Below are 57671 nucleotides of genomic sequence, written 5' to 3' on the forward strand. Positions count from 1 at the left end.
GAGGGCGAGGCGCGCAGCGCCGGAGAGAAGGGGGTCTGGGGGCGGAGCCCCCAGGAGGATCAGCTCGCGTCGCGGTCGTGGTACGTGCGGCGCGTGTGCTCCGTGTGCGCCCGCATCACGGCCGTCGCCCGGGCCTCGTCACGCGCGGCGATCGCCGCGATGAGCTCCCGGTGCTCGATCCACGACTGGATCCCCCGCTGCCGGGCCACCGGCGTGTAGTACCAGCGGACCCGCCGGTCCACCTGCCCGGCGAGCTCCGCGAGGACCACGTTGCCCGCGAGCTCCATCACCTTGGCGTGGAACGCCGCATTCGTGGCGACGACGAGGTCCACGTCGCCGTCACCGACGGCGGCCTCCCCCTTGGCGCACAGCTCTTCGAGGGCGGCGATGCCCGCCGTACCGGCGTTGGCGGCGGCGAGCCGCGCGGCCTCGGCCTCCAGGAGGGTGCGGACGGTGAGGAGCTGGTCGGCCTCCTCCTCCGTCGGCTCGTGCACGAACGCGCCCTGGGCGGGGCGCAGGTCCACCCAGCCCTCGGTGTTGAGCCGCTGCAGCGCCTCGCGCACGGGCTGGCGCGACACTCCGAGGTGCCCGGCGAGCTCGCTCTCGACGAGGTGCTGGCCGGGGCGCAGGGCGCGCGTCGTGATGAGTTCGAGCAGCGCCTCGTAGACCCGTTCGCGCAGCGGGCCCGGCCGTTCCAGCTTGGGCACCGTCCCCTGCGGCAGTCCTGCGGACAACATCCCGCCCCCCTCACATTGGCTTTTGTCTACAGTTTACCGAGCAGGGCGGTGAGTACCAGGGGGAGTTGAGGGAGTCTCGAGCCCCAGGCCACCGGGTCACGGGCAGCGCACCACCTGCCCCGCGTACGACAGGTTCCCGCCGAAGCCGAAGAGCAGCACCGGGTCGCCCTTGCTGATCTCGCCCCGCTCCACCAGCTTGGACAGGGCGAGCGGCACCGACGCGGCCGAGGTGTTGCCGGAGTCCACGACGTCCCGGGCGACAACGGCGTTGACGGCGCCGATGCGGTCCGCGAGCGGCTCGACGATGCGCAGGTTGGCCTGGTGCAGGACGACCGCGGCGAGGTCGGCGGGCGCGAGCCCGGCGCGCTCGCAGGCGGCGCGGGCGAGCGGCGGCAGCTGCGTGGTCGCCCAGCGGTACACGCTCTGGCCCTCCTGGGCGAACCGCGAAGGCACCCCCTCGATGCGCACGGCGTGCCCCATCTCGGGCACCGATCCCCACAGCACCGGGCCGATCCCCGGCTCCTCGTCGTCGCCGCACGCCTCGACGACGGCCGCACCCGCCCCGTCGCCGACCAGAACGCACGTGGTCCGGTCCGTCCAGTCGGTGACGTCGGACATCTTGTCGGCGCCGATGACGAGCGCCCGGCTCGCGGCCCCGGCCCGCACGGCGTGGTCGGCGGTGGCGAGGGCGTGCGTGAAGCCCGCGCAGACGACGTTGACGTCCATCGCGGCGGGCGAGGGCAGGCCGAGCCGGGCGGCGACCCGGGCGGCCATGTTCGGCGAGCGGTCGACGGCCGTGGACGTGGCGACGATCACCAGGTCGACGGAGGCGGGCGCCCGGCCGGCCGCGGCGAGCGCCTTGGCGGCGGCGTGCGCGGCGAGCTCGTCGACGGGCTCCTCGGGGCCCGCGATGTGCCGGGTGCGGATGCCGACCCGCGAGCTGATCCACGCGTCGCTGGTGTCGACCATGCCCGCGAGCTCGTCGTTCGTGAGCACCTTGGCGGGCTGGTAGTGGCCGACGGCGGCGATGCGTGAGCCGGGCATGGGCGGATCCCCTCGTGCTGGAAGTACGGGACCGTCCAGTCTGGTCAGCGACTCACGGGTAGCAGGTGAGGTGAAGTGACAGGATTGGGGCGCCTGGTTTGGATGCTTCTCATCATCGCGTCACCCGGTGAAGAGCTGTTTGGCCTTGTGTACGAGTTCGTACAGGCCGTAGGCGAGGGGCAGCCCCACCCACAGCCAGGCCCCCGCGATCAGACCTCTGCGGCGGGGGGACGCGGCCCCCTCACCGGCCTGCGGGCTCCCGCCGGGGCGTGGGCTCTCACTGGGGCGCGGGCTCGGCGGCCTCGTCATCGGCTGCCTCCTTCGGGTCGTCCGGGGCGGGCACGTGGTGGCGGGGGTGTACGGGGCGTACGAGCTCGTTGGCGACGAATCCGATCACGAGCAGGCCGATCATGATCGAGAGGGACGCGCCGTAGAGCCCCGGCCCCTCCTTCCCCGCCTCCTCCTGGTGGTCGGCCACCCAGTTCACGATCAGCGGCCCGAGGACCCCGGCCAGGGACCAGGCGGTCAGGAGGCGGCCGTGGATGGCGCCGACCTGGTAGGTGCCGAAGAGGTCCTTCAGATACGCGGGGATCGTCGCGAAGCCGCCGCCGTAGAAGGAGAGGATCACCAGGGCGCAGATCACGAAGAGCGGCTTGGAGTCGTCGCCGACGCGGGCGATGAGCAGATACATGAGCGCCCCGGCGCCGAGGTAGAGGCGGTAGACGTTCTTGCGGCCGATGCGGTCGGACGCGGACGACCAGCCGATGCGGCCCGCCATGTTCGCGGCGGACAGCAGGGCGACGAAGCCGGCCGCGGCGGACGCGGAGACCGGTGTCGTGGTGCCCGCGAAGAAGTCGGTGATCATCGGGGCGGCCTTCTCCAGGATGCCGATGCCCGCGGTGACGTTCATGCACAGGACGACCCACAGGCACCAGAACTGCGGCGTGCGGATCGCCTGCCGCGCGGACACCTGCGGGCCGTCGAGCGCTCCCGGGCCGCCCGCCCTCCGCGCCCCTTCCGTGCGCGGCACCCGCACCAGGAGCACCCCGAGCGCCATGAAGACCGCGTACGAAAGACCGTGCACGAGGAAGGCGAGGGCGATGCCGGAGGAGTCCGAGCCGAACGACTCCAGCATCCGCGCCGACCACGGTGAGGCGATGAGCGCGCCGCCGCCGAAGCCCATGATCGCGATGCCGGTGGCCATGCCGGGACGGTCGGGGAACCACTTGATCAGCGTGGACACGGGCGAGATGTAGCCGATGCCGAGCCCGATGCCGCCGACGAAGCCGTAGCCGAGGACGATCAGCCAGTACTGTCGGGTCGCGGCGCCGAGCGCGGCGAGCAGGAAGCCGGACGAGAAGCAGACGAGGGCGACGGACATCGCCCAGCGCGGGCCGTTGCGCTCCACGAGCGTGCCGCCGAACGCGGCGGACAGGCCGAGCATGACGATGCCGAGCTGGAACGGCAGCGCGCTCTGCGTGCCGCTCAGGTCGAGCGCGGACTCCAGGGGTGGCTTGAAGACGCTCCAGGCGTAGGCCTGGCCGATGGAGAGGTGCACCGACAGGGCGGCGGGCGGGACCAGCCAGGGGGTACCTCCCGCCCGAGCGGAGCCGAGGGTGGGGGAGGCTCCAGCGGGTGGCGCTACGGGGGGCCTCATGATCCCGAACGTTAGGAACCCGGCGGGGACTTGGGAAGAGGGCCCGCGTCAACTCGCCGACCGTATGCCGCCATGCGTCGACCGTATGCAATGTCGTGCGCGACCCCTTGCTGGCCCAACTTCCATACTGTAGACAGTATTCCATCTGGAGAGACCATGAGCCACTGAGCCCGCTCCGCCTCTCCGCACAGCCCGTCGGAATCCTCGACCGAACGGAGCGCCCCATCGTGAGAGTCGCAGTCCTGGGCGCCGGCGCGATCGGCGCCTATGTCGGCGCCGCCCTCCACCGCGGCGGCGCCGACGTCCACCTCGTCGCCCGCGGACCGCACTTGGCGGCCATGCGGCGGCACGGGGTCCGGGTCCTGAGCCCGCGCGGCGACTTCACCGCGCACGCCCACGCCACCGCGGACCCGGCCGACGTCGGCCCCGTCGACTTCGTCTTCCTCGGCCTGAAGGCCACCTCGTACGCGGCGTGCGGGCCGCTCGTCGCACCGCTCCTCAAGGACGGCACGGCGGTGGTCGCGGCCCAGAACGGCATCCCCTGGTGGTACTTCCACCGGCACGGCGGCCCGCACGACGGCCACCGCCTCCAGAGCGTGGACCCCGGCGGCGCGGTCAGCGCGGTGCTCGCGCCCCGGCGTGCGGTCGGCTGCGTGGTGTACGCGGCGACGGAGCTCGCGGAGCCGGGCGTCGTACGACACCTGGAAGGCACCCGCTTCTCCATCGGCGAGCCGGACCGCGGCAGCTCCGCACGGTGTCGCGCCTTCAGCGAGGCGATGCGCGCGGGCGGCCTGAAGTGCCCCGTGGAGCCGGACGTCCGCGCCGACATCTGGATCAAGCTGCTCGGCAACATCTCCTTCAACCCGATCAGTGCGCTCGCCCGCGCCACGATGCGCGAGATGTGCCTGCACGGCGGCACCCGGCGCGTCATCGAGATCATGATGGCCGAGACGCTCGCGGTGGCCGCGGCCCTCGGCTGCGAGCCGGACATCTCCATCGAGCGGCGGCTCGCGGGCGCCGAGCGCGTCGGCGACCACCGCACCTCGACCCTCCAGGACCTGGAGCGCGGCAAGCCGCTCGAACTCGACGTGCTGCTCGCCGCCGTGGTGGAGCTCGCGGAGATCACCGGCGTGCGCGTGCCGACGCTGCGCACCGTGCACGCGCTCGCGGACCTGCTCGCCCACGGCACGAGGAGCGCGGCATGAACGACCGCAGGAGCACCCGGGCCCGGGGCCGCGCCCCGAAGTCGTACACCCGCCTGACCCGGCCGCTGGTCCGGGACAGCCGCGACGAGCCCCTGCGCGCGGCCGGTTGGGACGAGGCCCTGGACCGGGCGGCCGACGGCTTCCGGCGCGCCCGCGACGCGCACGGCCCGGACGCCTTCGCCCTGCTGTCCTGCGCCCGCGCCACCAACGAGATGAACTTCGTCGCGCAGAAGTTCGCCCGCGTCGTCATGGGCACCCACAACGTCGACTCCTGCAACCGCACCTGCCACGCGCCGAGCGTCGCGGGCCTGACCGCCGCGTTCGGCTCCGGCGGCGGCACGTCCTCGTACGAGGAGGTCGAGCACACCGACCTCATCGTGATGTGGGGCTCCAACGCCCGCTTCGCGCACCCGATCTTCTTCCAGCACGTCCTGAAGGGCATCCGGGGCGGCGCCCGGATGTACGCCGTCGACCCGCGCCGCACCTCGACCGCCGAGTGGGCCGACGGCTGGCTCGGCCTGAACGTCGGCACGGACATCCCGCTCGCGCACGCCGTGGCCCGCGAGATCATCGCGGCCGATCTGCACAACAAGGCGTTCGTGGAGCGGGCGACGACCGGCTTCGAGGAGTTCAAGGCGCTCGTCGAGCCCTGGACCCCCACCCTCGCCGAGAAGGTCACCGGGGTCCCGGCGGCGGCGATCCGCGAGCTCGCGCACGCCTACGCGACCGCCGAGCGCGCCCAGCTGTGCTGGACCCTCGGCATCACCGAGCACCACAACGGCACCGACAACGTCCGGGCACTGATCAATCTGGCGCTGCTCACCGGCCACGTCGGGCGGTACGGCGCCGGGGTGCAGCCGCTGCGCGGCCAGAACAACGTCCAGGGCGGCGGCGACATGGGCGCGATCCCCAACCGCCTGCCCGGCTTCCAGGACATCCTCGACGAGGAGAGCCGGGCCAAGTTCGAGCGCGCCTGGGGCACGGCCCTGCCGCCGCGGTACGGGCTGACGCTCACCGAGATGTTCGAGGCCATGGCGGACGGCGCGCTGCGCGCGGTGTACTGCATCGGCGAGAACCCCGCCCAGTCCGAGGCCGACAGCGAGCAGGCGGTACGCCGCCTCGCCGCCCTCGACCACCTGGTGGTCCAGGACATCTTCCTGACGCGGACCGCCGAGATGGCCGACGTGGTGCTGCCCGCGACGGCCGCGTGGGCGGAGACCGACGGCACGACGACGAACAGCGAGCGCCGGGTGCAGCGGGTGCGCGCGGCCCTGCGGCCGCCCGGCGAGGCGCGCGCGGACATCGCCATCCTCTGCGAGGTCGCCGCCCGCCTCGGCCACGACTGGAAGTACGCCGACGCGCAGGCCGTCTGGAACGAGCTGCGGTCCCTGTCCCCCGACCACTTCGGCATGACGTACGACCGCCTGGAGCGGCACCACGGCCTCCAGTGGCCCTGCCCCGACCTCGCCGCGCTGCCGTCCGGCTTCCTGCACGCCCGCCTCTGGGAGACCGACCCGCGCCTGCGCGGACGCCCCGCCCCCTTCGGCCTCGTCGAGCACGACCCGCCCGTGGACCTCACGGACGAGTCGTTCCCGCTGCGCCTGACGACCGGACGGCGCCTGGACTCGTACAACACCGGGGTGCAGAGCGGGAGTTTCGCCTCTCCGCTGCGGCGCGGCGAGTACGTCGAGCTGTGCCCGGAGGACGCGGAGCGGTACGGCGTCGTGGTGGGCGAACAGGTGCGGGTGGCCTCGCGGCGGGGCGCGGTGGTCGCGCCGGTGTGGGTGGACCCGGGCCTGCGCCCCGGGCTCGCCTTCATGACCATGCACTTTCCGGACGAGGTGGACACCAACCGGCTGACGATCGAGGCCAATTGCCCGATCGCGGGCACCGCCGAGTTCAAGGCGTCGGCGATACGCATCGAGAAGATGGGGGTGGCGTCGGGTGGACCTGCGCTTCGGTGACGGCGAGCCGACCGACGAGGAGCGCGCCGCGGTCGACGCGGTGCTCGGGCCGCCGGCCTCCGCGTGGGAGGGCGCGGGCGAGCGGGCCGACGTGGAGCTGCGGTGGGCGCGGGGTGGGCGGGCGGCCCGTGAGCGGCGGGATCTGCTGCTTCCGGCGCTGCACGCCGTCAACGACCGCGTCGGCTGGCTCAGCGAGGGCGCCCTCGCCTATCTCTGCCGGCGGCTCGTGGTGCCGCCTGCCGAGGCGTACGGGGTGGCGACGTTCTACTCCCTGTTCTCGGTGCGGGAGCGGCCGCGGACGGTGGTGCGGGTGTGTACGGATCTCGTCTGTGCGGGGCGGGGGGCGGAGGCGCTGTGCGACGGGGTGCGGGGCCGGTTCGAGGGTTCGGGGGAGGTGGCCGTCGAGCGGAGTCCCTGCCTGGGGCTGTGCGAGCGGGCACCTGCGGTCCTGACGGTGCGGGCGGGCGGGCCTTCGCGGGGCGCCCCAGTCCCACCCCTTCCCGAAACTAGGGGCTCCGCCCCTAGGACCCCTTCTTTCCGGCGCTGCGCGCCTCGTCCTCAAACGCCGGACGGGCTGGATTCTTCAGCCCCTCCTGGGGGCTACGCGGCAGCGGTCACCGCCCCCGCCACCCCCACCACCGTCACCCACACCGCCCTCTCCCCCGACACCGCCCCCGCCGAGCCCGCCCCCGCCCACGCCGTCCCCCAGACCGGCTCCCCCGACCTGATCCTGCTGCGCCGCGTCGGCACGGTCGACCCGGCCTCCCTGGACGACTACCGGGCCACCGGCGGCTACACGGCCCTGCGCAGGGCCTTCGCCATCGGCCCGGCGGCGGTCATCCGCGAGGTGACGGACTCCGGCCTCCTCGGCCGCGGCGGCGCCGCGTTCCCGACCGGACGCAAATGGCAGGCCACGGCCACCCGGCCCGAGCACCCGCACTACGTGGTGTGCAACGCCGACGAGTCGGAACCCGGCACGTTCAAGGACCGCGTCCTGCTGGAGGGCGACCCGTTCGCGCTGGTGGAGGCGATGACGATCGCGGGGTACGCGGTGGGGGCGCGCCGCGGCTACCTGTATCTGCGCGGCGAGTACCCCCGCGCCCTCAGAACCCTGGAGCACGCCCTCGCCCGGGCCAGGGCGCGTGGACTGCTCGGGGACGACATCCTCGGGCACGGGTTCTCCTTCGACATCGAGATCCGCCGCGGCGCGGGCGCGTACATCTGCGGCGAGGAGACCGCCCTGTTCAACTCCATCGAGGGGTACAGGGGCGAGCCCCGCTCCAAGCCGCCGTTCCCCGTCGAGAAGGGCCTGTTCGGCGCGCCGACGGCGGCCAACAACGTGGAGACGCTGGTCAATGTCCTGCCGATCCTCACCCTGGGCGCCGCCGCGTACGCCGCCATCGGCACTCCTCAGTCGACGGGGCCGAAGCTGTTCTGCGTGTCCGGGAGCGTGGCCAGGCCCGGCGTCTACGAGCTGCCCTTCGGCGCCACGCTCGGCGAACTGCTCGCGCTCGCCGGGAAGCCGGACGACCTGCGGGCCGTCCTGCTCGGCGGCGCGGCGGGCGGCTTCGTGCGCCCGGACGAGCTGGACATCCCGCTGACCTTCGAGGGCACGCGGGAGGCGGGCACCACGCTCGGCTCCGGCGTGGTCCTCGCGCTCGACGGCTCCGTGCCGCTCCCCCGCGTCCTGCTGCGCATCGCCGCGTTCTTCCGGGACGAGTCGTGCGGGCAGTGCGTGCCGTGCCGCGTCGGCACCGTACGGCAGGAGGAAGCCCTGCACCGCATCCGCACGCGGACGGGCGCCGCGGCCGCCGACGACATCGCGCTCCTGCGGGACGTCGGGCAGGCCATGCGGGACGCCTCGATCTGCGGCCTCGGCCAGACCGCGTGGAACGCGGTGGAGTCCGCCATCGACCGACTGGGGGTCTACTCGTGACCGCGATTCCGCTCGGGCCGCCGCGCCGCCTCGTGGAGTTCACGCTCGACGGCGAGCCCGCCCGCGTCCCCGAAGGCGCGACGGTCCTCGACGCGTGCCGGGCCGCGGGCAAGGACGTGCCGACGCTCTGCGAGGGCGACACGCTGCGGCCGAAGAACGCCTGCCGCGTGTGCGTCGTGGAGGTCGAGGGCGGGCGCACCCTCGCCCCGGCCTGCTCGCGCCGCGCCGAACCCGGCATGACCGTCCGCACCGACACCGAACGCACCCGGCACAGCCGCAGGCTCGTCCTGGAACTGCTCGCCTCGTCCGTCGACTTGTCGACCACGCCCCGCGTCGCCGCCTGGCTGGCCCAGTACGGGGCGCGGCCCGGCCGCTTCGGCCCGGACGCGGCCCGCCTCGACGAGTCGCCCAAGGTCGACAACGACCTGTACGTGCGCGACTACGACAAGTGCATCCTCTGCTACAAGTGCGTGGACGCCTGCGGCGAGCAGTGGCAGAACACGTTCGCCATCTCCGTCGCGGGCCGCGGCTTCGACGCCCGCGTCGCGGTCGAGCACGACGCCCCGCTGACCGACTCGGCGTGCGTGTACTGCGGCAACTGCGTGGAGGTGTGCCCGACGGGCGCGCTCAGCTTCACGTCGGAGTTCGACATGCGGGCCGCCGGGACCTGGGACGAGTCCGCGCAGACCGAGACGACGACCGTGTGCGCGTACTGCGGAGTCGGCTGCAACCTCACGCTGCACGTGCAGGACAATGAGATCGTGAAGGTCACCTCGCCGCACGACAGCCCGGTGACCCACGGCAACCTGTGCATCAAGGGCCGCTTCGGCTACCAGCACGTACAGAACCGCGAGAGCAAGCACGAGGGTTGATCATCATGGGACGAGTCACGGAGCGGCGCCGCGTCCTCCGCATCCGCGACGGCGTCGTCAGCGAGCGTCCCGACACGCTCGTCGCCGAGGAGCCGCTGGAGATCCGCCTCAACGGCAAGCCGCTCGCGATCACCATGCGCACCCCGGGCGACGACTTCGCGCTCGCGGCCGGATTCCTGGTCAGCGAGGGCGTCCTCGGCGCCGCGGACGAGCTGCGGAACATCGTGTACTGCGCCGGGGCAACGGCGGACGGCTCCAACACGTACAACGTCGTGGACGTGACCACCGCCCCCGGCGTCGTCATCCCCGACATCACGCTGGAGCGGAACGTCTACACGACGTCGTCGTGCGGCCTGTGCGGCAAGGCCAGCCTGGACGCGGTGCGCACGACGGCCCGCTGGCCCATCACGGACGGGGACGCGCCGGTCCGCCTCACCCCCGGGCTGCTCGCCGCCCTGCCCGACCGGCTGCGCGCCGCCCAGCGGGTCTTCGACCGGACCGGCGGCCTGCACGCGGCCGCGCTGTTCACCGAGGACGGCGAACTCCTCGACATACGCGAGGACGTGGGCCGCCACAACGCCGTCGACAAGCTCGTCGGCCGCGCCCTGCAGTCCGGCCGCCTGCCCCTGGCCCGGACCATCCTGCTCGTGTCGGGCCGCGCCTCCTTCGAGCTCGCCCAGAAGGCCGTGATGGCGGGCATCCCGGTGCTGGCCGCGGTGTCCGCGCCGTCCTCGCTCGCCGTCGACCTGGCCGCCGAGACCGGCCTGACCCTGGTGGGCTTTCTGCGCGGCGCCTCCATGAACGTGTACGCGGGCGAGCACCGCGTTGCCCTGCGGGCTGCGGCCGACGTGGGGTGACCCGTGCCCGCGGGCACGGTGGCCGGGCCCCGGCCGGCGGGGAGCGCCCCCTGCGCCGGGCGGGGCCTAGGCACGGCCCGGCTTGTGCGGGGGCATCGCGCTGCGCGCTCGTCCTCAAACGCCGGACGGGCTTGATTCTGCCGCTGCGGGCTCAGCCCCCGCTCATCACTCGGTTCAGCAGGGCCACGAACTGTTCCCGCTCCTCCTCCGTCAGCGGTGCGAGGAGTTCGGCGTTCGCCTTCTGGGCGGCGCGTGCGCAGCGGCGTAGCGTGCGGTGGCCCTTCTCCGTGATCGTGACCGCGTTCTTGCGGCGGTCCTTGGGGTCCGGCTCTCGGACGACGTAGCCCTCCTCCTGGAGGTCGTTGAGGACGCCGACCATGTCCTTGGGGTCGAGCGAGACGCTGCGGCCGAGCTCGGCCTGGGCCACGGGACCCTGGTCGGCCACGGCGGACAGGACCACGTGGTGCCACATCTTCATGCCCTCCGCGGCCAGGGCGTCGGCGACCAGGGCGCGGCCGCGGGCGGCGGCGCGGCCGAGGAGCCAGCTGGGCAGCGTGCGGATGGTGGAGGGGGCGGACGGCGTCTCGGTCATGGGAAGAGCCTAACCGAGAATCATTGGGGATCCCATCGTTGGACTTCCCCATGAATGTGTGTTTATCGTTGGACGTCCCAACGGTTGCGCCCCAAGGAGGCACTCGTGCGTCGTGTCCGGTACGAACACAGCGGCGGCCCCGAAGTCCTGCGGCTCGAAGAGGCCCCGGTACCGACGCCCGGACCCGGCGAGCTCCTCGTGCGCGTCGCCGCCGTCGGCGTGACCCTGCCCGTCGTCCGCAAGGTGCGCGAGCCCCGCGAGCCGATACCCCTCGGCGGCGAGGTCGCGGGCGAGGTGGCCGGACTCGGCGACGGCGTCACCGGCTTCACGGTCGGCGACCGCGTCACGGGGCTCGTCTTCGGCCACGGTTACGCGGACTACGCGCTCCTGCACACCTCGATGGCCTCGCCCGTGCCGGACGGCGCGAGCGCGGTCGACGCGGTGGCGCTCGTCCGCAGCGGCCTGGTCGCGTACGGGGCGCTCCAGGCGGCCCGGCCCGCGCCCGGCGAGGCCGCGCTGGTCACGGCGGCGGCGAGCGGCGTGGGCCACCTGGCCGTCCAGCTGGCCCGGCTCCAGGGCGCCGGGCGTGTCGTGGGGGCCGTCTCGGACCCCGCCAAGGCGGACTTCGTGCGCTCGCTCGGCGCCGACGACGTCGTCACGTACGACGCGGAGAGCTGGGGCGAGCCGGTCGACTACTGCCTGGACGCCGTGGGCGGCGACCTGCTCGCCCCGGCCGTGCGGGCCCTCGCGCCGCACGGCCGCCTGGTCGCGTACAGCTCGGGCGGCGGCACGGTCGAGGCGTACGACCTGCTCGTCGGCGCCAAGTCGGTGATCGGCTTTCAGATGCGCCTGGTGGCCCAGGGCAGGCCCGACCTGTACGAGGCGTGGCGGCGGGAGCTGTGGCGGCTTTTCGCGGCCGGCGAGCTGCGGCCCGCCGTGCACGCGGAGTTCGCCCTGGAGGACGCGGCGCGGGCCCACGAGGCCGTCGAGTCGCGCGTCAACCTCGGCAAGGTCGTCCTCACCCCGGACATTCTCACCCGTTAGGTGGGTTGATTCCGAAGCCGCTCGCCCGTATGGCTTCAGCTACCCGCACGGTTCTTGTGTGGCCCCAGTGCCCCAAGTAGCGTCGGCCGCGCGCACCTTGGACGTGGGATGTCCGTATGTCCAGTCGACATGAAGGGCCCGCACCATGCCGTCGAGACCTTCCGCACTCCCCAGATCCCCGCGGCCCGGAGCCTCTCGGTTCCGGGCCGTACGACGCTCCGTCGCCGCTCTCACCGCCGGTGTCCTCGCCGCCCTCGCCCTGCCGTCCGCGGTCGGCGGCGCGGCCGAGGCCGCGGACGAGACGGCCACGCACCCCTTCGAGCAGCAGATCCTCTTCAAGGCTTCCCAGGATCCCGGCTACGCGTGCTTCCGTATACCCGCCATCGTGAGGACGACGAAGGGAACGCTGCTCGCCTTCGCCGAGGGCCGGGTCAACGACTGCGGCGACGCGGGCGACATCGACCTGGTCCTCAAGCGCTCCTACGACGGCGGCCGCACCTGGGGCCCGCTCCAGGTGATCAACGAGGGCGCGGGCGACACCCACGGCAACCCGGCGCCGGTCGTCGACCGCGAGACCGGCCGCATCCTGATCGCCGAGACGTACAACACGGGCCGCCTCGACGGCCGCAACTGCGACGTGCCCTGCGACCGCACGCCGCACCTCCAGTACAGCGACGACGACGGGGAGACCTGGTCGCAGCCGCGCGACCTGAGCGCCGAGATCCTGCCCGACACCTGGAACTCCTGGTACGCGACCGGGCCCGTGCACGGCATCCAGCTGAGCCGCGGCCGGCACAAGGGCCGCCTCGTCTTCGCCGTCAACGCCGAGACGTGGAGCGGCGGCCGGGTCACCGAGAACCACGCGTCCCTGATCGTCAGCGACGACGGCGGCGACCACTGGCGGATCGGTGCCACCGAGTCGTACCCGATAGCGGCCGAGGACGGCACGTTCCGGCAGAAGCCCTCGGAGATGACCATCACCGAGCGGCACGACGGCGCGATCTACGTCAGCGGGCGCGAGCAGGACGGCACCGACCTCGGCCACCGCACGCACACCGTCAGCCGTGACGGCGGCGACAGCTTCGACCGCCCCTTCAGCGCGCAGCCCGACCTGTACACGCCGCAGGTGCAGGGCTCGACGCTGCGCTGGGGCAAGCGCCTGCTGCTGGCCTGCCCGGGCGACCCGGACCGGCGCAGGACCATGACGATCCGGTCCTCCTACGACGGCGGCCGCACCTGGGACAGCTTCGACCGCTCGACCGTCGTCACCACGGACTGGTCGGGCTACTCGGACATGGTGGCGGCGGACGAGGACCACGTGGGCCTGATGTACGAGGGCGGCCCGGTGGACGCGCGCGACGAGATCCGCTTCGCGCGGTTCACCGAGGACTGGCTGAAGCCGCGCCGCGGCCCGGACCCGCGGACCTCCGACCGGGCGCCCGGGGCGCGCTCCGCCCTGGTCATCGGCGGCGCCGAGACCACGGACGGCGTGCGGGGCGACGCCCTTGCCTTCGACGGCGCCGACGACGCCGTACGGCTGCGCTACCGGCCCGGACTCCCGCTCGGCACCAGCGATTTCACGGCCTCGCTGTGGTTCCGCTACACCGCGACCAGCGGCGAGCAGCCGCTGCTGTGGATGGGCGGCATCGGCACCAACCAGCCCCAGGTGTGGCTGCGCGGCGAGCCCGCGAACAACCGGGTCACGGGCCTCATCACGACCCGCGACGGCGGCATGCCGCCCCGCTCGGCCTCGCTGAGCACCGGCGGCGCGTACAACGACGGCGCATGGCACCACATCGCGCTGCGCAGGGGCGGGGGGCAGCTGACGCTGTTCGTCGACGGCACGCCGCTGACGCGGGCCGACGTGCCGGGCACGGTCAGCCGCAACTCCCCGTTCGGCGTGCACGTCGGGCAGCGCATGGACAGCCGCGCCCACTTCACCGGCGCGATCGACGACGTCCGGGTCTTCGACCGGGCCCTCGGCGACGACGAACTGGCCGCGCTGGGGTCGCCGGACCGGGCCCGCGGCGCTGTGACGCGGGACACCGTCGTCTGGCTCCCTCTCGACCGCGTGCGCGGGAGGAACTAGCGTCCCGGGCGTGTCCCAAGCCACACGCCCGCACGCCGATCGAGCCGCCGCCAACCAGCAGCAGGGCAGCCGGAGTTCCCGCCGGACCTGGCTCGCCCTGCTGCTCGTCCTGGCCTGCGCGGCCGTGCTGCTGATCGCCTGGCCCGGCGACGAGGGCGAACGACGCGGCGGGGCCACGTGCCCGGCGCGCACCGTCGGGTCGTGGGCGCCCGAGTCCCGGCTCACCGACGCGTTCGCCGCGTACGGCGACGACGGGGCCCGGAGCGACGACTGGTCCGGCGGTGACGGCACCCACTCGGTGCGGCTTCCGGACGGGCGGGTCCTGTGGCTGTTCTCCGACACCTTCCTCGGGCAGGTGCACGCGCCGCCCAACCTGGCGGGGCAGCCGCACAAGTGGCGTGACGGGAGCGCGCCGATGGTGCGCAACTCGGGCGTGGTGATGTCCCGTTCGGGCACCCTGGAGCAGACCCTGCCGACCCCGCTGTTCGCCGATCCCGCGCCGGGCCAGTGGCGCTGGCCGGTCGCCGCGAAGGTCGAGCCGCGCGGCCCCGGCGACGACGAGCAGGTCGTCCGCGTGCTCCTGTGGACCCGCGCGGCGGGCGCCAAGCCGTGGATCTTCGGGGTGCCCGCCGCCACGGAGGTCGCCACGCTCTCGCTGCCCGACCTGGCCGTGGAGGGCATCACGCAGGTCTCCGACCAGCGCTTGGTCGCCGCCCCGGAGAAGCGCGTGCTGTACGGCACCACGATGGTCGACGACGGCGACTGGACGTACGTCTTCGGCGGCAACGACGCGCAGACCGCCTCGCGCCCCTCCTCGCACGCGTACGTGGCGCGGGTCCCGCGCGGCCGGCTCGCGGAGCCCGCCGCGTGGCGCTACTGGGACGGCCGCGCCTTCTCCCGCACGAACTCCCCGCGCCCGGTGCTCGGCAACGGCGACCACAAGGGGGTGGGCAGCGCGTTCACGGTCGTGCGCGGCGGGGGGACGTATGTGCTGTTCACGATGGCGGCGGGCGCGAAGGGCCTGACGACCGTCACGTCGTACTGGGCGTGCTCGCCCACCGGGCCCTGGCGCGGGCCCACGAAGAGCTTCGCGCCGCCGCTGCCCGGGGACACCGCGGCGGACGGGAACACGGCGGCGTACAACCCGCAGGCCCACCCGGCGCTGAGCCGCGACGGGCGCCTCGTGCTCAGCTACGACGTCAACAACTGGCGGGACACGGCACCCGCGGGCGCGCAGGCGGAGGTCAACCGGAACGTGGAGCTGTACCGGCCGCGGTTCGTGACGCTGCGCCTGACGACGTGACCGGCGTGAACTCCACCGGGTCGTGGGAGCGGCGCTTGGCGATCACCGCGCACACCATCAGCTGCATCTGGTGGAACAGCATCAGCGGCAGGACCGCGAGCGACGCGTCGGCGCCGAACAGGACGCTCGCCATGGGCAGTCCGGCGGCGAGGGACTTCTTCGACCCGGCGAACTGGATCGTGACGCGGTCCGCGCGGCCGAAGCCGAGCCGCTTCGCCCCGTACCAGGTCAGGCTGAGCATCGCCGCGAGCAGCAGCGCCTCGACGCCGAGCAGCGCGGCGAGCCGCGCCGGGGTGACCTGGTGCCAGATGCCTTGCACCATGCCCTGGCTGAACGCGGTGTAGACGACCAGCAGGATCGAGCAGCGGTCGACCAGGCCGAGGACCTTCTTGTTGCGGGTGACGAATCCGCCCACCCGTCGCCCACCGCCACCCTGCCTGACGCGCTGCGCGCGGCCCCTTACTTCTACCCATCGCCGCAGGAACTGGCCCGCGAGGAACGGCACGAGCAGCTGGAGCACGATCTTCAGGAGCGCGTCGGCGGAGAACCCGCCGCCCTTGTCGCTGAGCAGCCCCGCCACGAGCAGCGGCGTGAGCACGATCCCGGCGAGCGAGGAGAAGGAGCCCGCGCAGATCGCCGCGGGCACGTTGCCGCGCGCCATGGAGGTGAAGGCGATCGACGACTGGATCGTCGACGGCACCAGGGTCAGGAAGAGGAAGCCGCTGTACAGGGCGGGGGTCAGGACGTACGGGACGAGGCCCCTGGCGGCGAGGCCGAGCAGCGGGAACACGGCGAACGTGCACAGCAGGACCGTCAGGTGCAGCCGCCAGTGCCGCAGGCCGTCCAGGGCCTCACGGGTCGAGAGGCGGGCGCCGTACAGGAAGAAGAGCAGGGCGACGGCCGTGGTGGAGGCGCCGGACGCCACGTCGGCCGCGGTGCCGCGGGCCGGCAGGAGCGCGGCGATGCCGACGGTGCCGAGCAGCACCGCGATGAAGGGGTCGACCGGCATCCACGACGGCCAGGACGGGCGTTTCACTCTGCTCCATGCGCTCGGTCGCCCGGGGCGTTCCCGGACGGGGTCAGGCGTGCCCTCTCCATGATCCTCCCGTTCGCCGCGATCGGGAATCCCGCATACCGCTCTGACTGTCATCATGGATCGCGATAGCGTGGGGAGCGTGTACGACCCCGCTCAGCTGCGTACGTTCCTCGCGGTGGCCCAGACCTTGAGCTTCACGCAGGCCGCCCGCCGTCTCGGCCTGCGCCAGTCGACGGTGAGCCAGCACGTGCGGCGCTTGGAGGACGCGGCCGGGCGCCAGCTGTTCACGCGGGACACGCACAGCGTGGAGCTGACCGAGGACGGCGAGGCGATGCTCGGCTTCGCGCGCCGCATCCTGGAGGCGCACGAGCAGGCCGCGACGTTCTTCACCGGTACGCGCGTCGGCGGACGGCTCCGGTTCGGCGCGTCCGAGGACTTCGTCCTGACCCGGCTCACCGACATCCTGGAGTCGTTCCGGCGCGGCCACCCCGAGGTCGATCTGGAGTTGACGGTCGAGCTGTCCGGCACGCTCCACGAGCACCTCGACGCGGGCCGCCTCGACCTGGTCCTCGCCAAGCGGCGCCCGGAGGATCCGCGCGGCGAACTGGTCTGGCACGACGACCTGGTGTGGATCGGCGCGCCCCGGCTCCGCCTCGACCCGGAGCGCCCGGTGCCGCTCATCGTGTACCCGCCGCCGGGCATCACACGCGCGCTTGCCATGGAGGCCCTGGAGCGGGTGGGGCGCCCCTGGCGGGTCGCGTGTACGAGCGGGAGCCTGAACGGCCTGGTGGCCGCCGCCCGCGCGGGGCTGGGCGTGATGGCCCATTCCCGGGGGCTGATCCCGCCGGGCCTGGTGCGGCTTCCGGAGCGGGCGGGGCTGCCGGAGCTCGGTTCGGTGGACTTCGTCCTGTTGCACGGTGAGCGGCGGGCGTCGGAGAGCGGCGCCGCCGACGCCCTTGCGCGCGCGATTTTGGCGGGTGGGGACCGGTTGCACCGGGGTGGATAGTCGTCTGCGGGTGCTTCGTGGCTGGTCGCGCAGTTCCCCGCGCCCCTTCGGGGCGCTGCCGCACCCTACCTATCTTGGTGGGCGCTGATACGTGAGCTGCTTATAGCGGCGCAGCAACGGCGCTGCCTCCACATGTTGCACGCCCTCCAAGGCGCCGAGCTTGTCGCTCAGGTATACGAAGAGCTCCTCCGTGTCACGGGTCATGACGCTCGCCATGAGGTTGGAGGGGCCGGTCGTCGCCGAGACGTGGGCGATCTCCGGATGGCCCGCCATCGCCTCGCCGACCGCGCGCAGGAGCCGCGGTGCCACGGTGATCCACAGCATCGTGGCCGTGCCGAAGCCGAAGTGCTCGGTGTCGTACTCGGTGTCGAGGTAGAGCACGCCGGAGTCGAGCAGCTAGGCCAGGCGGCGCTTGACCGCGGACTCGGAGCGGCCGGTGGCGCGCTTCAGCTCCGGGTAGGTGGCGCGGCCGTCGGACCGCAGCGCGGCGATCAGCGGCTCGTCCTCGGGCGTGATCCGTACGGGCTCGGCGGGCGGCGGCCCGTCCGGGCGGACGGGCGTGAGCGCGGCGACCTGGTCGGGCGTGAGCGGCCCGTGCTTGCCGATCCAGCCGGTGCGCCCGCCGAAGAAGCGGTGCAGGAGCTGGTGCGCGCGGATCTCGACGATGTGCGGGGTGCGCAGGAGCTTGCCGAACATCAGCTCCTCGTAGTCGACGGGCTCGCGCGGGAGCGTCATGCACACCACCTCCGTGCTCGCCGACGTGATGTGGATCCACGCGGTGTCCGGCCGCCGGGCCAGGGCGGAGGCGATGGCCTCGGCGCTGTCGGGGGTGCAGCGCAGGCGGAGCAGCCACTGGCCCTCGCGCTCGCGGACGGCGACGATCCGCAGCCCGGCCTCGGCGTGCAGCCTGCGGTAGCGGCGGGCGACGGTCTGGTCGGAGACGCCGAGGACCGCCGCGAGACGGCTGAAGGGGGCGCGGCCGTCGACCTCCAGGGCGTGCACCAGCTGGAGGTCGAGGTCGTCCCAGGCGTCCCGCTGATTCAGGTTGTGGGATTCCACCGCGAAGCTCCCCCTCAAGGTCGGTTTCCGGCGATCCACCGGAGCTGGCTCACGGTTTCGTCCGGCATCGCCTCATCGTACGAGGGCATCTTCACCTGTCACACATGGAGTACGAGGAGTTCGGCGATGCGTAAATGGGGACCGCTCATCGCGGTGTGCTTGGGCACGTTCATGCTGTTGCTCGACGTGACGATCGTGGTCGTGGCGCTGCCCGACATGGCGGGGGCGCTCGACGCCTCGCTGAGCGATCTGCAGTGGGTCATCGACGGCTACGCGCTGGCGCTCGCCGCGCTGCTGCTCGGCGTCGGCGCCGCAGCCGACGTCGTCGGCAGGCGCCGCGTGCAGATCGCGGGGACCGTCGTCTTCGCGCTCGCCTCGCTCGGCTGCGCCCTCGCGGCGGACGCGGAGCTCCTGGTGGCGGCGCGGGCCGCCCAGGGGCTCGGGGCCGCCGCGATGTTCGCGACGACGCTGCCGCTGCTCGGCGCCGCCTACCAGGGCAAGGACCGCTCGGTCGCGCTCGGCGTGTGGGGCGCGGTGAGCGGGGCCGCCGCCGCGCTCGGGCCGATCGTCGGCGGACTGCTCACCGAGGGGCCCGGCTGGCGCTGGATCTTCTTCGTGAACCTGCCGGTGAGCGTGGCCGCGGTGTGGCTGACGCTGCGTCTGCTCCCGGAGTCGAAGGGGACGGCGGGGCGCCGCGTCGACTGGGCCGGTACGGCGGCGTTCGCGCTGTTCGCGGGCGCGGTGACGTACGGCGTGGTGCGGGCCGGGTCGGTGGGCTGGGGGTCGGCGGCGACCGTCGTCACCTTCGCGGTCGCGGCGCTCGCGCTCGTCGCCTTCGTGGCCGTCGAGCGGCGCGTCGCGCACCCGCTCCTGGATCTGCGGCTGCTGCGCAAGCCCGCCTTCACGGGGGTGCTCGTCGGCGCGATCGGCTACAACGCGGCCGCGTTCGGGCTGCTGCCGTACGTCTCGATCTGGCTGCAGACGGTCCTCGGGATGAGCGCGGTGCGGGGCAGCCTCGCGCTGCTTCCGCTCGCCGGGATCTCCTTCGTCGTCGCGGCGGTCAGCGGCCGCCTGCTGCACGGCGCGCCCGCGCGGTACGTGATCGGGGGCGGGCTGCTCCTGATCGGCGGGGGCGGGCTCGCGCTCGCGGTGCTCGACGCCGGCTCGTCGTGGCCCGCGCTGATTCCGGGGCTCACGGTCACGGGCGTGGGCGCGGGCCTGGTGGCGCCGAGCCTCGCGGGCGCGGCCCTGGCGGCGGTGCCCCCGGCGAACGCGGGCATGGCGGGCGGGGCGGTCAACACGTTCCGGCAGCTCGGCTACGCGCTCGGCGTCGCCGTGTTCGGCACGGTCCTGACCTCCCGCATGCAGGACTCGCTCGGCCACGACGCGGCGCACACCGCGGCGGGCGGCGGCGCGGGCGCGCTGCGGGGAGCCTTCTCCGAGCACGCCGTGCGCGACGCCTTCGCGTCCGGCCTGAACGCCGCGGCGCTCACGGCGGGCGCCGTGGGGCTGGCCGCGGGCGTCGTGGTCCTGGTCATGGTCCGGACCAAGCGGACGGCCGTCGCAGGTCAGACGCCGTCCATGGCCGCCAAGGCACCCACACCTGCCCAGGAGGAGCGGATCGGGGCGTAACCCCCGCGTACAGATTCGGTGGAGATTACCGCACCGAAACTTACTCATCCGTCAGGAATCTGTCCGGCCTCTGCCCTTGTGGCCGCATTTCACCCGCTGACCTGTGACGATCGTGCCGTTTCCGGCGCTTGTCACCCCCCTCCCGCACGGGACTGGGGTGGGGTACCGTCACCGGCGCTGTGCGGAGCGCCACAAGGAGCACCATTGCGCGAGTTCACGAACCCTCCCCTGGCGTCGGCTCCGAGGGTGGGCGGCCTTGCCGACGCCGTCTTCGATCATGCCCTTGAGGATCCGGTCCGTGTCGTGCTCGCCCGCAAGGCGGACGAGGGGGACGGCGGCTGGCGCGACGTCACGTCCGCGGAGTTCCGCGACGAGGTCCTCGCGCTCGCCAAGGGGCTGCTCGCGCAGGGCGTGCGGTTCGGGGACCGGGTCGCCATCATGTGCCGCACCCGCTACGAGTGGACGCTGTTCGACTTCGCGCTGTGGACGGTGGGCGCGCAGGTCGTCCCGGTCTACCCGACGTCGTCGGCCGAGCAGGTCTTCTGGATGCTGCACGACGCGCAGGTCACGGCGGCGATGGTCGAGCACGAGGACCACGCCATGACGATCGGCTCGGTCGTCGACCGGCTGCCGCTGCTTCGCCGCCTGTGGCAGCTGGACGGCGACGCGGTGCGCGAACTCATGGACGCGGGCCGGGAGCTGGACGAGGAGGTCGTGCACCGGCACCGCCGCGCCGTCACGCCCGACTCGGTCGCCACCGTCATCTACACCTCGGGCACCACGGGCCGCCCCAAGGGCTGTGTGCTCACCCACGCGAACTTCATGTTCGAGGTGGACACCATGGTCGAGCGCTGGGAGCCGGTCTTCCACTCCAAGCGCGGCGACGAGGCGGCCACCCTGCTCTTCCTGCCGCTCGCGCACGTCTTCGGGCGCATGGTGCAGGTCGCGGCGGTGCGCGGCCGGGTCAAGCTCGGCCATCAGCCGAGCCTGAGCGCGGCGGCACTGCTCCCGGACCTCGCGGCGTTCAGGCCGACGTTCATCCTGGCCGTGCCGTACATCTTCGAGAAGGTCTTCAACGCGGCCCGGCGCAAGGCCGAACGCGAGGGCAGGGCGGGCGCGTTCGACAAGGCCGTGGAGGCGGCGGTGAAGTACGCCGACGCGATGGAGGCCAAGGCCTTCGGCACCGGGCCAGGACCGTCCGCGGCCCTGCGCATGCAGCACCAGGTCTTCGACAAGCTCGTCTACGCCAAGGTCCGCGAGGCGATGGGCGGCCGGGTGCGGCACGCGATGTCGGGCGGGTCCGGCATGGACCGGCGGCTCGGCCTGTTCTTCGCGGGCGCGGGCGTCACCGTCTTCGAGGGGTACGGCCTCACCGAGTCGACGGCCGCCGCGACCGCCAACCCGCCCGAGCGCACCCGCTACGGCACGGTCGGCCAGGCCATCCCCGGCACGACCGTGCACATCGCGGACGACGGCGAGGTCTGGCTGCGCGGCGGCCATGTCTTCCAGGGCTACCTCAACGACAAGAAGGCCACCGACGCGGCCCTGCACGACGGCTGGCTCGCCACCGGTGACCTGGGCGCCCTCGACGAGGACGGCTATCTCACGATCACCGGGCGCAAGAAGGAGATCCTGGTGACCTCCGGCGGCAAGAGCGTGTCCCCCGCACAGCTGGAGGAGCGGGTGCGCGACCACCCGCTGGTCGCGCAGTGCCTGGTCGTCGGCAACGACCGGCCGTACATCGCGGCGCTCGTCACGCTGGACGCCGAGGCCGTCGAACACTGGCTCGCCATGCGCCGCAAGCCGCCGATGACGCCCGCCGACCTTGTGCACGACCCCGACCTGGAGACCGAGGTGCGGCGGGCCGTGGTGGCCGCCAACACCCTGGTCTCGCAGGCCGAGTCGATCCGCACGTTCCGGATACTCGCCCATCAGTTCACCGAGGAGCACGGGCTGCTCACGCCGTCCCTGAAGCTGAAGCGCAAGGCGATCGAGCAGGCGTACGCGACGGAGGTCGAGGCGCTCTACCCCTGAGGGCCGCCTCCCTGAGGGCCGCCTCCCTGGGGGCCGTCTACCCCTGGGGCCCGCCCGCCGGGCGGGCGCCGCAGTTCTGGGTGGACCCGGTCTGGGTGACGCGCAGGGCGCCGCCGCTCGTGTTGGCGCTGTCCTTGACGCAGTAGCCGTTCGTCGACTGGAAGATCAGGTCGGCGGGGCTGTTGGAGCCGCGCTGCGCGGTGTACCGCTCGAAGCGGATGCCGGTGCTGTTGTTGGCGATGACGGCGGGCCGCCCGTCGTTCCCCGCGAACCGCACCTCGCTGTCGACGAACGTGACCCGGTCGGCCCGGCGCAGGTACCAGCCGTACGCGGGCCGCGTGCCGATGCTCTTCGGGTTGTAGTCGGTGGAGGTGTTGCTCGGCACGTCGGTGGACATGGTGCCGTTGCCGCCGGGGACCGTGATGTCGACGTTGGTGAAGGTCACGTCACGGATGCGGCTGGAGCCCGACTCGCCCCACAGGGTCGGCGAGAAGGCCGGGCTTGCGCCGGTGGCCTGGATGTTCGTGTACGTGATGTTGCTGATCGAGCCGACGCCCGGGTTGTTGCCGCAGCGCTTGCGGTTGCCGATCTTCTGCATGACCGGCGAGCGGACCCCGGTCATGGTGATGTCCTTGTAGTGCACGTCGGAGATCTTCGCTCCGTCCATGGACACCATGCCGAGCCCGGACTTGTCGGAGCCCTCGATCCTGATCCGCTCGAAGCGGTAGTCGGTGAAGTCGCCGCACGTCTCGGAGCCGAACATCAGGGCGTTGCAGCACCCGGCCGACAGATACGAGTCGCTCACCCGCACCCGCCCGTTGGGCAGCTTCGCGCCGAGCGCGTAGTCGCTCTTGAACGCGAGGGCGTCGTCGTTGGCGTCGAAGTGGGCGCGGGTGATGGTGACGTCGGTGGTGCTGATGATGTTCCAGCCGTCGCGGTCCATCGCCGTGTCGAGGGTGAGCCGGTCGGAGACGACGTCGTCGCAGCCGTTGATGAGGGCCGCGAAGTGGCCGCCCTCGCGCAGCGTGAGGCCGTCGCCGATGCGCAGGCCCTTGCACCGCGTCAGCGAGATGATCTTGTCGGCCTCGCCGGACTTCGGATTGCCGGTGATCAGGGCGCCGTCGCCGTCGATGACACCCTCGCCGACGAAGGCGACGTTGCTCAGCCGGTCGCCGTGGATCATGGCGTTGTGGAAGTGGCTGTGGCCGTAGTCCTGGTAGTCGTCCCACTCGTTGGGCTCGGGCGGGTCGTAGTCGTCGGCGCCGCTGCCGGACAGGGTGGCGCCCTTGTCCAGCTGGAGCGTCACGTCGCTCTTCATGTGCAGCGTGTTCTTCGACTCGTACGTGGCTCCGCCCGGGAACCGCACGGTGCCGCCGCCCGCCCGGTTGGCCGCGTCGACGGCCTTCTGGATGGCGGGCGTGTCGTTGCTCGAGCCGTCGCCCTTGGCGCCGTAGTCACGGACGTTGAACTCGGCGGCCGGGGACTGCTGTTGAGCGGGGGCCGGGACGGCGGTGGCCCCAGGGGTGACCCCCGCAAGCCCCGCTGAGGCGAGTGCTCCAGCCACCAGGAATACAGAGAGACGTCGCATGATCCTCCTTCACGAGGTGTGGGGCTTGCGGGAGTTGACGCGCGGGCGGGCGGGTCGTGTCAGCCGATGTTCACGCGGAAGATCTTGTCCGCGCCGTCCGGCTGCCCGCCGTTGTTGTCGGCGTTGGTCGTCGACAGCCACAGGCTCTTGGCGCCCGGCACGGCCGTCACCGAGCGCAGGCGACCGTACTGGCCGACGTAGTAGGCCTTGGCGGTACCGACGTTCTCGTTGGCGGCGTTGATGGGGATGCGCCACAGGCGTGTGCCCTTGAGCGCCGCCATGTAGACCGCGCCGTCGACGACGGCGACACCGCTCGGTGAGGCCTCGGCGACGCCCCAGGTCTTCTTCGGGTTGGTCATCCCGGCGACGTTGCAGTTCCCCTCGCACGTCGGCCAGCCGTAGTTCGCGCCGGGCTTGATCAGGTTCAGCTCGTCCCTGGTGGCGTCGCCGAGCTCGGCCTCCCACAGGCGGCCCTGCGGGTCGAAGGCGATGCCCTGCGGGTTGCGGTGGCCCAGGCTGTAGACGAGCGTGCCGAAGGGGTTGCCGGGCGCGGGTCTGCCGTCGCGGGTCATGCGCAGGATCTTGCCGTTGAGGGAGTTCTTGTCCTGCGCGAGCGGCCGGTCCTGGGCGTCGCCCGTGGTGGCGTACAGATACCCGTCGGGGCCGAAGGCGAGCCGGCCGCCGTTGTGGTAGCGGGCCTTCTTGATGCCCTTGACCAGGACCGTGTAGCCGCCGAGCGAGGAGCCGTCGTACGTCATGCGCGCGATCCGGTTGCCCTCGGACGAGGTGTGCATGACGTACACGTAGTGGTTGCTGTCCCACTGCGGGTCGACCGCGATGCCCATGAGGCCGCCCTCGCCGCCCGTCGTCTGGGACTCGGGCACCTTCCCCAGTTGCTTCTTGGTGGCGCCGTCGGCCGACACCGACCACACGCGGAAGTCATCGCGCTCGGTGACCAGGGCGGACGTGCCGCCGGGCAGCCAGGCGGTGCCCCACGGTATGGTCCAGCCGGTCGAGATGGTCTTGATGCCGGTGGGTTCGCCGGCCGGTCCCGCGGGGGCCGCGGACACCGGCGGGACGTACGCCACAAGCCCCGCCGCCACGGCGGCGGCCGGGGCGAGGGCGACCCGACGGGCCACGCGCCCTCTGAACCGGCTGCTGTTCCTGCTGTCGTGCACGAATACCTCCAGGTGGGGGGTCACACGAGCTGGTAGGCCCGCATGTCGGTCAGGAGCATGTACGTGTTCTGCAGCGAGCCCGAGGTGTCGCCGAGGGAGCGGTAGATGCCCCACTTGGGGCGCACACGGTCCGCGAGGAAGGTGTCCACGCCCGTCTTCGACTTGTCGATGACCGTCGTGGCGCCGCTCTTGAGGATCCAGCGCACGGATCCTGACGAACCGTCACCGATCTTGATCTGGAAGTCCACGTCGGTCCACTGGTCGTGCAGCGGCTCCAGGTCGGTGCGGCCGACCAGGATGTCGTCACCGAAGATCTTCAGCTCGATGGTCTGCCTGCCGCCGACGCGGCGCAGCGACTGCACCACGATCGGGGCGCTGCCGGTGCCGGGCTGCTTCATCTGCATGATGTGCGTGAACGAGGTCGTCGCCTTGAGCGAACTCGGCACGTACATGCGGTAGGTGAGCCGCCAGGTCTGCCCCTTCTGCCACTTCAGGTACGCGTCGCCGTTGCGGCAGCCGGTGACCTCCTGGCGCTGGCGGTCGTCCATGGTGTCGCGGTCGACGGTGTGCATGTCGAAGCGGAAGGTGTCGCCGTCGGCGCGGATGTGCGGCTTGGCCGCCGGGTGCGAGCCCGCGCGGTCGTCCTCCAGGGTCTCGAAGGCGCGGGTGCCGACGTCGCGGGCGGACGGGGACCAGCGAAGGCGCCACTCGTCGGCCGGGGCCTGTGCGGTGGCCGGCTTCGCCTTCCGCAGCTGCTCGTTCATGATGAGGAAGGCGCCGAGGCCGTGGAAGTCATTGGTCTGGCGCGGCCGGGCGACATAGAAGGCGTAGTCGCCGACGTTCGTGCCGATGGAGATGTCGGTGAGGTTGGTGCGCCCGTCCGTTCCGAGCGAGATCTTCTGCAGGACGCCGCGGTAGCCGCGCCGCGCGACGGCCTCGTACGACGGGGCGACGTAACCCTGCTCGGCGGCGCGCGAGAGCGCGAAGGTGAACATGCTGGAGCAGGACGTCTCGGTCCAGTTCCCTTCCTTGCCGCCCTTGTCCGCGACCTGGAACCAGCGGCCGGTGGCCGGGTCCTGGGCGCGCGCGATGCCCGCGGCCAGCTTCTGCACGGTGCGCAGGAGTTCGGCGCGCCCGGGCTGTGCCTTCGGGGTGGCGTCGAGGACGTTCACGGCGGCCATGGAGTACCAGCCGATGGCGCGGCACCACTGCTCGGGGGCGCGCCCGGTCTCCTTGTCGGCCCACGCCGCGGTGCGCGACTCGTCGTACGCGTGCTGGAACAGGCCGTTGTCCGCCTGGAGGTGGCGGGCGTAGGTGTTCAGCTGCGCGACGGCCTCGCGGTCGGTGTACGCCTCGTCATCGAACTCCTTGCCGTACTCGACGAGGAACGGGGTCACCATGTAGACGCCGTCCGACCACAGCTGGTGGGCGCGGCTCGCGGTGTCGGCGTGCCAGAAACCGCCGTCCTGCGTGCGCGGGTAGGTGTTCAGGCGCGCGCGGATCTTGGCGGCGGCGATCCGGTAGCGGTCCTGCCCGGTCTCGTGGTGCAGGACCGTGAGCAGCCGCCCCGCCTGCATGCTGTCGAGGTTGTTGAACTTCTGCCCGATGGACCCGTCCTTGTCGACGAAGCGGTCGACGTAGCTCTTGATGTACGTCAAGTAGCGCTCGTCGTGCGTGCGTCGGTACGTGAGGTACTGGCCGTAGAGGTAGAGCCCGACGGGGTACGACCAGCCGCCGATGGACGCCGGTGTGTGCCGGGCCATGGTGGACTCGACCAGGGCGACGGACCAGTCCGTGTCCGGCGCCCGGTCCGACGCGGCGCGTGGCGCCGGTGTCCGCCCGGCGGCCGGGGCCGGGGCGGAAAGGCCCGCCACCACGGTCAGGGCGAGCGCGCCCGTCAGCAGGGACATCCGCAGCCGTTTCATGATCCTCCCTCGCGGTAGGCGTAGCCGCCCGTGGTGGGCGCGGGCCCGTGCGCGGCCTCGACGAGGGCGCGGACGAGGCCGTGGTCGGGCGAGCGGTGGCAGGCGGGGTCCGTGCGCGCGGCGTCGCCGGTGAGGGCGAAGGCCTGGCAGCGGCAGCCGCCGAAGTCGACGGCGCGCAGCTCGCAGGAGCGGCACGGCTCCGCCATCCAGGACTCGCCCCGGTAGCGGTTGAAGGCGTCCGACTCCCGCCAGATCCACACGAGTCGGTGGTCCCGCACGTTCGGCGCGGCGGAGCCGAGCAGGTCCGCGGCGGCCGGGCAGGGCAGCACCGTGCCGTCGGGCGCGACGGTCAGGGACACCGCGCCCCAGCCGCCCATGCACGGCTTGGCGGTGGCGTCGACGTAGTCCGGGGCGACCCAGACCAGCTCCATGCGCCCGCCGAGCCGCGCCCGCCAGCGCTCGACGGAGGTGCGGGCGCGGGCGACCTGGTCGGGGTCCGGGAGCAGCGCGTCGCGGTTGCGCAGGGCCCAGCCGTAGAACTGGGTGTTGGCGAGCTCGATCCGGTCGGCGCCCCAGGCGAGGCCGAGCTCCACCAGGGCGTCGAGCGCGTCCAGGTTGGCGCGGTGCAGCACGGCGTTGAGCCCGAGCGGCAGGCCCGCGTCGCGGACCAGGCGGGCCGCCCGCTCCTTGGCGGTGAACGCCCTTGCCCCGGCGATGAGGTGAGCCTTGGCCGGGTCGGCGTGCTGCACGGAGAGCTGCACGCTGCGCAGGCCCGCGTCGACGAGCGAGGCAAGGCGCGCCTCGGAGAGGCCGACGCCGCTCGTCACCAGCTGCGTGTGGATCCCGGCGCCGTCGGCGGCCGCGACGATCCCTGGCAGGTCCCTTCGGAGCAGCGGTTCGCCACCGGACAGATGGGTCTGCACGACGCCGAGGTCGGCGGCCTGCCGCAGCACGTCGGCCCACTCGTCGGCGGTCAGCTCCACTGACCGACCAACCAGTTTGACGGGGTTGGAGCAATAGGCGCAGCGCAGCGGGCAGCCGTGGGTGAGCTCGGCGAGCAGCGCCCAGGGCGGCGCGGGCCCCCGCCCCGTCGGCGGGCCGCCGTCCCCGGTCACCGCAGCCACCCTTCCTCGCGCAACTGCTCCAGGAACACCGGGACTTCGACGGCGACCGGTGCGCCCGGGTGCCGCCGCGCGAGCTCCGCCACGATGGCGTCCACGTCGCGCTCGCCGTCGCACAGCGCCACGATGCTGCCGGCCGCGCCCCGCAGCACCACGACGCGCTCCGGCAGCACCAGCAGGTCCACCCCGCGCACCCGGTCGTGCCGGAGCAGCACGGACCGGTGGAGCGCGGGCCGCCAGTCGAGCCGTACGAGATCGCTCATGACGCCGCACCGCCCGCGCTCTGATCCGCACCCTGATCGGCTCCTTGGCACGCACCCCTGTCCGCACCTTGGTCCGCACCCCTGTCCGCACCTTGGCCCGCACCCTGGTCCGTGCCTCGGTCCACGGCGTCGAGCAGCGACCACAGCACGTCGCACTTGAAGGAGAGCGCGGCGACGGCCCGCTCCTGCTGCGCGCGGGTCCTGGCCCAGGCTCGGACGAGGCCGAGGGCCTCCTGCCCGTCCCGGCCGCCCTGCGCGACGCGGCCACGGAAGTAGGTGAGGCCTTCCGGGTCGATCCACGGATAGTGCCGCTCGAACGCGGCGATGCGCGTGCGCATCAGGTCCGGCGCGGAGAGCTCGGTGAGCGAGGCGGCGACGGCGTCGAGCGCGGGCCTCAGGCGGCAGAAGTTGACGTAACCGTCGACGGCGAGCCGCACGCCCGGCAGCACCCGGGAGGCGTCCCGCAGCTCCTCGCGGGCGATGCCCGCCGCCTCGCCGAGCCGCAGCCACCGCTCGATGCCGCCCTCGCCGTCGCGCTCCCCGTCGTGGTCCCTGATGCGGCGCACCCAGCCCCGGCGCAGCGCGGGGTCGTCGAACTTCGCGAGGATCAGGGCGTCCTTGACGGGGATGTGGCGCTGGTAGTGGAAGCGGTTGGCGATCCAGCGGCGCAGCTCCTCGCGGGTCAGGGCGCCTTCGTGCATGCGTACGTTGAAGGGGTGGCGGTCGTGGTAGCGGGCGGCGGAGACGGCGCGCAGGCGGTCGGTGAGCTCGTCGGCGCTCCAGGGGGCGCGCTCGTCGGGCGTCCCGTCGGGCGTCTCGCCGGGCACAGTGGGCGTGGGGGGCGTGGGGGGCGTGGGGGGCGTGGGGGTCATGACGGTCATGCTCACAGCTCGATCACCATCCGGTCCGCGGCGACTTCGAGCCCCCACTCAGCGAGCTGCTTGTGCTGCTCGGCGTGCGGGTCCCCGAGTGGGTTGGTGTTGTTCAGATGCGTGTACAGGGCCCGGCCGGGGAGGCGGGCGAGCCGCTGGGCGGTGCCGCCGGGGCCGGTGACGGGCAGATGACCCATGCCGGTGGCGGTCTTCCGGGAGAACCCGGCACGCCGGGGTTCGTCGTCGTCCCAGAAGGTCCCGTCGACGATCACGACGTCGGCCGCGCGGGCGGCGGCGTCGAAGGCGTCGGACCAGACGGCGAGGGCGGGGGCGTAGAGGAGGGTGCGGCCGGTGCCCGTGTCGCGCAGGCGCAGGGCGACGGACCAGGTGGGCGCCTCGGGTGCGGCCCCGGCGGCGTACCGCGGCCGTTTGGCCGAAACCGGAACCGCGCTCACCGACAGCGCGGAGCCGTCGTCCAGCGGCGCGCCCGCCTCCGTGAGTTCGCGCCAGCGGATCGAGGTGTACGGGGCGAGGACGGCCGCGAGGCCGAGCCGTTCGCGGACGGCGTCCCGCACCGGTGCCGTCGCGAGGACGTCCACGCCGTCGCGGGCCTCGCGCAGGCGGGCGATGCCGAGGGTGTGGTCGAGTTCGGCGTCGGTGAGGACGACGCCGGCGAGCGGTGAGCGGCGCGCGTCGGCGCCGGTGGGGGGCAGCAGTTCGGGGCAGGCCTCGATCTGCTCGCCGAGGTCGGGGGTCGCGTTGACGAGGTACCAGCGGTCCGTGCCCGCGCGGACCGCGAGCGAGGCGTGCCGACGGCGCCGCCCGGGGTGGGCGCGCGCCCCGGTGCAGCCGGGGCACGCGCAGTTCCACTGGGGCAGTCCGCCGCCCGCCGCGGTGCCGAGCACCTGCAGCAGCATCGGACGTCGCTACCGGTCGGCGAGGCGGTACGCGGTGACCTCCAGCGAGGTCTCGACGACCGTGTACTCGGGGGTCTGCCAGGCCGTGGAAGCACTCCCGTCGGAGGTGAGCTCCGACGTCTCCTGCTCGTGGGTGTTCATCTGGGCGTCCCTGCCTTCCTGAAAAAGTGGGGGTTCAGGAGCCGCTGAGGCAGGCGTCCGCCAGGGGGCGTAGGGTGTTCACATGGATGGCCTGCGTTCAGTGACGTGCAACAGAGTCGCGGCATGATGGGACGCGGTCAATGGTTCGGACCGATAAGGTCGGAGCTATATCTGGCCATTCTGGGGGCTCGCGCGGCCTGGATCTTCACCAGGAATGCGGCCGGGCCCCTGATCGTTGACGATGGACGTATCACCCGACGACGTTAAGGATCGAGAGCTCGTGAGCAAGGTCCCCCCGATCATCCTGAACAACGGCATCGAGATGCCGCAGCTCGGCTACGGCGTCTGGCAGGTGCCGGACGACGAGGCGGAGCGGGCGGTGGCGACGGCGCTGGAGTCCGGGTACCGCAGCATCGACACGGCGGCCGTCTACGCGAACGAGGAGGGCACGGGCAAGGCCATCGCCTCCTCCGGCATCGCCCGCGAGGAGCTCTTCGTCACGACGAAGCTCTGGAACAACGCGCAGGGGTACGACGCCACGCTCCAGGCGTTCGACACCTCCCTCGGCAAGCTCGGCCTCGACTACGTCGACCTGTACCTGATCCACTGGCCGATGCCGAACAAGGACACCTACGTCGACACGTACAAGGCCTTCGAGAAGATCCTCGCCGACGGCCGCGCCAAGTCCATCGGCGTCTCCAACTTCCTGCCGGAGCACCTGGAGCGCCTCATCGACGCGACGTCGGTGATCCCCGCCGTCAACCAGATCGAGCTGCACCCCCACCTCCAGCAGCGCGCGGCCCGCGAGTACCACGCGGAGCAGGGCATCGCCACCGAGGCCTGGTCTCCGCTCGGCCAGGGCAAGGGCCTCCTCGAGGTCCCCGCGATCGTCGCGATCGCCCAGAAGCACGGGCGCACCCCGGCACAGGTCGTCCTGCGCTGGCACCTCCAGCTGGGGAACGTGGTCATCCCCAAGTCGGTGACCCCGTCCCGCATCAAGGAGAACATCACGGTGTTCGACTTCGAGCTCGACCCGGAGGACATGGCGGCGATCAGCGCGCTGAACGAGGACCGCAGGATCGGCCCCGACCCGGCGGAGTTCCACTTCGCGTAAGCCACCGTACGCTCGGCCCCCGCGGCCTCAGGCGGTTCACGGCCCGCCTGCGCCCTCCCCTTCGGAGTGGCGCAGGCGGGCCAGCTCCTTTTGTACGGACCGGGTTTCCGGGTGGTCGCGGCCCAGGGCCTTGGTGAGCCCGGCGAGGGCCACGGTCAGGAGGCCGAACGCGGGCGACAGAGTGCCCGCGACCGTCAGGGCAATCGCGAGGTTCCTCCTGGCCCGGTGGGTGTCGAGGGCGTCGTCCCCGGACAGGGCCGCGCGGGCTTCCAGGGCCTGCTCGTACAGGGGGACCGCTCGCTCCGGGTCCCCCGCCCGCAGGCGCACACCGGCCAGGTCGTCCATCAGCGCACAGGTCTCCGGATGCCCGGGGCCGAGGACCCGCTCGCTGTCGGCGAGGGCCTCCCGCAGCAGGGGTTCGGCCCGGTCGAGGTCGCCCTCGTCGCGGTAGGCGCGGGCGAGCCGGGCGCGGGAGCGCAGGGTGTCGGGGTGGTCGTAGCCCAGCTTGGCCATGCGCCCGGCCAGCGTGCGCTCGTACATCGGCACCACGCGGTCCGCCGTGGCGTCCGTGAGGCCGTACATCCGGGCCAGGTCGTCCTGTGCGTCGAAGGTACGGGGGTGGTCGGGCCCGAAAGTCCGGGTGCAGCCCTCGACCAGCGCCTGCTGCAGGAGCATGGCCTGGGCCGCGTCGCCCTGCTCCGCCCGGGCCGCGGCCACGAGCTTCTGGATGGCCAGGGTGTCCGGGTGGTCGGGGCCGAGCACGTGACGGCAGCGCTTCAGGGTGCGCTCGAACGCGGGCATGGCGCGCTCGCGGTCGCCCACCCTCCAGTACGCCTGGGCGAATGCCGCCCGCACCCTCAGCGTGTCGGGGTCGTCCTCCCCCAGTTCGGCGGCGTAGGCGGCCAGCGTCCGCTCGCACAGCGCGATCGCCTCGTCCCACCGCCCCTGTTCGAGCAGCACGGCCACCAGGCCCAGGAACAGCGGAAGCGCCTCGTCGTGGTCCGCGCCCGGGTCCGGGTCCACTCCGGCGAGCGTCTCCTCGTAGAGACGGCGTGCCGCTTCGACGTCGCCCATCTCCCCGTAGGCGTCGGCCAGTCGCGCCGCCGCCCGGAAGGACTTGGGGTCCCTGGGGCCCGACACGCGCCGGCGCACGGCCAGGGCCTGGTCCAGCCGGCCGACGGCCTGGCGGAACTGCCCCTGGGTCAGGACGAATTCGCCCGCCCTCTCGAGCAGGAGCACGTCGGAGTCGTCGCCCTGCGGTCCGGAGCGGGCGAGATACGCGTCGATGTGCGGCAGCAGCGCCCGCAGGCCGGGCCAGGTGTCGGGGTCGTCGGCGGGGTCGCCGGGCAGCGCTTCGACCAGGCAGGAGTACGCGGTGAAGCGCGCGGCCCCGCCCTCGGGGAACTCACCCGCTACGCGGGCCACGGCCTGCAGCACGGGGTGCACTGAGACGGTATCGGCGTCCAGAGTGATGAGGCTGCGGGACGCGAGCCTGCCCAGGGACGCGGTCACCTCGGAGTAGCCGCCGAGGGACAGCGGCAGGGTGCGCGGGATGCCGTCGGGGGCGTACCAGGCGAGGACCAGCAGGATCCTGACCGCCAGCGGATCGTCGAGGTCGGCCAGGGCATCGCTCAGGACGCGGGCCACGCTCGCCCCGCCGACTTCGCTCGTGTACAGCACGGCCGGGTCGTTCTCCAGCATGGTCGCGTAGTCCCCGGGCGAGACATACGCCTGCGCGCAGTACGCGGCCGCCTGCTCCACCGCGAGCGGGAGGCAGCCGAGCTCCCCGCACAGCCGGTCCGTGTCGTCGGCCGCCGTGCTCTCGCCGACGATCCGCTGGAACAGGTCGACCGCTTCCGGGCGTTCGAGCACGTCGAGGGTCTGGGTCCGGGCCAGGGTGTGCCAGCCGGTGCGGCGGCGGCTGGTGATGAGGAAGCGGCCACCGGCGCCCGTGCGGGCGAGCAGCTCCCCCACGTGGGCCGGGTCCCGCACGTCGTCGAGGATCAGGAGCCAGTCCTGGTGCGCGGCGAGCCACTGGAGGATCCACTCGCGGCGCAGGTCGCGGAACTCGTCGCCCCTGAGGGGTGGGTGGAGCGCGACGGCGAGGTCCGCGAGCCCCAGCTCCGGGGACTCCGGCGAGTCCGCCTTCAGCCACCACAGGGGCGCGTACGCCGCGTAGTGGCTCGCCGCCCACGCCCCGACGAGCGCCGACTTCCCCACCCCGGGCATGCCGAGCACCACGAGCGGCGAGCCCAGCTCGTCCGCGTCCAGCGCGAGCTCCAGCTCGTGGAGCCGGCGCTCACGCCCGACGAAGAGCCGCGCCCTGGGGAAGCTCCGCAGCGCCGCTGGCGGCGGCACCAGATCGGGCGGGGTGAGGGCCGTGGGCGCGGACGGCCCCACCGTGTGCGCCCGTACCTCGGACGCGGCCGTGACCACGATGTCGCGGTCCCCGACCACCAAGTCGTGGTCCCCGGCCACCAGTTGTCCGCCGTCCGAGATGCGCACGGTCGGCCTCGGTGTCTCCGACACCTCGATCGCCACCCCCCGCAGCACCCCGAGGGCCTCCTCGCTCACGAGCGCGAAGGGCCGGCCCGCGTCGCCCAGCTTCCGCGTCCCCGTGCCCGCTTCGACGGGTACGACGGCACGGAAGGCGTGGGCCGCCGCGCCCTCGTGGCGCTGGATCTCATCGCCGATGCGGGTCAGCGTCTCGGCGACGGCGAGGGACTCGGGGCGCGGCAGGGTCTCCAGGAGGGCGCCGCGGGCCCCCGGCACGAAGTCGTACAGGTCCCGCTGGGCGTCGACGGGTTCCAGGAGGCCGCTGAGCAGGACCTCCGCGAGGTCGCTCGGCCGGGAGTGCGGGGTGACGCAGCGCTGGATGAGGCGCATCACCGGCAGTGCGGGCACCGAGAGGGCGACGTGCGCGGCGAGGTCGGCGGCCGTGGGCGAGGCGGCCGACTGGAAGCGGAGCACGCGGTCGGCGACGGGCAGATCGCCCTCGATGGTGAGGGGTTCGGGGTGCGCGAGCACGCGCGGCGACACGTAGGTGACGGCCGTGTCGCGGTGGTGGTCGCCCGACGCGGTGACGAGGCCCACCCAGTCGGCGAGCCAGTCGGGCGCGAGTTCCAGGACGGGGACGGGGGCGGCGTCGGCGGGGCGGGGGGCGCGGCCGTCGTGCGGGGTGAAGCGGAGCGCCGTGTTGGGGGCGCCCGCGCGGGACGCGATGGCCGCGCCGGGGACGGCGGGCGCGGCGGTGCGGCGCCACAGGCGCTCGGGCAGGGGCTGGAGGACGGCGGTGGGGCCGCGCTTCGCCCAGGCGTGCAGGACGGGCCCGGCGAGCCCCGCCCACCAGTGCGGGCCCGAGCAGTCGCCGAGGACGAGCGTCACCTGACGGCCCGTCGGGTCGGTCAGGGCATCCGGGGGCAGGAGGGGGCTGTGCGGGGACGAGCGGATGCCGAGACGTGAACTCCTGGGCTGGGGATGCCGATTGGGCACACCGGCGCCTGCCGGGTCGGCGTCCGTCGAGCCGGTGTCCGACGAGCCGGTGTCCGTCAGATGCCAGACCCGCACGTCCCGGAACGCCCCGGTCCGCTGCATCGCGTCCCGCAGCTCGCGCACCAGCGGCCGCCACACCGCCATCGCGGGCCCGGTGTCGACGACCAGGGCGAGGCTCAGCCAGCGGTCGGTGACCGGCACCATGACCGGCGCCCACGGGTGCGGTCCGCGCCGGGACGCCGCGCGGGTGGCGGTGGCGTCCTCGTCGAGGGTGCGGCGGCGGGGGTCGGGGACGCGGCGCTTGAGGGGGCGCAGGGCGCGCTGGACGGCCAGTTCGTCGCGCAGGGTGCGCGGCGCGGGGACGAGGAGTTCGGCGGCGTCGGTGCCGGGGAGCCCGGTGCCGCGCGGAATGTGGAGGGGGCGGGCGGCCGGGGCGGGTGCGGGCTCGGGAGCCTCTTTTGGGCCTGCGGTACGCGGCGTGAGGGCCCCGGCCTGGTTCCCTTCGACAGCCGTTCCCAGCGGCACGGACATGCCCGCCCGCTGCGTTCCGACGCCGGGGAACGAGGCAGCCGGGCTCGTGCCACGCGGCGGGTCCTCCTCACCGGGGCCACGCGGCAACCGTTCCGCGAGCCACAGCATCTCCGCGAGCTCCAGCGGAGTGACCGGCGGCCCGAGGGCGTTCAGGGTGTCCCGGAGGCGGTCAATCGTCATCGGTGCGCGCCTCACCGCTGAGGAAGGGCATCACCTGGTCGGCGAGGGCCAGGATGTCGACGGGCGGCTCGCGCAGCGCGGCGTGGTGGCACATGTAAATGGCGTTGAGCAGCTGGTCGTTGGCGAGCAGCCCGCCGCCGCGCCGCTCGAAGAAGCGCTGGACGACGTCCCGCGCGCCGTCGGGGAGCTCCCCGTCCCCGCCCCCGACGACCCCGCTGAGATGCGCACGGACGATCGCCGTCAGCTCGGCGGTGCTCGTGGGCTGCTTCAGGTCGACGGTGACGCAGCGGCGCAGGAACGCGGGCGGGAACTCCCGCTCGCCGTTGCTGGTCATGACGACCAGCGGGAAGGCGCGGCAGGTCACGGTGCCCTGACGGATCTCGACGCGGTCGGTGGTGCTGTCGGCGGTCATGACCTTGGCGGTGGGCTCCGCGCGCCGGGCCAGCTCGACCAGTTCGTACGAGCCCTTCTCGAAGATGGTGAGGAGGTCGTTGGGCAGGTCGATGTCACTCTTGTCGATCTCGTCGATCAGGAGGACCCGAGGGTGCTCGTACGGCAGCAGCGCGGTGCCGAGGGGGCCGAGGCGGAGGTAGTCGCCGATGTCGTCGCCGGGGCCCTGGGAACGGTCGGAGCCCGGGGAGCCGTCGGGGCCCGGCGAGCCGTCGGCGTGTTCGCGCCGCGCCCGCTCGGCGGCGTACAGGCGCGTCAGCGGGTCGTACTCGTACAGGCCGTCCCGCAGCGTCACCCGGCTGGTGATGGGCCAGTGCAGCACCTTGCCGAGGCCGAGCTCGCGGGCGACGGCGTGGGCGAGCGTGGACTTGCCGGTGCCGGGGGCGCCGGTGACCAGGAGCGGGCGGCGCAGGTAGAGGGCGGCGTTGACCTGGCGTACGGCGGCGGCGCTCGGCCGGTAGCTGGCCGCCGCGTGCTCGTGGGCGAGGTCGGGGGCGGGCGGGGGCAGGACGGGGCCGCCGGTGAAGTCCCGCCAGGGCGGGGGCGGGGGCAGCGTGGCGATCCCGTCGTGCGGGTCGCGGTCGCCCAGGTACACATGCCAGGTCGCGCCCTCGGCGGCGGTCGCGTCGGCGGCGGGTCCGGGTGGGGCCATCTCGGGCACCTCTCATGCACCTCGCATGGCGAGCGGCGGGTCGGGGTCGCGCTCCGGGTCGTCCCAGAACAGGGTGAGGCGGTGTCCGCAGTGGTCGGCGTGGCCCCTGCTCGGGGAGCGCGCCTCCTTGCGGAGCCGCATGATCTCGACGGGCAGCCGGTCGGGGTCGAGGGCGTGGAGCACCCCCACGAGCGCGTCGAGGAACTTGTCGGCCGCGCACGCGTCGTGGGCGCCGCCCCCGCAGTCGTAGCGCCGCCACAGCATGATGGGCACGCCGGTGTCCAGCGCGGCGGACAGCCAGTCGGGGCCCGGCGTCGCCGCGTACGCGAGGGCGCACAGGTCGTCGTCGGCTTCGAGCAGGTCGTAGAACTCCTGGTAGGTGTACGGGAGTGTGCAGTCGAAGCCCTCGGGGCGGGTCTCGCCGCGGGCCCGCACGGTCTGCCAGCGCCGCCGGGTCAGGCGGGTCGCCCACAGCGGCTTGAGGCGTTCGACGTGCCGCACCACCACGGGCACCGTGCGCAGGGGGCGGGGTCGCGGGGCGCCCGGCTCGCGGATCTCCCACTCCTCGAAGGGCTGGTTCATCAGGCCGTCGGGCACCACGAACTCCACCATCCAGTCGGAGTCGTTCACCTGGCCGACCTGCTCGGCGAGGGCCGCCTCGACCTTCGCCCGCACCTGGTCGCGGCGGATGCGCTGCCGCTCCTTGCGGCTGACCGGCACGCCGTCGACGACCGCGCACACGGTCAGGTCGAGGCTCGCGCCGCGCGTGAGGGGTTCGAGCCGCACCATGACGGAGCCCACCGGACCGGACCCGGCGTCCGCGGCGCCGGGCGCCCCCGGCGCCTCGTAGCCGGGCTCCCACCGCCGCAGCCACTGCTCGACGCGCGCCCAACTGCCGTCCGGCACACCGGATCTGAGCGCCGTGAGCAGCCGCAGGAGGCGGTTCTCGCCGGACATGTTCTCGCCGACGTAGCGCACGGCGGCCCAGACCGAGGCGAACGGCGGCAGCGGGCGGCGGAAGGCCGGGAAGGCCCGCCGGACGACGAGCTCCAGGGCGACGACCGGCTCGACGCCCGCCAGCAGGGCCCGCAGTTCACGGCGCGGCTGCGGGTTCGGGAGCCAGTCGAGGTCGAGGAGGTCGTCGAGGTCCTCCCAGTGGCGGCGGATGGTGCGCAGCGGCATGATGCGGCCGATGTATCCGGCCTGCTCGCCGTCCAGTACGGCGTCGGTGACCATGCCGACGACGCGCCCCGTCGCCGGGTCGTACGCCGCGGAGCCGCTGAACCCCTCGTCCAGGCGCCGCAGATGGGCCTCCTCGACGTCGACCTCCTGCCACTCCGCGCCGAGGGTGCGGTCGTCGCTGGTGCGGAGGGTGGCGTAGGTGCCGTGCGCCTCGTGGCCGTCGGGGAAGCCGAGGGCGCGCAGCTCGTACGAGGCGGCGCGGCCGGCGCGGCCGAGGGCCACGGCGCCCGGCGCGAATCCGCACGGCGTGACGTCGACCGCGTCCGCCAGCTCGACGACGGCGACGTCACCGGCGTCCCCCTGCTCGCGCCAGCCGCCGCGCCAGGCCACCGTGCCGGGCAGCGCGTCCCGCACGCCGGGCAGGGTCACGTGCACCTCGGTCACGCCCTCGACGACGTGGGCGCAGGTGATCAGGCGCGTCGCGTCGACGAGGAAGCCCGCCCCCAGGACGTAGCCGTCCTCCCTGCCGATCCGCGCACGCCACTCGTGCATGGCCGACATTATTCGCCCTGCACGCCCCCTCCGCGCGCCCATCGCAACTTCACCGTCAGATGCCCTTCGGCGGCCGTCTTCGCGATCACGGCCCCCGCGGCCGCGCTGAGCTTGACCCCGAACTCCAGTGATATCTCATCAGGGTTGAGAGCCTTGTCGCGGAACGTGCTCAGCGCGGACACGGCGGCGCCGCGCACGTTCCCGAGCGCGGCCTCGAACCGCCCCTCCACGTCGTGGATCTCCCCGCCCCCGTCCCTGCGCCGCACGGACCTGAACCCCGGATCCCGGGAGTCCACCTCCACGACGACGGGCCCGTCCTCGGACTCCCACCGCATCAACTCGCTGGCCATTCAGCGCCCCCTAGGTCGACGGTGCTCTGTCCCTTCCCCTCAACACGTCGACCGATACGCGAGCGCGGGCAGATAGGTGCGCCACTCGGCGCGGGTGAGTCCGCCCCGGGCGCGTCCGCACGCGGTGTCGGCGGCGCGTTCCGGCGACAGGGACAGCCTCCGCACGGGGGCTCGCGGGGTCGCGACCCGCAGTTCGTCCCCGGCGAAGCCGAGCGCGAGGACGGGTCCATCGCCTCCTGGGTACACGGCGCCGGTGAGGCGGGGGGTCCCGGTCTCCCACAGGCGGACGGAGCCGTCCTCGCTGCCCAGGGCGAGGTGGCGGCCGTCCGGGGAGAAGGCGAGGACCGGGGCGTCCTCGGCGGTGCGGTCGGAGCCGGGGTCGAGCATGCCGAGCGGGTGCGTGCCCCGCGCGTTCCAGAGCGTGAGCCTGCCGCTGCGGTCGGCCACGGCGAGATAGCGCCCGTCGGGGCTGAAGGCCACGGCCCGGGCGGTGCCCTCACCGCGCAGGGCGGGTGCCGACCGTCCCGTCCTGACGTCGATCAGCCTGCCGCTGTCGGTGAGGACCGTACGGCCGTCAGGACTCAGGGTGCTCATGAAAATACCTGGCGACCGGCGCAGCTGCCGGGTTCGGATGTGCTCGCCGACCTTCCACACGTCGATGCCCCGGTCGTCGTTGTCCCGTGTGCCGGACGGCCCTCCTGAGGTGACGACGGGGCCGCTGTCGGACGGCACCACGAGGCTCTCGACGTAGGAGGGGATGACGGTGCGGGACCTCTGGCGCCGCCGGTCGACGCTCCACTGCCGCACGGCCGTCCCTCCTGCCCCGTCGGTCGTCTCGTCGAGCGCGTACGCCAGCGTCTCCCCCGTCGGGGAGAACGCGAGGGGAGGGTCACCGCACCCTTCGCACACGCGCCCCGGCAGGGTGGCGAGGAATCGGCCGTCCCGCGCGTCGCGCAGCTGCACCTCCCCTGTGCCGCCCCGGCGTCGGGTGACCGCCATGGTGCGGCCGTCCGGGCTGAACTCCGCCGCGCCGAGCGGCCGGTTCAGGCGCCCCCGCGCGAGCTCGGCGCGGCTGTCGAGGCTGCGCACCACACCGTCATCCACCGTGTAGCGGATCACACCGTCCGCCACGTCGAGGGAGACCTCGGCGGCCGCACCCTCCTCCACGTCGTACCGCATCAGCGGCGCTTCCGGGTCCGCGGTGCGCCACAGGGCGACTCCGGCAGCATCGAGGGTCACGGCGAAGGCACCGTCCGCGCTGAAGTCCACAGCTGATTCAAGGCTGTCGGGCGCGTCGATCGGCGGTCGTTCCCGGCCCGACGGCAGCTCCCGCGTGCGGATGCCGCCCCCGCCGCTGAAGGCGACGGCCCGGCTGTCCGGGGTGAAGGTCCAGTCGGCGGAGGAGCAAGCCTGCTTCTGCGCCGCGCGCGGCCACTTCAAGGGCAGCACGCCACCATCGTCGACCTTGCGGACCATAAGGCGCAGGTGGTCCTCGGAGCAGGTGGCGAGGAGCCGGCCATCAGGGCTCAGCAGCGCGAACGGGCTGTCGCCCTGGACGGTCCACGCGGCCCGTGGGCGGTGCCCGTCCCGCCGGATGTCCCAGATCTGAACGACGTGGCGGCCGCGCTGCCGCGTCTGGACGACGAAGGACCGCCCGTCGGCGCCGAATTGGCCATCCGTGTCCCGCAAGGTCCGCGGCCCGAAGGGCCGCCCCCGTGCGCGCCCCGCCCGCAGGTCCCACACCCCGAAGCCGCGCCTGGTCTGATACACGGCCAGCCGACCGTCACGGCTCACATCGGAGAAGACCCGGAAGGTCCCCGGCGTACGGTGACTCCCGATCCGTCGTCCGCTCCGGGTGTCCCACTGGGTGACGCGGTCCCGGTCGAGTGTCGTCAGGACACGGCCGTCGCCGCTCACCTGGGACGAGCCGGCACTGACGACTCCCGACTCCCGCTGCGCCGCCGCGCTCCGCACCGCCTCCCGTGTCTCCGGCAGGTCCGCGATCCGCCAGGCAGCGACGCTCAACCGCAGCGCGGTCCGCGGGTCCGAGACCCGCAGCGTCCGGGCGACGCCGACAACACGCCGCGCCTGCGCCTCCGCCGCACGCCGCTCGCCGTCGCGGTTCTCCTGCCAGGCCACCGTGCCCGCCACCGCCGCGAGGCACACCAGCACGGCGAGTGCGCACAGCAGGGCACGGGTGCGGCGGACGGCGCGGGTCCTCGTGCGGACGCCGTGGTCGTGAGCGGCGACGGCCGCGTCCAGGAACTCCCGTTCGAGGACGGTGAGGTCACCGCGGTCGGCGAAGGCCTCGCGCGCGGCGGTGAGGCGCGTCCCCCGGTACAGCGCTCCCGGGTCCCGCTCCAGCTCCGCCCACGCCGCGGCCGCCTCCGTGAGGTCCCGCTGCGCCCGCAGCCGCTCGCGGCCGTCCTCCACCCACCCCCGCAGCCGCGGCCACGCGCTGATGAGCGCCTCGTGGGCGAGGTCCACACGCCCGCCGTCGACGGTCAGGAGCCGGGCCGTGACGAGGCGTTCCAGCACGTCGTCGCAGTCGTCGGGGAGTTCGGCGCGGGCGACGGTGCGCCGGGTGTCCTGCGTGCCGTCGCCGGGCGCGACCATGCGCAGGAGCACCGCGCGGGCGGTGTCGGCCTCGGCGGTGCTGAAGCGCCCGTACACGTCCTCCGCGGTGTGCGCGATGGCACCGCGTACGCCGCCGATCGCCTCGTACGCCGCGAGGGTGAGCGTCTTGCCGCTGCGCCGTCGCCAGACTTCCCGCAGCGCGTGTGCCATGAGCGGGAGCCCGCCCGGCTCGTCGCCGACGTCGGCGACCACGCGGGCGGTCAGCGCGCGCTCGACGACGAGGCGTTCGGCCGCGGCGGGCCGCACGATGGCCTCGCGGAGCCGTGCGGGCGGCATCGGGCCGACGAGCAGCGTCGCGTCGCGCAGGACGTCGGCGAGGGGGCCGTGTTCGGCGCAGCGGCCGTAGAAGTCGGCGCGCACGGCGAGGACGACGCGCAGGCGGCTCGCGGCGTCGCGGGCCGGGGCGAGCAACTGCCCGAGGAACCGCTCCCGTTCGGCCGGGTCGTGGCAGAGCGAGAAGATCTCCTCGAACTGGTCGACGACGAGGAGGGTGTCGCCGTCGCCGTCGCCCGGCTCGAAGAGGGCCCGATGGGTGCGGGCCGGGCGGTCGCCCGGCGTGAGAATCCGTATGGCCGCGAGCCGCGGCACCACCTGTGCCGCCGCCCCGGCCGGCCGGTCACCGTCCCCGCCGGGTCCGCCGGATCCACCGGGTCCACCGGATCCACCGGATCCACCAGCCCCACGGCCTCCCGCGCCCGGGCCCCGCTCCAGCCCCGCGCCCGCGCCCGCTTCGCCCCGGTCGGCCTCCGCGCCCGGCCCACGCCCGTCGGCCCGCACGCCCGCCCCGAGCCCGTCGGCCCGCACGGCCGACGCGCTCCGCCCGCCCGACGCACCCCCACCGCCGCGCGCCCCCGCGTCACGTCCGCCGGGTCCCGCACCCGGTTCACCCCGACCACTGCGCGCCCCGCGCCCGGCGCCGGGCACCATCGCCTCCCCTGACCCGGCCTCCCCTGACCCGGCCTCCCCTGACCCGGCCTCCCCTGACCCGGCCTCCCGTAACGCCGGTATCAACCCCGCCCGCAGCAACGACGACTTCCCGCTGCCGGACGCGCCCACCACCGCGGTGACGCGGCGGCGCCCCACCAGGTCCAGGAGTTCGTCGACGAGGTCGTCGCGGCCGTGGAAGCGGGACCGGTCGTCCGGGCCGAAGCGGGCCAGGCCGGGGTAGGGCGACTCGCCCTCGTCGGCGGCGGGTTCGGCGTCCGCCGCGACCGCCTCGTACCACCGACGCTCCCACTCCGGCACGTCACCCCCGCACGCCTCCACGTACGCGCGCAGCACCGCCAGCGTCGGAAGCCGGTCTCCCGCCGCGGCGGCGGAGAGCGTGGGCGCGGAGTACGGGACGCGTTCGGCGAGGGCTCGGTAGGTGGGGCCGCCCGCCTCCTCGCGGAGCTTGCGCAGCCCGTGCGCGAGCTTCTGCACCGGCCCCGCGGTGGGCTCCAGCGGTTTCTCGCGACGCCCCATCCGTCCCCCTCACACCAGCCCCACCGGCCCCGCCGCCGACCACGCTAACAATTGATTGACGGCCCAGGACGGGGCTGCCTATCAATCCCCACGCGGCTGAACTCGGGTTTTCCGTCCACCAGCGCACGCTGGTTCATCCTGGGGAGCCCGCCATCACCGCCGTCGAGACCACGCATCGCCCCCGCGCGTCCGTCAAGGCACCGCCTGCGGGACCGCTCCGCCCCGCGCCCGGCCGCCGGGCGGCGGTCACCGTCGCGCTGCCGGGTGCCGTCCTGTCCCTCGCCCTCGGCCTGTGGGGCCTGCGCCGCGAGGGGAGCATGTGGCGCGACGAGGCAGTGACGTACGACATGGCGCACCGCGATCTCTCCGGCCTGTGGCGCACGCTCGGCACCGCTGACGCCGTGCACGGTCTCTACTACCTGGTGATGCACGGCCTGTTCGCGGTCTGCTCGCTCTTCGGGAGCGTCGATCCGCTGCTCGTGCTGCGGCTGCCGTCCGTCGTGGCGATGGCGGTCGCGGCGGCGGGGGTGGCGTGCGTCGGGCGGCGTCTCTCGGGGGCGCGTGCCGGGCTGTTCGCCGGGACGGTGTTCGCGCTGCTGCCTCCGGTGCAGCACTTCGCGCAGGAGGGGCGTTCGTACGCGATGGTGTGCGCGCTCGTCGTCTGGGCGACGTATCTGCTGGCGCGGGCGGGCGCGGGACCGTGCCGGGGCTCGTGGACGGGGTATGCGGCGCTGATGCTCGCGGCGTGCCTGCTGCACGAGTTCGCGGTGCTCGGGCTTGTCGCGCACGGGGTGGCGGTGGGGCGGGGCGTGCGGCGCGCGTGGGCGGCCCGGGCGGCGGCCGTGGGCGCGGTGGTCGCGCCGCTCGCCGTGTTCAGCCAGCGGCAGTCGGCCCAAGTGGACTGGATCGGGACCGACGTCGGCGCGTACGGTGGCGCGCTGCTCATGTGCGCGGGCGGGCTCGCCTGCGCCGTGTTCCTTGTGCACGGCGACGTCGCGTCCCCGCCCCCGGCGTCCGGCGAACCGGTGTCGGCACAGCCGGTCCGACTGCCGCGCCTCGCGCTCGCCCTGCTCTGCGTGCCGACGCTCGCCCTGCTCCTGATCAGCGCCGTCAAACCCCTCTACGTGGATCGCTACGTCCTGTACTGCGTCGCGGGGCTCGCGCTGCTCGTCGGTGCCGCCCTCGATCTCGTGGCGCGCGGCGGGCGGTGGGGCCCTGCCGCCGCCGGGGCCCTCGCCGCCGTGGCCCTGGGCGCGCACCTGCCCGCGATGACGGAGCTGCGTACCCCGCCGAGCCGCGTCGACGACGCGACGGCCGCGGCGAGGGCGCTGCACGAGGCCGGGCGGACCGGGGACGCGGTGGTGTACATGCCGCTGCGGCGCAGGGTGTGGACCCTGCCCTACCCGTGGGCCGCCGACGGCCTGCGCGACGTGGCGCTCGCCCGCGGTCCGGCCGCGTCCCACACGCTGTACGGCACCGAGGTCCGCCCCGACGTCCTGCGTGCGCGCATGCGCGCACGGACCCGCATCGTCGCCGTTGCCGATCCGGCCGGTGCGCCCGTGGACGCGAGCCCTCAGGAGGCCGTGAAACGGGACGTGCTCGCGCGGTACTTCGTGCCCTGCCGGACCGCATACGCCAAGGGCGCCCGCATCACCCTCCACGCCCGACCCGGCCACTGCTGACCCCTCCCCGGCCATCACCCCTAGCCCTCACTACTCAAGTTTGACTACGCTGCCTCCCATGGCCGAGAAAACCATCCCCATGCTCCCTTGCCGAGCCACCCAGCCCGTCGTCGACTTCTACGCCGCCCTCGGATTCGAGACGACGTTCCTCCAGAAGAGCCCGTACGCGTACGCCATCGTCGAACGCGGCTCCGTGGAGCTGCACTTCTTCGGGATGAAGGGGTACGAGCCCACCGAGTCGTACTCGGGGTGCTACGTCCTCACGGACGACGTCGACGCGCTGTACGAAGCCTTCCGCGCCGGGCTCAAGGCGGCGTACGGGAAGGTGCCGCGGCGGGGGCTTCCGCGGATCGGGCCGCTCAAGGACATGTCGTACGGGGTGCGGCAGTTCCTGGTGACCGATCCGAGCGGGAACTGCGTCCGGATCGGGCAGCAGATCAGCGAGGACCAGTCCCATCGGACCCCGCCCAAGGAGACCTTCGCGCGGGCCCTGCACATCGCCGATCTCTTCGTCGACTCCAAGGAGGACCTGCCGGGCGCCGCGAAGGTGATCGACCGGGCCCTGGGGCTCACGGACGAACGGCCCACGCCCGCGCAGCACGTGCGGCTGCTCGTGCTGCGCGGCGACATCGCCCAGCGGCTCGGCGACGACGAGCTCGCCGCGCGGCTGCTCGCCGAGGCCGCCGGCATCGGACTCACGGACGAGGAGCGGGAGTCGGCGAGGGACGCCCTCGCCCGCCTCGCCGACCTGCGGTCCTAGGTCGTGTCCGAGCCCGGCAGGCGCGTCAGGACTGCTTGACCGCCACGTACACCGTGTGCGCCACGAGCAGGTACAGGTCGGACCGCCGGTGCAGGCTCGCCGGGTCCGACGGGTCGAGCAGGCGGTCGAGGGTCGCCCCGTCCTCCGCCGACAGCGGGGGCTCGCCCGGACCCTCGGAGTCCTGCGGGTCCTGTGGGTCCTGTGGGTCCTGCGGGGCCTGCGGGGCCGCGAGGTGCCGGTAGCGCTCGAAGACGTCGATGACGTGGGCGCGGGCCCGGTCGTCCAGGGGTGCCGGGAGGTCCAGGAGGAAGGAGCGCGTCGCCTCGTGGCGCAGGCCCGCCGCCGCGAGCATCGCCGGCCAGTCCTCCACCGTATCCTTGGCGCCGGGCAGGGCCGCCCGCATCCGCGTGAACCACGCGTCGTTGGCCGCGTTCAGGCGGGCCTGGAGTCCGGGGCGGCCGATGCCGATGTCGCGGGGCAGGCTGTGCGGCGGCAGGCCGCCTTCGAGGACGGCGAGCGCGCCGCCCGGCGCGAGCCGGTCCGCGAGCGCGGTGAGCGCGGCTACCTGGTCGCCGACGTGGTGCACCGAGCGGGACGCCCAGATCAGGTCGGCGGGCGCCAGCTCACCGAGGCCAGCGGGGAGTTCGGCCCGGTGCGCGCGGACGCGGTCCGCCAGGCCGAGGCGCTCCGCGCGGGCCGTCGTGCGCTCCAGGAGGGCAGGCTCCGGGTCCGCCGCGACCACCTGGGCCTTCGGGAACTCCTCGGCGAGCAGACAGGCCACCACGCCGGGGCCGCTGCCCGCGTCCACGATCAGGCCCGGCTCGGCACCGGCGCCGCGCAGCTCCCCGAGCCAGGCGGCGACGTCCCGGTACAGCGGCGCCGTGACCTCGGCGTTCTGCTCCAGGACCGGAGCCATCACCGCCCAGTCGATCTCCGCGCCTCCGTGGCCGTGCCCATGTCCGTGCCCGTGCCCATGTCCGTTTCCGTGACCGTTTCCGTGGCCGTGCCCGTGCTTCTTGTCCGCCGTCATCCGCCTCGCCGCCTCTTCCTCCGGGAATGCCCCCAGCCTGCGCCCCTTCCGGCGGATTCGGCCACTCAGCTTGCGGTTTCGGCAAACGGCTGCCCGGGCCGGGACCGCGTCAGGCCGGTGGTTTGCGGAACGCCCGCAGGCTGAACTCCGGGTCCGGGCGCCGCACTTCCTGGTCGGGCAGCTCGGCGAGCCGCTCCGCGTACCCCCGCGCCATCGCGCTGTCCGGCGGAATGCTGGTGAACCAGCCGCGGTACAGGTCCTCCACGGTGCTGCGCGGGCTGCGGCCCTGCCCGTGGCCGCGGAACCGGGCCCGGCCCGCGGCGACGAGGCCGCAGTCCGCCGCGTACGACGCCACGCGCGCCGAGCCGTCCACCGCCGCCCTGATGGGGCGGCCCGCGATCGCGGCGTCGATGTCGCTGCCGACGTTGTGCGAGACCGCCTTGTCGACGGTGGTGACGAGCACGCCGCCGGGCCGCAGCACCCGCGCGCACTCGGCGACCACCGTCCGCGCCTCCTCCTGGTCCGCGAGCAGGTGGAGCAGCCACACCGCCGTCACCGCGTCGAACTCCGCGTCGGGGAACGGCAGCCGGCGGCTGTCGCCGAGCACGATCGCGCCGGGCACCCGCCGGGCGGCCATCCGCGCCATGGCGTACGTCGCGTCGACGCCCGTGACGCGCAGGCCCGGCCGGTCGGCGAACCGCCGGGTGACCAGGCCGGTGCCGCACCCGACGTCGAGGAGGGTGCGGGTGGCCCCGGGCAGCAGCGAGAGGACGGCGGCGGCCGCCGCGTCAGCGCGGGGCTCGCCGCCGCGGGAGGCGTCGTATCGGTCGGCTTCCTTGCCGTAGTCGAGCATCATGTGCTCGATCATCAGGTCGCGCCGTGGCCCGGCGCCACCTCCTCGACCCTGCGGGCGAGTTCGAAGTCGAGTCCGGTGACCTTGCCGCCGACGCTGTGCGTGTTCACGGCGAGGGACACCGTGTCGTACCCGAGGGTCACGTCCGCGTGGTGGCCGAGGTCCTCCTGGGTCCGGGCGATGTGCACGACGAACGCGGCCGCCGCGAAGTGCGAGCCGAGCCGGTAGGTGCGCGTGATCCTCTCGTCGGCGGCGGACCAGCCGGGCAGCTCGGCGAGCCGGTCCTCGATCTCCTTCTGCGACAGCGGTTCGGGCATGGCCGCGCTCCTTCCCCATGCGGTTCGGCTTCCGGGCGGGGCGGCCAGGGGTGTTCGCCGTGGCGCTCCCGGGTGTCGTGCCAGCGTGCCACAGGCGATCGGGACGGCGCCCCAGCGGCGCACGCATTCGGCCGAGCGCTCGATTACCGTCTGCGGTATGACGACTCACGCGCCCGGCAAGCGGCACACCACCGGCGGCAAGCGGCACGCCCCCGCGCCCTCCGAGGTGGGCGCGCTCCTGCGCGGCTGGCGCGAGGAGCGGCGCGTGAGCCAGCTCGAACTCGCGCTGCGCGCCGACTCCTCCGCGCGGCACATCAGCTTCGTCGAGACGGGCCGCGCCAGACCGAGCGAGGAGTTCCTCCTCAAGCTCGCCGACCACCTCGACATACCCGTACGGGAGCGCAACGCGCTGCTGCTCGCCGCAGGCTACGCCCCGCGCTTCCCGCAGACACCGCTCGACGACCCGTCGATGGACGCGCTGCGCGGCTGCCTGGAGCAGCTGCTGCGGGGCTACGAGCCGTATCCGGCCCTGGTCGTCGACGCGACGTACCACGTGGTCGCGGCGAACCGCGGCATCGCGACACTCCTCGACGGCCTTCCCGAGCACGTCCTCCAGCCGCCGCTGAACGCCATGCGGATCGTGCTGCACCCCGAGGGCCTCGCCCCGAAGATCCGCAATCTGCGGGAGTGGCGCGGACATCTGCTGCACCAGATGGGACGGCAGATCGCGCTCCAGCGGTCGACGGAGCTGCGGGCGCTGTACGAGGAGGTGGCGGCGTACCCGGTCGAGGACCCGGGCGAGGACGCGCGGGCGAGCGGGAACGTGCCGTACTTCGCGCTGCCGCTGCGGATCGAGCACGAGGGCCAGGTGCTCTCCTTCATCTCGTCGATCTCGACGTTCAACACGCCGATGGACGTGACCGTCGCCGAGCTGGCCATCGAGACGCTGCTCCCGGCCGACCCGGCGACGGTCAAGTACCTTCAGGAGAGGGCCTAGCCTCCGGATCCTCCAGGGGGAGGCCCGGCCGCCGTTCAGGCCCTGTTCAGGCGGGCCCGTCGCCCTTCTTCCCCTCCGTCTCGTCGTCCACGATCTCCGCGTCCACGACCGCGTCCTCGGGGCCCGCACCGCCCTGTGCGCCCTGCGCGCCCGGTGAGCCCTCCGACGAGGTCCCCTGCGCGCTCTCCTGCGCGGAGGTCGCGTACATCGCCTGCCCCAGCTTCTGGCTGACGGCCGCGAGCTTCTCCGCCCCGGTGCGGACGGCGCGTGTGTCCTCGCTGTCCGGGCCCTCCAGGAGGGCCTTCAACTCGGCGACCGCGGCCTGCACCTCGGCCTTGGTGTCGGCGGGGACGCGGTCCAGGTGCGCGGCGTTGTCGTTCAGGAAGCGCTCGGTCTGGTAGACGAGCTGCTCGGCCTGGTTGCGGGTCTCGGCGGCCTCGCGGCGCTTGCGGTCCTCGTCGGCGTACCGCTCGGCGTCGCGGACCATGCGGTCGATGTCGTCCTTGGGCAGCGCGGAGCCGCCGGTGACGGTCATGCGCTGCTCGCGCCCGGTGGCCTCGTCCTTCGCGGAGACGTGCATGATGCCGTTGGCGTCGATGTCGAAGGTGACCTCGATCTTCGGGACGCCGCGCGGCGCGGGCGGCAGGCCCGTGAGGTCGAACACGCCGAGCTTCTTGTTGTACGCGGCGATCTCCCGCTCGCCCTGGAAGACCTGGATGCCGACGGACGGCTGGTTGTCCTCGGCCGTGGAGAAGGTCTCCGAACGGCGCGTGGGGATGGTCGTGTTGCGCTCGATGAGCTTGGTCATGATGCCGCCCTTGGTCTCGATGCCAAGGGACAGCGGCGTCACGTCGAGCAGCAGCACGTCCTTGACGTCGCCGCGGATCACGCCCGCCTGGAGCGTGGCGCCGACGGAGACGACCTCGTCGGGGTTGACGCCCTTGTGCGGGTCCTTGCCGGTGAGCTCCTTCACGAGCTCGGTCACCGCGGGCATGCGGGTGGAGCCGCCGACGAGGATGACGTGGTCGACCGCGGCGAGCTTGACGCCCGCGTCCTTGACCGCCTGGTGGAAGGGGCCCTTGCAGCGGTCCAGCAGATCGGCGGTGAGCTGCTGGAACTGGGCGCGGGTCAGCTTCTCCGCGAGGTGCAGCGGCCCCTGCGCCGACGCGGTGATGTACGGCAGGTTGATGTCGGTCTCGCTGGACGAGGACAGCTCGATCTTCGCCTTCTCGGCGCCCTCGCGCAGCCGCTGGAGCGCCATCTTGTCCTTGCTGAGGTCGATGCCGTGGGCGTTCCTGAACTGGGTGACCAGGTGCTCGACGACCCGCTGGTCCCAGTCGTCGCCGCCGAGCTGGGTGTCGCCGTTGGTGGCCTTCACCTCGATGACGCCCTCGCCCATCTCCAGGAGCGACACGTCGAAGGTGCCGCCGCCGAGGTCGAAGACGAGCACCGTCTGGTCGTTCTCCTTGTCGAGGCCGTACGCGAGGGCCGCGGCCGTCGGCTCGTTGATGATCCGCAGCACCTTCAGGCCCGCGATCTCGCCCGCCTCCTTGGTGGCCTGGCGCTGGGTGTCGTCGAAGTACGCGGGGACGGTCACGACCGCGTCCGTGACGTCCTCGCCGAGGTAGGACTCGGCGTCGCGCTTGAGCTTCTGCAGGACGCGCGCGGACAGCTCCTGCGCCGTGTACGTGCGGCCGTCGACCGCGCCGCTCTCCGGGAAGTGCCACCCCGGGTCGCCCATGTGGCGTTTGACGGAGCGGGCGGTGCGCTCCACGTTCGTGACCGCCTGCCGCTTGGCGACCTCGCCGACGAGCACGTCTCCGCTCTTGGCGAAGGCGACGACCGACGGAGTGGTGCGGGCGCCCTCCGCGTTCGCGATGACGGTGGGCTCACCGCCTTCCAGGACGGCGACAACGGAGTTCGTCGTCCCGAGATCGATCCCGACCGCACGTGCCATCTCCAACAACCCCTTCCGACGCGGCGCTCCTGCTGCCTCCAGCACAAAACTTGAGCGGCCCCTTGTCAATGCCGCGTGCGCCGCCGTGTGTGGGTCGCGAGTGCCCCGTGGGGGCACGGCGAATGCCCGCCGCGGACAGGACGGATGCCCTCCGGGGACACGGCGAAGCCGCCGACCGGTCGTGCCGGGCGGCGGCTTCGCGTGGTGGTGCGGGGCGGTCAGGCCAGCTTGGCCGACAGCGTGATCGTCGTGCCGGTCAGGGCCTGGCTGACCGGGCAGTTGGCCTTGGCGTTCTCGGCGGCCGCGAGGAAGCCGGCCTCGTCGAGCCCGGGCACCTCGCCCTCGACGGTGAGGTGGATGCCGGTGATGCCGGTGCCCGGCTGGAAGGTCACGTCGGCGGACGTGACCAGCTTGGTGGGCGGGTTGCCCGCGCCGGTGAGGCCGTGGGAGAGCGCCATGGAGAAGCAGCTGGAGTGCGCGGCGGCGATGAGCTCCTCCGGGCTGGTCTTGCCGTTCGCCTGCTCGGCGCGGGACGGCCAGGACACGGGCTGCTGGCCGATCCCCGACGAGTCGAACGTGACGGTGCCGGAGCCCTCCGTCAGGCTGCCTTCCCAGACCGTGTGCGCGGAGCGCGTGGTAGCCACGATGCCAAATCCCTTCGGTGAAGTTCCGTGGGCTCCATCCGATCACACTCCGGGCGAAAACGCGGCATGGGGCCGGGGCACGGGGCGGTGACGGGGCGGTGACGGGGCTGCGAGAAGCGGCTCCCTTCCCGGCGGCCACCCCCGCGGATCACTCTCCGGTTCCTCTCCGGTTCCTCTCCGGTTGCTCTCAGGACCAGGCAACCCGACGCCCCAACTCCCCCTCCTCATATGTACGTTGCACTCGAACCCCGAGTGCACGAAGAAGGGGTAAGCATGCACCCTCAGTTACGGAGAACCTGCGCCGCGGGCGTCGCGACAGCGGCGGCCGTGGCACTCGCGGCGGGCATGACGGGACCGGCCTCGGCCAACCAACGCCAGGACCGCACGGCGACGGGCCCGGCCCCCGCGGCGGCCGGACCCGATGGCTCCTCGCAGGCCGCGCCCGCGCACCGCCTCACCCTCGTCACCGGAGACCGCGTCGAGGTCGACGCCAAGGGGCGGCTCACCGGATTCGCACCGGCGAAGGGACGCGAACACATACCGGTGCGCACCCGCACCCACCAGGGACACACGCTGGTCCTGCCCTACGACGCCCAGCGCCTGATCACGCAGGGCAAGGTCGACCAGCGCCTGTTCGACGTCACGGAGCTCAGCGCCGAGGCCGACCGGAAGGCCCAGGCGCGCGGCCTCAAGCTGATCATCGGCTACGAGGGGGCCGCACGCGGCGCCCGGGCCGACGTCCGCGCGGCCGGCGGCACCACGGTCCGCCGGAGCCTGAAGACCCTGAACGCGGAGGCCGTCACCACGCCGAAGGACGACGCCGCGCGGCTGTGGCGGGCGCTGACCGACGCGCGCGGGACCACCGCAGGCGTGCGCCATGTGTGGCTGGACGGCATCCGCAAGGCCAGCCTGGACAAGAGCGTGAAGCAGATCGGCGCTCCGAAGGCGTGGGAGGCCGGGTACGACGGCAAGGGCGTCAAGATCGCCGTCCTGGACACCGGCGTCGACGCCACCCACCCCGACCTGAAGGACCAGGTCGCGGGAGCAAAGAACTTCACGCCGTCGCCCGACACCAAGGACCGCATCGGGCACGGCACTCACGTCGCCTCCACCGCGGTAGGTACGGGCGCCAAGTCGAACGGCACGTTCAAGGGCGTCGCCCCCGGCGCGAAGGTCCTCAACGGCAAGGTCCTCAGCGACGAGGGCTGGGGCCAGGACTCCGAGATCGTCGCGGGCATCGAGTGGGCCGCGTCCCAGGGCGCGGACGTCGTCAACCTCAGCCTGGGCGGCGGCGACACGCCTGACGTGGACCCGCTGGAGGCGGCGGTCAACAAGGTCTCCGCCGAGAAGGGCATCCTGTTCGCCATCGCGGCGGGCAACAACGGCGCGCCCGGCTCCATCGACTCCCCGGGCAGCGCGGACGCCGCCCTGACCGTCGGCGCCGTGGACGACAACGACAAGCTGGCCGAGTTCTCCAGCCAGGGCCCGCGCATCGGCGACGGCGCCGTCAAGCCCGACGTGACCGCGCCCGGCGTGAACATCACCGCGGCCGCGGCGCCCGGCAGTCAGATCGAGAAGGAGGTCGGCCAGAACCCCGAGGGCTATCTGACGATCTCCGGCACCTCGATGGCGACCCCGCACGCCGCAGGCGCCGCCGCCCTGCTCAAGCAGCAGCACCCCACCTGGAAGTCCGCCGAGCTCAAGGGCGCCCTCACCGCGTCCACCAAGGGCGGCACGTACACCGCGTTCCAGCAGGGTTCGGGCCGCATCGCCGTCGACAAGGCCATCGGCCAGACGGTGATCGCCGAGCCGGTGTCCCTGTCGTACAAGAAGCAGCTGTGGCCGCACACCGACGACAAGCCGGTCACCAAGAAGGTCACGTACAAGAACCTCGGCACCAAGGACGTCACCCTCGACCTGAAGGTGGCCGCCACCAACCCCAAGGGCGATCCGGCACCGGACGGGTTCTTCAAGCTCGGCGCCGAGAAGATCACTGTCCCGGCGGGCGGGACGGCGGCCGTGGACCTGACCACCGACACCACGCTCGGCGGCGCGGTGAACGGCTTCTACTCCGCGTACGTCATCGCTTCCGGCGACGGCCAGTCCGTGCGCACGGCGGCCGCGGTCGAGCGCGAGGTCGAGTCGTACGAGGTGACCCTGAAGACGCTCGGCCGCGACGGGCGGCCGACGGCGCACTACGCCACGCTCCTCGCGGCGATCACCGGGCCCGACAAGGGCACGAACCGCTTCCCGCACAGCCCGTCCGGCACCACCACGACCCGGGTCGCCAAGGGGAGTTACCTCCTCGACACGGCGGTCTACGTCGACCCGGACAACGGTGACAAGGGCACCGACTGGCTCGTCCGGCCGAAGCTCGCCGTCGACAGGAAGATGACGGTGACGCTCGACGCCCGCAAGGCCGAGCCGGTCGACATCACCGTCCCGGACCGGAACGCCAAGCTGGTGTTCATGGACGCCCGTTACACCTACCAGGGCTACGAGCTGGGCGCGCTGCCCGTCAACGCCTTCACGAGCCTGCGCACCGCGCACCTCGGCCCCGCGGTCCCCTCGGGCCTCGGCCAGCAGTGGCTCGGGACCTGGCGCAAGGGCGCGGACACGCGCTACGACCTGCTGCTCGGCGGCGAGGTGCGCAAGCTCGCGACCGGCTACACCAGGCACCTCAAGGCGGGCGACTTCGCCACGCTGAAGGTCCGCACCGGCGCGTCGACGCCCGACCGGTGGGGCGCCCTGTCCCTCGCCGGCTATCTGCCGGGGGTGGGCGGCATCTCACCGATCCTGCCGCCGCAGAAGCTGCCGCGCACGACGACGTCGTACGTGTCCGCGCTCGACGGGGTGAAGTGGGGCGCCGGCGTCGAGCAGTACGGCGACAAGGACGCCGCCGGTGACCGGGTCCTCGAGGGCGCCTACGACATGGCCCCGGAGACCTTCCGAGCCCGGAAGACGTACACCAGGACGTTCAACACCGGTGTCTTCGGCCCGCGCATCGGCGCCGACATGGGCGTCTTCCGCACGGGCGACCAGCTGCGCGGCCGCCTTCCGATCGTGGCCGACGGCCAGGGGCACCCCGGCTGGACGCTCTACACCAAGGAGAAGTCCGTCCTGTTCCGCGACGGCGTGAAGATCGCCGAGAAGAACGACGCGGTGACGGGCGCCGAGACCTTCAAGGTCCCGGCGGCGGACGCGGAGTACCGGCTCACGGCGTCCGTGACCCGCTCCCCGAAGCTGGCCGCGGTGTCCTCGCGCGTCGACGCCAGCTGGACCTTCCGCTCCCGGCACGTCACGGACGAGACCGCGCTGCCCGTGTCCACCGTCCGTTTCACGCCGAAGGTGGGTCTGGACAGCCGGGCCCCGGCGGGCGTGAAACAGTCCGTGCCGGTGACCGTCCAGGGCCACGCGGCGGGTGACAACCTCAAGTCGCTGACGGCGTACGCCAGTTACGACAAGGGCCGTACGTGGACCGAGCTGAAGGTCGTCGACGGCAGGGCCGAGGTGAAGAACCCGGCCCGCGGCAAGGGCGTTTCCTTCCGCGCCGAGGTCACCGACAAGCAGGGCAACACGTCGACGGTGGCCGTCGTCGACGCCTACATCGGCCGGTAGACCGCAACAGGACAACCTCTGTTTCCCGCCAACCGCGCGGCCCCCTCGCTGTGTTCGAGGGGGCCGCGCTGGTGCGCGGGTCCCGTACGAACAATGGGGCGGCGAATGCCCTGGCCGGCGGGGCTGTTGGGGCGCCGCGGCACGCCCGGTGCGGGTTCCCTATGGCCGGAATGACAACTGGGCAAGGACCGTCCACGGTGACACTTTTAGGCCCCCTCGACCGCGTGCGGTTCAGCCACGCGAGGGGGAGATCACCCAGGGGGTCAGACCATGCGCATGATCTACGCGGACCGCGGACCGTCTCCGCTGGAACTGGAGAAGCCGGGCGCGGCCGGGGAGCGGGACTCCACGTTCGGCTGGTGGGGCGCGTTCAGCATCGAGAAGTTCGCCACCGCTTCACCGCTGTACTACACCCACGAGGACGCCATCGGCTTCCTGGCGTACCTGCAGCAGTTCTACGACCGCAACTTCTGGTTCGCCGACGGGGGCGTCCAGGTGTGGGCGTACGAGGAGACGTACGACAACTGGCAGGACCGCTACGGCATGGACGCGGTGTGCGCCGTGTACCACTCGGGCCACGGCACCATGGACGGCAACGGCGTGTTCTACGCGCCGCTCGGCGCGGCCTGGGACGGCCGCACGGACGCCGTCTCCTCGCGGATGGCACTCGGCAACGAGAAGGCCAAGTACGTCTTCTGGTCCACCTGCCTGTCGCTGCGGGTCCTCGGCGGGCACTCGCCGATCCGTACGTGGGCGGGGCCCAACGTCGGCTTCCGCATGCTGTTCGGGTTCGAGACGACCAGCGTCGACAACCCCGACTACGGCAAGAAGTTCTGGGAGAAGTGGCGGTCGGGGCAGACGTTCTGCGACGCCTGGCTGAACGCGAGCTGGGACATCTCGACGCACCAGGCCCCGTCCGTCTGCGCGGTCGGCGCGACCCAGGCCGAGGCCGAGGGCCGCCTCAACACGGAGCGGAACTTCTACCGCGACGCCGTGCCGGACAACTGGTACGCGTGGCGCTGGTACTACGCGCGCGAATCGCTCGGCGAGCAGCTGACGGCGGCGCCCCAGGGCGCCGAGGTCGTCCAGCTCGCGCCGCGCGACCCGAGCGCCGAGCTCGCCCGGGCGGGGCGGCTCGCATCCTTCCCGGCGGCGGCCCTCGAAGAGGTGCAGGTGGAGCGGCAGGGCGTGCTCAGCGCGAGCTCCGGTGACCGCACGGTGTCCACGGGCCCGCACGCGGTGCGCTGGGTGCGGCTCGCCGAGCCCAACCACCGCAACACCACGCCGCTGGCGACGGACCGCGCGGTCGAGCTCGCGCGGGCCTTCGCCGAGCAGCACGCCGACGGCGCGGAGCTGGTCGTCGACAGCGTGCACGACCTGATGCAGAACTCCGGCACGAAGGACGGCTCGGAGCTCGGCGCGCCGACGACCGTGCAGACGCACGTCACGTTCCGGCAGGCCTTCGACGGCGTCCCCGTCATCACGCCCGACCGCGGCGTGATCCGCGTCGGCCTCGACAACGACGGCACGGTCGTGCAGGCGCAGCTGTCGACGCGGCAGGCCACCGGCAGCTCGCGCGCGCCGTCCAGCCGGGTCGCGGCGCCGACGGGTGAGGGCACGGCGGCCAGGGAGGTCCCGGCGATCAGCGACCCGAACGAGGCGCTCGCCGCCGCGCAGCAGCGGCTGCTCGCCGAGCTCGCGGTCCGCGGTTCGGGCGGCGACGCCTCCGCCGCGGCCGCGCCGGAGCCCGAGGTCAGGGACGTGCCCGGCACGTTCTCCGTGGGCTACGAGGTCGAGGGCAACGAGGCCTACCCGGCGGCCCGCAAGCTCATCGAGATCGGCGCCGCGGGCAGCGAGTACAAGACCCAGCGCTGGGTGACGGTGCCGCTGGCCCGGTAGCGGAAGGGGCCCCGACGGGGGTCGGGCGTCAGGGGGTGGCGGTCCGCTTCTTGCGGGCCGCCATCCACGCGTACACGAGGACGCCCGCGAACAGGAAGAGCACGCCCTGGTAGACCGCCGCGTACCCGGCGCCCGCGACCAGCCACATCGAGAACCCGAACGCGCCCGCGGCGAGCACCGCGTCCCGCACCAGGCGCGAGCGGTTGACGCGGTCGTGCTGCCCGGAGGCGAGGAAGTAGATCTGCGCGGCGGTCGCGAGGAGGTACGGCACGGTCGCGGTGAACGTCGTGACGAGCACCAGGACCTCGAAGACCCCGGACGCGCCCGCCGTGTAGTTGTAGACGGTCAGGAGCGAGGCGAGGACGACGGTCACGAGGACGCCCGCCGTCGGCACGCCGCGCTTCTTCTTCGCGAACACGGCGGGGAAGAGCCCGTCGCGGGCGGCGGCGTACGGCGTCTGGGCGCTCAGGAGCGTCCAGCCGTTCAGGGCGCCGACCATCGACACGAGCGCGGCGACGGCGACGGCGGTGCCGCCCCACGACCCGCCGAACATGACGTCGACGGCGTCCGAGAACGGCGCGGTGGACGTGACGAGCTTGTCGTGCGCGACGGTGCCGAACACGGCGAGCGTGCCGAGCAGATAGACCAGGGCCGCGCCGAGCGTGCCGAGGATGGTGGCCCGGCCGACGTTGCGCCGCGGGTCGCGCACCTCACCGGCGCTGACGGCCGCCGACTCGACGCCCAGGTAGGAGAAGAGCAGGATCGCGGCGGACGCGGACACCGCGCCGATCGCGCTGTCGTCACTGGCCTGGAACGGCCCGAGGTTGTCCGGGTCGAAGAAGAAGAGCCCGCCGAACGCGACGAGCAGCAGCGGCAGGAACTTCAGCACGGTGGCGACGAGCTGCACGGCGCCCACGTACCGCGTCCCGGCGAAGTTGGCGAGCGCGGGCAGGAGCTGCAGGACGAGGGCGGCCAGGCAGGCGGTCCACTTGTGGTCGGTGACCGGCATCAGCACGTCGAGGTAGCCGACGGCGGCGACGGCGAGCGCCGCGTTGGACACCCACGTCGTGATCCAGTACGCCCACGCGGCGAGGAAGCCCGCGAAGTCGCCGAACGCCTCACGCGCGTACACGTACGGCCCGCCGGTGCGCGGGTCGCGCCGGGCGAGCCGGCCGAAGACCAGGGCGAGCGCGATGGCCCCGGCGGTCAGGACGGCGAACGCGACGAGGCTGACGGTG

42 protein-coding genes and 1 pseudogene (1 of these 43 running past the window's edge) are annotated in these 57671 nt (G+C 73.2%); 17 read left to right on the top strand and 26 right to left on the bottom strand.

Annotated elements, in window-relative coordinates:
- Positions 1-59 precede the first annotated feature (59 nt).
- The 4 genes from ACFWZ5_RS07490 to ACFWZ5_RS07505 form a co-directional block, all read right to left on the bottom strand.
- The gene (locus ACFWZ5_RS07490; RefSeq protein ID WP_384793332.1) at positions 60-737 is read right to left on the bottom strand and encodes a GntR family transcriptional regulator; all 678 of its coding nucleotides are present in this window, start codon (positions 735-737) and stop codon (positions 60-62) included.
- Between the two features lie 96 nt (positions 738-833).
- Complete coding sequence (locus ACFWZ5_RS07495; RefSeq protein WP_384793329.1) at positions 834-1781, bottom strand: beta-ketoacyl-ACP synthase III; 948 nt, start codon at positions 1779-1781, stop codon at positions 834-836.
- 120 nt (positions 1782-1901) lie between these two features.
- Positions 1902-2090 (bottom strand): hypothetical protein, encoded by a 189-nt coding sequence (locus ACFWZ5_RS07500; protein WP_384793346.1) that lies wholly within the window; start codon positions 2088-2090, stop codon positions 1902-1904.
- Entirely contained in the window at positions 2059-3438 is a 1380-nt protein-coding gene (locus ACFWZ5_RS07505) for an OFA family MFS transporter (protein WP_384793326.1), read from the bottom strand. The genes ACFWZ5_RS07500 and ACFWZ5_RS07505 overlap by 32 nt, the downstream gene beginning before the upstream one ends.
- 227 nt (positions 3439-3665) lie before the next feature.
- Here ACFWZ5_RS07505 and ACFWZ5_RS07510 point away from each other — a divergent pair, with 227 nt between their 5' ends.
- From ACFWZ5_RS07510 to fdhD, 5 genes are read left to right on the top strand one after another with little or no spacing between them, the layout of a single operon-like run.
- The gene (locus ACFWZ5_RS07510) at positions 3666-4643 is read left to right on the top strand and encodes a 2-dehydropantoate 2-reductase (RefSeq protein WP_384793323.1); all 978 of its coding nucleotides are present in this window, start codon (positions 3666-3668) and stop codon (positions 4641-4643) included.
- The gene (locus tag ACFWZ5_RS07515) at positions 4640-6607 is read left to right on the top strand and encodes a molybdopterin oxidoreductase family protein (RefSeq protein ID WP_384793320.1); all 1968 of its coding nucleotides are present in this window, start codon (positions 4640-4642) and stop codon (positions 6605-6607) included. Before ACFWZ5_RS07510 ends, ACFWZ5_RS07515 begins: the two co-directional genes overlap by 4 nt.
- Entirely contained in the window at positions 6588-8543 is a 1956-nt protein-coding gene (locus tag ACFWZ5_RS07520) for an NADH-ubiquinone oxidoreductase-F iron-sulfur binding region domain-containing protein (RefSeq protein WP_384793317.1), read from the top strand. Before ACFWZ5_RS07515 ends, ACFWZ5_RS07520 begins: the two co-directional genes overlap by 20 nt.
- Complete coding sequence (locus ACFWZ5_RS07525; protein WP_384793314.1) at positions 8540-9415, top strand: 2Fe-2S iron-sulfur cluster-binding protein; 876 nt, start codon at positions 8540-8542, stop codon at positions 9413-9415. Before ACFWZ5_RS07520 ends, ACFWZ5_RS07525 begins: the two co-directional genes overlap by 4 nt.
- 5 nt (positions 9416-9420) lie before the next feature.
- The gene (gene fdhD / locus ACFWZ5_RS07530; RefSeq protein WP_384793311.1) at positions 9421-10272 is read left to right on the top strand and encodes a formate dehydrogenase accessory sulfurtransferase FdhD; all 852 of its coding nucleotides are present in this window, start codon (positions 9421-9423) and stop codon (positions 10270-10272) included.
- Positions 10273-10423: 151 nt separating this feature from the next.
- Here the strand turns inward: fdhD and ACFWZ5_RS07535 are convergent, their stop codons facing one another.
- Positions 10424-10864: a MarR family winged helix-turn-helix transcriptional regulator gene (locus tag ACFWZ5_RS07535; protein WP_384793308.1), complete on the bottom strand. Its 441-nt coding sequence runs from the start codon at positions 10862-10864 to the stop codon at positions 10424-10426.
- A 105-nt stretch (positions 10865-10969) separates the two neighbouring features.
- Between ACFWZ5_RS07535 and ACFWZ5_RS07540 the strand changes: the two genes are divergently transcribed.
- From ACFWZ5_RS07540 to ACFWZ5_RS07550, 3 genes are all read left to right on the top strand, one after another.
- The gene (locus tag ACFWZ5_RS07540) at positions 10970-11908 is read left to right on the top strand and encodes a zinc-binding alcohol dehydrogenase family protein (RefSeq protein WP_384793305.1); all 939 of its coding nucleotides are present in this window, start codon (positions 10970-10972) and stop codon (positions 11906-11908) included.
- A 145-nt stretch (positions 11909-12053) separates the two neighbouring features.
- The gene (locus ACFWZ5_RS07545; RefSeq protein ID WP_384793302.1) at positions 12054-13997 is read left to right on the top strand and encodes an exo-alpha-sialidase; all 1944 of its coding nucleotides are present in this window, start codon (positions 12054-12056) and stop codon (positions 13995-13997) included.
- Between the two features lie 100 nt (positions 13998-14097).
- The gene (locus ACFWZ5_RS07550; RefSeq protein WP_384793343.1) at positions 14098-15300 is read left to right on the top strand and encodes a hypothetical protein; all 1203 of its coding nucleotides are present in this window, start codon (positions 14098-14100) and stop codon (positions 15298-15300) included.
- On the opposite strand, the gene ACFWZ5_RS07555 is transcribed toward ACFWZ5_RS07550, so the two are convergent.
- Positions 15242-16309: a bile acid:sodium symporter family protein gene (locus ACFWZ5_RS07555; RefSeq protein ID WP_384793340.1), complete on the bottom strand. Its 1068-nt coding sequence runs from the start codon at positions 16307-16309 to the stop codon at positions 15242-15244. The two genes, ACFWZ5_RS07550 and ACFWZ5_RS07555, sit on opposite strands and share 59 nt — an antisense overlap.
- A gap of 166 nt (positions 16310-16475) precedes the next feature.
- Here ACFWZ5_RS07555 and ACFWZ5_RS07560 point away from each other — a divergent pair, with 166 nt between their 5' ends.
- A complete protein-coding gene (locus tag ACFWZ5_RS07560) occupies positions 16476-17342 on the top strand; it encodes a LysR substrate-binding domain-containing protein (protein WP_384793299.1) in 867 nt (288 codons plus the stop codon).
- Positions 17343-17411: 69 nt separating this feature from the next.
- On the opposite strand, the pseudogene ACFWZ5_RS07565 reads toward ACFWZ5_RS07560, so the two are convergent.
- Positions 17412-18386 (bottom strand): annotated as a pseudogene (locus ACFWZ5_RS07565) (Lrp/AsnC family transcriptional regulator).
- 141 nt (positions 18387-18527) lie between these two features.
- Here ACFWZ5_RS07565 and ACFWZ5_RS07570 point away from each other — a divergent pair.
- Both ACFWZ5_RS07570 and ACFWZ5_RS07575 read left to right on the top strand, forming a co-directional pair.
- Positions 18528-20033: an MFS transporter gene (locus ACFWZ5_RS07570; RefSeq protein WP_384793296.1), complete on the top strand. Its 1506-nt coding sequence runs from the start codon at positions 18528-18530 to the stop codon at positions 20031-20033.
- A 204-nt stretch (positions 20034-20237) separates the two neighbouring features.
- Positions 20238-22067 carry an AMP-dependent synthetase/ligase gene (locus ACFWZ5_RS07575; protein ID WP_384793293.1) on the top strand — a complete coding sequence of 610 codons (1830 nt, stop codon included), beginning with the start codon at positions 20238-20240 and terminating at the stop codon, positions 22065-22067.
- 37 nt (positions 22068-22104) lie between these two features.
- On the opposite strand, the gene ACFWZ5_RS07580 is transcribed toward ACFWZ5_RS07575, so the two are convergent.
- Genes ACFWZ5_RS07580 through pqqA form a run of 8 tightly spaced genes read right to left on the bottom strand, consistent with a single transcriptional unit; the run spans position 22105 to position 30072 of the window.
- Entirely contained in the window at positions 22105-23655 is a 1551-nt protein-coding gene (locus tag ACFWZ5_RS07580) for a glycoside hydrolase family 28 protein (RefSeq protein WP_384793290.1), read from the bottom strand.
- A 59-nt stretch (positions 23656-23714) separates the two neighbouring features.
- Positions 23715-24833 (bottom strand): PQQ-dependent sugar dehydrogenase, encoded by a 1119-nt coding sequence (locus tag ACFWZ5_RS07585; RefSeq protein ID WP_384793287.1) that lies wholly within the window; start codon positions 24831-24833, stop codon positions 23715-23717.
- 20 nt (positions 24834-24853) lie between these two features.
- A complete protein-coding gene (locus ACFWZ5_RS07590; protein WP_384890517.1) occupies positions 24854-26758 on the bottom strand; it encodes a glycoside hydrolase family 105 protein in 1905 nt (634 codons plus the stop codon).
- Positions 26755-27873 carry a pyrroloquinoline quinone biosynthesis protein PqqE gene (gene pqqE, locus ACFWZ5_RS07595; RefSeq protein WP_384793284.1) on the bottom strand — a complete coding sequence of 373 codons (1119 nt, stop codon included), beginning with the start codon at positions 27871-27873 and terminating at the stop codon, positions 26755-26757. Before pqqE ends, ACFWZ5_RS07590 begins: the two co-directional genes overlap by 4 nt.
- Positions 27870-28142 (bottom strand): pyrroloquinoline quinone biosynthesis peptide chaperone PqqD, encoded by a 273-nt coding sequence (gene pqqD, locus ACFWZ5_RS07600; RefSeq protein WP_384793281.1) that lies wholly within the window; start codon positions 28140-28142, stop codon positions 27870-27872. The genes pqqE and pqqD overlap by 4 nt, the downstream gene beginning before the upstream one ends.
- On the bottom strand, positions 28139-29014 hold the full coding sequence (gene pqqC / locus ACFWZ5_RS07605) for a pyrroloquinoline-quinone synthase PqqC (protein ID WP_384890519.1): 876 nt from the start codon (positions 29012-29014) through the stop codon (positions 28139-28141). The genes pqqD and pqqC overlap by 4 nt, the downstream gene beginning before the upstream one ends.
- 11 nt (positions 29015-29025) lie before the next feature.
- Positions 29026-29931, bottom strand: a complete 906-nt coding sequence (gene pqqB, locus ACFWZ5_RS07610; protein ID WP_384793275.1) for a pyrroloquinoline quinone biosynthesis protein PqqB — start codon at positions 29929-29931, stop codon at positions 29026-29028.
- A gap of 9 nt (positions 29932-29940) precedes the next feature.
- Positions 29941-30072, bottom strand: coding sequence for a pyrroloquinoline quinone precursor peptide PqqA (gene pqqA, locus ACFWZ5_RS07615; RefSeq protein ID WP_384793272.1), 132 nt, complete (start codon positions 30070-30072; stop codon positions 29941-29943).
- A gap of 241 nt (positions 30073-30313) precedes the next feature.
- On the opposite strand from pqqA, the gene ACFWZ5_RS07620 reads away from it, so the two are divergent.
- On the top strand, positions 30314-31186 hold the full coding sequence (locus ACFWZ5_RS07620; protein ID WP_384890521.1) for an aldo/keto reductase: 873 nt from the start codon (positions 30314-30316) through the stop codon (positions 31184-31186).
- 36 nt (positions 31187-31222) lie between these two features.
- On the opposite strand, the gene ACFWZ5_RS07625 is transcribed toward ACFWZ5_RS07620, so the two are convergent.
- Genes ACFWZ5_RS07625 through ACFWZ5_RS07645 form a run of 5 tightly spaced genes read right to left on the bottom strand, consistent with a single transcriptional unit; the run spans position 31223 to position 42676 of the window.
- The gene (locus ACFWZ5_RS07625) at positions 31223-35389 is read right to left on the bottom strand and encodes a tetratricopeptide repeat protein (protein ID WP_384890523.1); all 4167 of its coding nucleotides are present in this window, start codon (positions 35387-35389) and stop codon (positions 31223-31225) included.
- Complete coding sequence (locus ACFWZ5_RS07630) at positions 35379-36491, bottom strand: AAA family ATPase (RefSeq protein WP_384793266.1); 1113 nt, start codon at positions 36489-36491, stop codon at positions 35379-35381. Before ACFWZ5_RS07630 ends, ACFWZ5_RS07625 begins: the two co-directional genes overlap by 11 nt.
- A 12-nt stretch (positions 36492-36503) precedes the next feature.
- Positions 36504-38225 (bottom strand): trypsin-like peptidase domain-containing protein, encoded by a 1722-nt coding sequence (locus tag ACFWZ5_RS07635; RefSeq protein ID WP_384793263.1) that lies wholly within the window; start codon positions 38223-38225, stop codon positions 36504-36506.
- An 8-nt stretch (positions 38226-38233) separates the two neighbouring features.
- Positions 38234-38575, bottom strand: a complete 342-nt coding sequence (locus ACFWZ5_RS07640) for a CU044_2847 family protein (RefSeq protein ID WP_384793260.1) — start codon at positions 38573-38575, stop codon at positions 38234-38236.
- Positions 38576-38614: 39 nt separating this feature from the next.
- Positions 38615-42676 (bottom strand): hypothetical protein, encoded by a 4062-nt coding sequence (locus ACFWZ5_RS07645; protein WP_384793257.1) that lies wholly within the window; start codon positions 42674-42676, stop codon positions 38615-38617.
- A gap of 317 nt (positions 42677-42993) precedes the next feature.
- On the opposite strand from ACFWZ5_RS07645, the gene ACFWZ5_RS07650 reads away from it, so the two are divergent.
- Positions 42994-44358, top strand: a complete 1365-nt coding sequence (locus ACFWZ5_RS07650; RefSeq protein ID WP_384793254.1) for a hypothetical protein — start codon at positions 42994-42996, stop codon at positions 44356-44358.
- Between the two features lie 58 nt (positions 44359-44416).
- Entirely contained in the window at positions 44417-45118 is a 702-nt protein-coding gene (locus ACFWZ5_RS07655) for a bleomycin resistance protein (protein ID WP_384793250.1), read from the top strand.
- A gap of 25 nt (positions 45119-45143) precedes the next feature.
- Here ACFWZ5_RS07655 and ACFWZ5_RS07660 read toward each other — a convergent pair whose 3' ends face one another.
- From ACFWZ5_RS07660 to ACFWZ5_RS07670, 3 genes are all read right to left on the bottom strand, one after another.
- Positions 45144-46148: a class I SAM-dependent methyltransferase gene (locus ACFWZ5_RS07660; protein WP_384793247.1), complete on the bottom strand. Its 1005-nt coding sequence runs from the start codon at positions 46146-46148 to the stop codon at positions 45144-45146.
- A 109-nt stretch (positions 46149-46257) separates the two neighbouring features.
- A complete protein-coding gene (locus tag ACFWZ5_RS07665; protein WP_384890531.1) occupies positions 46258-47001 on the bottom strand; it encodes a class I SAM-dependent methyltransferase in 744 nt (247 codons plus the stop codon).
- Between the two features lie 14 nt (positions 47002-47015).
- Positions 47016-47318, bottom strand: a complete 303-nt coding sequence (locus ACFWZ5_RS07670; protein WP_384802186.1) for a 4a-hydroxytetrahydrobiopterin dehydratase — start codon at positions 47316-47318, stop codon at positions 47016-47018.
- A gap of 157 nt (positions 47319-47475) precedes the next feature.
- Between ACFWZ5_RS07670 and ACFWZ5_RS07675 the strand changes: the two genes are divergently transcribed.
- Positions 47476-48315, top strand: a complete 840-nt coding sequence (locus tag ACFWZ5_RS07675; protein WP_384802183.1) for a helix-turn-helix domain-containing protein — start codon at positions 47476-47478, stop codon at positions 48313-48315.
- 46 nt (positions 48316-48361) lie between these two features.
- Here ACFWZ5_RS07675 and dnaK read toward each other — a convergent pair whose 3' ends face one another.
- On the bottom strand, positions 48362-50272 hold the full coding sequence (gene dnaK / locus ACFWZ5_RS07680) for a molecular chaperone DnaK (RefSeq protein WP_384802180.1): 1911 nt from the start codon (positions 50270-50272) through the stop codon (positions 48362-48364).
- A 218-nt stretch (positions 50273-50490) separates the two neighbouring features.
- Complete coding sequence (locus ACFWZ5_RS07685) at positions 50491-50916, bottom strand: OsmC family protein (RefSeq protein WP_384802177.1); 426 nt, start codon at positions 50914-50916, stop codon at positions 50491-50493.
- 273 nt (positions 50917-51189) lie between these two features.
- Here ACFWZ5_RS07685 and ACFWZ5_RS07690 point away from each other — a divergent pair, with 273 nt between their 5' ends.
- On the top strand, positions 51190-54534 hold the full coding sequence (locus ACFWZ5_RS07690) for a S8 family serine peptidase (protein ID WP_384890525.1): 3345 nt from the start codon (positions 51190-51192) through the stop codon (positions 54532-54534).
- 270 nt (positions 54535-54804) lie between these two features.
- Positions 54805-56433: a DUF6345 domain-containing protein gene (locus ACFWZ5_RS07695; protein ID WP_384802171.1), complete on the top strand. Its 1629-nt coding sequence runs from the start codon at positions 54805-54807 to the stop codon at positions 56431-56433.
- Positions 56434-56461: 28 nt separating this feature from the next.
- Here ACFWZ5_RS07695 and ACFWZ5_RS07700 read toward each other — a convergent pair whose 3' ends face one another.
- Positions 56462-57671, bottom strand: the 3' portion of a protein-coding gene (locus tag ACFWZ5_RS07700) for an amino acid permease (RefSeq protein ID WP_384802168.1). Its footprint extends 200 nt past the window's final position; 1210 of the gene's 1410 nt are visible here — the last part of the coding sequence; its start codon lies off the right edge, out of view — the gene reads right to left on this strand; the stop codon is at positions 56462-56464.

It is taken from the genome of Streptomyces sp. NPDC059003, from assembly GCF_042740445.1.
Taxonomy (GTDB): Bacteria; Actinomycetota; Actinomycetes; order Streptomycetales; family Streptomycetaceae; genus Streptomyces.

What these genes read in the sequence shown, in the direction of transcription:
- ACFWZ5_RS07490 (WP_384793332.1), bottom strand. Translation starts at nt 737, where the DNA reads ATGTTGTCCGCAGGACTGCCGCAGGGGACGGTGCCCAAGCTGGAACGG.
- ACFWZ5_RS07495 (WP_384793329.1), bottom strand. Translation starts at nt 1,781, where the DNA reads ATGCCCGGCTCACGCATCGCCGCCGTCGGCCACTACCAGCCCGCCAAG.
- ACFWZ5_RS07500 (WP_384793346.1), bottom strand. Translation starts at nt 2,090, where the DNA reads ATGACGAGGCCGCCGAGCCCGCGCCCCAGTGAGAGCCCACGCCCCGGC.
- ACFWZ5_RS07505 (WP_384793326.1), bottom strand. Translation starts at nt 3,438, where the DNA reads ATGAGGCCCCCCGTAGCGCCACCCGCTGGAGCCTCCCCCACCCTCGGC.
- ACFWZ5_RS07515 (WP_384793320.1), top strand. Translation starts at nt 4,640, where the DNA reads ATGAACGACCGCAGGAGCACCCGGGCCCGGGGCCGCGCCCCGAAGTCG.
- fdhD (WP_384793311.1), top strand. Translation starts at nt 9,421, where the DNA reads ATGGGACGAGTCACGGAGCGGCGCCGCGTCCTCCGCATCCGCGACGGC.
- ACFWZ5_RS07535 (WP_384793308.1), bottom strand. Translation starts at nt 10,864, where the DNA reads ATGACCGAGACGCCGTCCGCCCCCTCCACCATCCGCACGCTGCCCAGC.
- ACFWZ5_RS07545 (WP_384793302.1), top strand. Translation starts at nt 12,054, where the DNA reads ATGCCGTCGAGACCTTCCGCACTCCCCAGATCCCCGCGGCCCGGAGCC.
- ACFWZ5_RS07555 (WP_384793340.1), bottom strand. Translation starts at nt 16,309, where the DNA reads ATGCCGGTCGACCCCTTCATCGCGGTGCTGCTCGGCACCGTCGGCATC.
- ACFWZ5_RS07570 (WP_384793296.1), top strand. Translation starts at nt 18,528, where the DNA reads ATGCGTAAATGGGGACCGCTCATCGCGGTGTGCTTGGGCACGTTCATG.
- ACFWZ5_RS07580 (WP_384793290.1), bottom strand. Translation starts at nt 23,655, where the DNA reads ATGCGACGTCTCTCTGTATTCCTGGTGGCTGGAGCACTCGCCTCAGCG.
- ACFWZ5_RS07590 (WP_384890517.1), bottom strand. Translation starts at nt 26,758, where the DNA reads ATGAAACGGCTGCGGATGTCCCTGCTGACGGGCGCGCTCGCCCTGACC.
- pqqD (WP_384793281.1), bottom strand. Translation starts at nt 28,142, where the DNA reads ATGAGCGATCTCGTACGGCTCGACTGGCGGCCCGCGCTCCACCGGTCC.
- pqqC (WP_384890519.1), bottom strand. Translation starts at nt 29,014, where the DNA reads ATGACCCCCACGCCCCCCACGCCCCCCACGCCCCCCACGCCCACTGTG.
- pqqB (WP_384793275.1), bottom strand. Translation starts at nt 29,931, where the DNA reads ATGCTGCTGCAGGTGCTCGGCACCGCGGCGGGCGGCGGACTGCCCCAG.
- pqqA (WP_384793272.1), bottom strand. Translation starts at nt 30,072, where the DNA reads ATGAACACCCACGAGCAGGAGACGTCGGAGCTCACCTCCGACGGGAGT.
- ACFWZ5_RS07620 (WP_384890521.1), top strand. Translation starts at nt 30,314, where the DNA reads ATGGACGTATCACCCGACGACGTTAAGGATCGAGAGCTCGTGAGCAAG.
- ACFWZ5_RS07625 (WP_384890523.1), bottom strand. Translation starts at nt 35,389, where the DNA reads ATGACGATTGACCGCCTCCGGGACACCCTGAACGCCCTCGGGCCGCCG.
- ACFWZ5_RS07630 (WP_384793266.1), bottom strand. Translation starts at nt 36,491, where the DNA reads ATGGCCCCACCCGGACCCGCCGCCGACGCGACCGCCGCCGAGGGCGCG.
- ACFWZ5_RS07635 (WP_384793263.1), bottom strand. Translation starts at nt 38,225, where the DNA reads ATGCACGAGTGGCGTGCGCGGATCGGCAGGGAGGACGGCTACGTCCTG.
- ACFWZ5_RS07640 (WP_384793260.1), bottom strand. Translation starts at nt 38,575, where the DNA reads ATGGCCAGCGAGTTGATGCGGTGGGAGTCCGAGGACGGGCCCGTCGTC.
- ACFWZ5_RS07645 (WP_384793257.1), bottom strand. Translation starts at nt 42,676, where the DNA reads ATGGGGCGTCGCGAGAAACCGCTGGAGCCCACCGCGGGGCCGGTGCAG.
- ACFWZ5_RS07650 (WP_384793254.1), top strand. Translation starts at nt 42,994, where the DNA reads ATGTGGCGCGACGAGGCAGTGACGTACGACATGGCGCACCGCGATCTC.
- ACFWZ5_RS07655 (WP_384793250.1), top strand. Translation starts at nt 44,417, where the DNA reads ATGGCCGAGAAAACCATCCCCATGCTCCCTTGCCGAGCCACCCAGCCC.
- ACFWZ5_RS07660 (WP_384793247.1), bottom strand. Translation starts at nt 46,148, where the DNA reads ATGACGGCGGACAAGAAGCACGGGCACGGCCACGGAAACGGTCACGGA.
- ACFWZ5_RS07665 (WP_384890531.1), bottom strand. Translation starts at nt 47,001, where the DNA reads ATGCTCGACTACGGCAAGGAAGCCGACCGATACGACGCCTCCCGCGGC.
- ACFWZ5_RS07670 (WP_384802186.1), bottom strand. Translation starts at nt 47,318, where the DNA reads ATGCCCGAACCGCTGTCGCAGAAGGAGATCGAGGACCGGCTCGCCGAG.
- ACFWZ5_RS07675 (WP_384802183.1), top strand. Translation starts at nt 47,476, where the DNA reads ATGACGACTCACGCGCCCGGCAAGCGGCACACCACCGGCGGCAAGCGG.
- dnaK (WP_384802180.1), bottom strand. Translation starts at nt 50,272, where the DNA reads ATGGCACGTGCGGTCGGGATCGATCTCGGGACGACGAACTCCGTTGTC.
- ACFWZ5_RS07690 (WP_384890525.1), top strand. Translation starts at nt 51,190, where the DNA reads ATGCACCCTCAGTTACGGAGAACCTGCGCCGCGGGCGTCGCGACAGCG.
- ACFWZ5_RS07695 (WP_384802171.1), top strand. Translation starts at nt 54,805, where the DNA reads ATGCGCATGATCTACGCGGACCGCGGACCGTCTCCGCTGGAACTGGAG.